This window comes from Bartonella sp. B41 (assembly GCF_053795765.1).
Window position 1 is genome coordinate 346,029 of the sequence record NZ_CP200037.1, and the last position, 57,671, is coordinate 403,699.

Genomic DNA, 57,671 nt, shown 5'->3' on the forward strand with positions numbered 1-57,671 from the left:
AAAAGGCTGTCGCAGAGCTTAAAAAATTGCGTAATATGTCACCTATGTCTGCAGAAGCAACGGTTGTTCGTAATTATCTTGATTGGCTTTTGGCAATACCTTGGGGGAAAAAATCTAAGATTAAAAATGATTTAAACTTTGCAGAAAAGATTATGAACAATGAGCATTTTGGTCTTGAAAAGGTGAAGGAAAGAATTATTGAGTATCTGGCAGTGCAAAATCGAGCGTCAAAAATAAAGGGGCCTATTATTTGTTTGCTTGGTCCTCCAGGTGTTGGAAAAACATCTCTTGCGCGCTCTATTACAAAAGCAACAGGGCGTGAGTATGTTCGTATTTCATTGGGAGGTGTTCGAGATGAAGCAGAAATTCGTGGACATCGCAGAACTTACATTGGTTCCATGCCTGGGAAAATTATTCAGTCTATGAAAAAGGCTAAAAAATCTAATCCACTTTTTTTGCTCGATGAAATTGATAAAATGGGGCAAGATTTTCGTGGAGATCCCTCATCAGCTCTATTAGAGGTTCTTGATCCTGAACAAAATGGTGCATTTATTGATCACTATTTAGAAGTAGAATATGATCTTTCCGATGTTATGTTTGTTGCAACAGCGAACACGCTTAATATTCCAAGTCCATTGATGGATCGGATGGAAATTATTCGTATTGCTGGCTATACTGAATGTGAAAAGATGGAAATTGTTAAGAGGCATCTTTTGCCAAAGGCATTGAAAGATCATTGTTTATCTAAACGAGAGTTTAGTGTTTCTGATGATGCAATCAGGTCAATTATACAATACTATACACGGGAAGCGGGTGTTCGTAATCTTGAGCGTGAATTAATGAAGATGGCACGTAAATCAGTGACAAAAATTTTTAAAACACATCAAAAATCTGTGAAGATTACAGAAGACAATATTGATGATTTTTTGGGCGTTAAGCGTTATCGTTACAGCCAGATTGAAGGTGAAAATCAGGTTGGTATTGTTACTGGGCTTGCGTGGACTGAAGTTGGTGGAGAGTTATTAACCATTGAGGGTGTTATGATGCCAGGAAAAGGCAAAATGACAGTAACTGGAAATTTGCGTGATATCATGAAGGAGTCAATTTCTGCAGCAGCGTCTTACGTGCGTTTTCGTGCTGTTGATTTTGGTATCGAGCCACCTCTCTTTGATAAGCGGGATATTCATGTCCATGTTCCAGAAGGGGCTACACCAAAAGATGGTCCATCTGCTGGAATTGCAATGGTAACAGCGATTGTTTCTGTGTTAACAGGGATAGCTGTACACAAAGATATTGCGATGACTGGGGAAATTACTTTGCGAGGGCGCATTTTACCAATTGGTGGATTGAAAGAAAAATTGCTTGCAGCTCTTCGAGGAGGTATAAAAAGAGTACTTATTCCTGAAGAGAACGCAAAGGATTTGATTGATATTCCAGATGATGTCAAAAATAGTATGGAAGTTATTCCGGTAAGTCATGTAAGTGAAGTTCTTAAACATGCTTTAGTTCGTTCTCCTGATGCTATTGAATGGACTGAACCCTCTACAGTAGCTGCAGCGGTTAGAACGGAAAGTGACAATGGAGGGATGCAGATTGCGCACTGATTCATTGTTGCATTTTTAAAGTTATAGACGCTATTTTTATTATTTTTTTCTTTGTTTATTTAAAAAAAGTAAAAAATTCCGTGAATAACTATGATTGTTACTAAAAAAAGAATGTATTGAATAAAAATAAGACTTCTGTTTGCTGTACTTTTCAATAAACTGCTTGATAACTTGTTTAACTGTGTTATCCGATAATATAGGGAAAGGAAATATTTAATGAATAAAAGTGAACTAATTAGCTCAGTTGCTGAAAAGGCGGGTGTTTCAAAAGCTCAAGCTGGATCTGTTATTGACGCTTTTATCTCTTCTGTAACAGAATCTTTGGCATCAGGAGGAGATGTTCGTCTTCCAGGTTTTGGTTCTTTCGAAGTTTCTCATCGTGCTGCTACAAAGGGGCGTAATCCTTCGACAGGCGCTGAAATCAGTATTCCAGCACGTTCTGTACCTAAATTTTCTGCAGGAAAAAGTCTTAAAGAGGCTGTTAATAAAAAATAATTTACACTTTACGGAAGAACTCATTTATTAGAAAACCCGATTTATTGTAAGCGGGTTTTTTCAAGGGGTTTTAGTGTTTGTTTTCAATAATTTTGTAATATTTATTTTCTAGAAGTATTATGGGCGATAGATATTTTTAAAAACATTTAAATAAAATTTTTCATTTTAGAGGATAGTAAAAATTATAAATAGTTATTTTGTATTTTATTATGAAAAAATGTGGCGTCATTTTCTGCTGAAATGAGGTTTGCTAGCAAAAATTAAAGTGTGATTGTGCTGCTTTCTAGTTATTTATCTATTTTTTATTATTACGGTTATTTTATGTTTTTGATAAATTATGATGATTAATATACAATATGAAATAAAAAGAGATCCTCTAGCGGATGTTTGGGTATATTTTGTTGAATGGTAGCAGTTTTTTTTAAAATGGTCGAAGGTCAGGAGATATGCATATCTCGCATGAAAGTTAAAGACGGTAATAGTTTAGGAAGTTATTTTTTGTTTTAATTGTTTAACCACTGTATACAATCAGCTAAGGCTCTGGCTGCAATGGCTTGCTTTTTTGCTAATTTTCTTTCTCCACTTGGTAAGTGCTTGTATGATTTTTTTATAGAAGCAATAGGCGGGAAAAGTCCAAAATTGATATTCATAGGTTGAAAAGACATTTTTTCTGTTTCTTCGGTTGTTATGTGTCCACCTGTTATATGGTTTAAAAGAGCTCCAAGTGCCGTAGTTAATGGTGGTAAGGAGTGGTGATTGTTTTTGTACTCAGCAGCAGCGAAGCGTCCAGCAAGGAGTCCTATTGCTGCTGATTCTACATAACCTTCACATCCTGTTATTTGTCCAGCAAAACAAATTTGAGGATTTTTTTGCAGACAAAGAGTTTTATCAAGAACAGTTGGCGAATTAATATAGGTATTGCGATGAAGTCCACCGAGGCGCGCAAATTCCGCTTTTTCAAGACCAGGGATCATTCTAAAAATGCGAATTTGTTCACTGTATTTTAATTTTGTTTGAAAGCCTACCATATTATAGAGGGTTCCAAGCTTATTGTCTTGTCGTAATTGGATAACGGCATAGGGTTTAATTGTTGGATTATGAGAATTGGTTAATCCCATAGGTTTCATGGGGCCATGTCTTAAGGTTTCAAGTCCACGTTCAGCCATAATTTCGATTGGCAGACATCCATCAAAATATGGACTTTTTTCAAAGTCACGAAATTCTGTTTTTTGCGCGTTTTTCAATTCTTGAACAAATGTCTCGTACTGTTTTTTATTAAGAGGACAATTGAGATAATCTTTTCCCGTTCCTACAGGTCCAATTTTATCATAACGAGATTGATACCAACATATGTTCATATTAACGCTATCAGTATATACAATTGGTGCTATGGCATCAAAGAAGGAGAGCGATTTTGTTCCAGTTATTTCTTGTATTGTTTGAGCAAATGTTGGTGAGGTAAGAGGGCCAGTTGCAATGATAATTTTATGCCAATTTGGGGAAATTTTACAAACCTCTCCACGCTCTATAGTTATAAGAGGATGATTTTCAAGTGCAGATGTGACGGTCTTAGAAAATTCATTACGATCGACGGCTAGTGCGCTTCCAGCTGGTACTTTATTGGAATCTGCAGATTTCATAATTAGGGATCTTGCTAATCGCATTTCGGCATGTAGAAGTCCTACAGCATTTGTCAGTGAATCATCGGAACGGAAAGAGTTTGAACAGACGAGTTCTGCAAATTTATCTGTTTTATGGGCGTCAGATTTTTTTTCAGGTCGCATTTCGTGCAAGATGACGGGAATTCCTGATTGAGCAATTTGCCAACTTGCTTCACTACCTGCAAGGCCGCCTCCAATAACGTGAATGGGAATATTAATTTTATTAAACATAGCATATTTTTAGCTGAAGCAATTCTATCTGAAAAGTATAGATTTTAAATATATTTATTTGCTTTTTTTCCTGAATTAATGGTATAGAAACGCCGCTTATATGAGTTATTGGTTTATGAGTTTGGGCGGATGTGGCGAAATTGGTAGACGCACCAGATTTAGGTTCTGGCGGGAGACCGTGGGGGTTCGAGTCCCTCCATCCGCACCAAAAAAATCCTCTGATACCATGGTTTTTGTGTGTTTGGAAGTACGCTTCATGGTGATTTGATTTAGGTATTAACGATGCAATTATTATCAGAGTGGGTTGTTCCTCTTTTCAGAAAAATGAAGGTTGTTTGATGCAGATTACTGAGATACTTAATGAAGGACTGAAGCGCGAAATTGAGATCGTGGTTCCAGCAAGAGATTTGGAAAAAAAGCTAAATGAACGGTTAAATAGTGCTAAGGGTAAAGTCAGGCTTAATGGCTTCCGTCCTGGTAAGGTTCCTGCTGTACATTTACGAAAGATGTACGGTAAGTCGTTTATGGCAGAAATTATTAATGAAATTATCGGGGATGCTCCGCATTCTATTTTGGCGGATCGCGGTGAACGTTCAGCAATGCAGCCAAAAATTGATATAGTTGAAAATGAGAAAATTTTAGATGGTGAAGCTGATTTTGTTTTCAGTTTAAAGTACGAGGTTGTCCCAAAAATTGAGATTAAAGATTTTAAGAATATTGAAATTATTCGTGAAATTGCAATTATTCCTGAACAAGAGGTTGATGCGCAAGTGGAGCGTATCATTTCTTCTACTCGTAATTATTCACCAAAAAATTGTGCTTCTGAAGAAGGTGATCGTGTTACGATAGATTATGTTGGTAAAATTGAAGGCATTCTGTTCGATGGTGGAAGTGGCAATGATGCACAATTAGTCCTTGGATCAAAGCAGTTTATCCCTGGTTTTGAAGAGCAGTTAGTCGGTGTAAAAGCAGGTGATACAACAACGATTTCTGTTAAGTTCCCTGATGATTATAGTGCGGCTCATTTAGCTGGTAAGGATGCAGAATTTGATATTAAGGTTAAGGCTATTTCTAAACCAGATGAGATAAAGATTGACGATGAAGCTGCTAAAAAACTTGGTTTAGAGTCTTTGGATCGCTTGCGTGAAGTTGTTCATGGACAAATTGAAAATCAGTATGGTTCAATGACACGACAAAAAATTAAACGTCAAATTCTTGATGCCTTGGATGCTGATTATAATTTTGAAATTCCTGAAGGACTTTTAGAAATTGAGTTTAATAACATATGGAAGCAGGTTAATGATGATTTAAAAAAGGCAGAAAGTAGTTTTGAAGATGAGGGACTCACGGAAGAGTGTGCACGGGAGGAATATCGTAAATTAGCGCAGCGTCGTGTTCGTCTTGGTTTGGTACTTTCAGAAATTGGTATAAAGGTTGGTGTGAAAATAAGTGAGGATGAAGTAAAGGCAGCTGTTTTTGATCAGGTTCGTCAGTATCCTGGGCGAGAGAAAGAGATTATGGATTTTTTCCGTAATACACCGGAGGCTGTTGCAAATTTACGTGCTCCGATTTATGAAGAAAAGGTTATTGATTATTTGTTAACGCAGATAAAAGTCATTGATAAGGAAGTTACGGTTGAAGAATTAATGAAAGAAGATGAGTTGAATTTAGCAGGAGAAAAATCTTCAAGGAAAGAAAAAGGTACAAAAAAGGTTGCAAATAAAAAGAAGGAGCCAAAAAAGGATTAATATTTACGTTGGTAAGATGAGTTTGATAAAAATTGGTTCAAGGAATTAGATTTTCTTATGTCTGGTTTATATTCGACTTGCGTTTCATGGTGATCTTAGATTATCCATTAAGCGTGTTTTTAAAGTATTGGCAGTGGATTGGTAATGGAAGTCATTGATACGCGTACTCCTGATTCTAAACGTTTTATTTCCGGATTAACAGGTGATTGGGAAGTTGTTATTGGTATGGAGGTTCATGCGCAGATAATATCAGATTCAAAGCTTTTTTCAGGTGCTTCAGCTAAATTTGGTGCTGAGCCAAATGACAACGTATCACTTGTTGATGCAGCTATGCCCGGTATGTTGCCTGTTATTAATCAGGAATGTGTTCGTCAGGCTATTCGAACTGGTTTGGGATTAAGGGCTAATATTAATCTAAAATCCGTTTTTGATCGAAAAAATTATTTTTATCCAGATTTGCCTCAAGGGTATCAAATTTCTCAATTTCGCTATCCCATCGTTAGTGAAGGGAGGGTTATAGTATCTGTCGGTCCAGATTCGAGTGGTCAGTTTGAGGATATTGAAGTTGGTATTGAAAGGCTGCACCTTGAACAAGATGCTGGAAAATTGATACATGATCAGCATCCGACAATGTCCTTTTTAGATCTTAATCGTTCTGGTGTAGCTCTTATGGAAATTGTTTCCAAACCAGATATGCGTTCATCAGATGAAGCTAAAGCTTATATGACAAAATTACGTACGATTGTTCGTTATTTAGGGACTTGTGATGGTAACATGGATGAAGGCTCCATGCGTGCAGACATCAACGTATCTGTTCGCCGCCCTGGTGGAGTTTTTGGAACGCGTTGTGAGATAAAAAATGTTAATTCTATTCGTTTCATTGGCCAGGCTATAGAGTATGAAGCACGTCGTCAAATTGCGATTTTAGAGGATGGTGGTAGCATAGATCAAGAAACGCGTCTTTTTGATGCCGTTAAAGGAGAAACTAGGTCTATGCGCTCTAAGGAAGAGGCGCATGATTATCGTTATTTCCCAGATCCTGATCTTTTACCATTGGAAATTGATCAAAAATTGGTGGATAGTCTGGCTTCAGAATTGCCTGAATTACCTGATGATATAAAGGCGCGATTTATTCATGATATGGGATTGACAGTGTATGATGCTTCTGTTCTTGTGACAGAAAAAGCTATTGCTGATTATTTTGAGGAAGTAGCACGTGGGCGTGATGGAAAAACAGTTGCAAATTGGGTGATTAATGATTTTTTGGGTGCTTTAAATAAAGATAATCTTGATATTGAGATGGCCCCCGTGACTCCAAACAAATTGGGGAGTATTATTGATCTTATTAAAGAAGGAACTATTTCTGGAAAAATTGCTAAAGATCTCTTTGAGATTATTTGGAATGAAGGTGGGGATCCTCGTCAGGTTGTTGAAGAGCGCAATATGAAGCAGGTGACCGATGTGAGGGCTATCGAAGAAACAGTTAATGAAATTATTGCGAATAATTCTGATAAAGCTGTTCAAGCAAAACAAAAACCTGCTTTAGTCGGTTGGTTTGTTGGACAAGTTATGAAGACAACAGGTGGTAAGGCAAATCCTCAAACTGTTAATAAATTGGTTAAGATGAAGCTTGGCGTAGATTAATATTGTGGAATGGAAGAAGTTGCGAATAGGATGTTTTGTCGGCTAAGGTATACAAATTGAAAGTCTTCACTAAATAGAATTACAATCAAATTTATCGGTGATTTTAATTTTTGATAATTTCAAGTTTTTTAGCTCTATCATTATCCTAATGATTTATTCCGTAGGAAATGTACAGAAAATGGAATAGAGAATGATTAATTTTTTAAGGCAAGTCTTCACGTGGTGGAATGGTAATACTATCAACACGCGCTTTTTTACGTGGCGTAATGGTAGGCGCGTAGGGGAAGATCAGTTTGGAAATGTTTACTATGAAGGTGGTTGCCATAAAGATGGTTATTTGCGTCGGTGGGTGATTTATAAAGGTTATTCTGAAGCCTCTACTATTCCTCCGGGTTGGCATGGTTGGATTCATCACCGTTATGATGTTCCACCTACACAAGAGGATTACAAGTTACGTGAATGGGAAAAACCTCATGTGGGAAATGTTACTGGGACAAGCAAAGCCTATCGACCGAAAGGAGCCATCTCTTCCAATGGTAAAAATTATTCATATGAAGATTATGATGCATGGTCACCTTAAACGCGTTTGGTATTGGTGAGTGGGGATGTTTTCCTTTGTTTTGCTATCGATCATAGTTAGGATTTTAGGTGTGATTAATTTAATATTATGAGATCTTCTTTGTTATCAGAATTGAAGCGTTTTTTTTATGTTTATTGCATGGGAGGAGTTGTGATATTGTCCTTAATGGGCAAGGTGCAAGCTGAGCGGGTTAGCAATGGAATTGCGGTTTTTGCTGGTCTTGATAAAATTACTGGTCGTACCACGAAGTTTGAGGTTTTTCTTGGTGAGGTTTATCAATATGGTGTTTTACAAGTGATACCGCGAGTGTGCTATACGAGTTCTAAGAATGAATCAGCTAATACGACTGGTTTTATTGAAGTTAATGAGGTCACATTGGATAAAAGGGTACGACGTATTTTTACGGGGTGGATGTTTGCAGATAGTCCCGGTTTGAATGCAGTAGAGCATCCTATTTATGATGTATGGTTAAATGGCTGCAAGAAGAGCTCTCGCAGTGGGCATGTACGCTGATTTTAAAAGTTATATATTGAAGTAAAATCAGGCGGATTCCAATTATCCAGTTTACAGGACGCAAAATTTCCTGATTATACATTAAAAAGCATAGAGAGGATGACGGTTTTACTTTGTGATGATTGAGGCTCTTTGTTTAGGTTTATTTTTTTCGATAATTGTATTGAGGGATATTTCCGATATTTATTTTGAAATGTTTTACGTGAGATATGAGTGTTTTCACAAAAAAAATATTAACTTTGATAGCTTTTCATTATGAAAATTAATTTACTCGTTTTGCATAAAGAGTTATCGATTTTAGAGAACGAGGCTTCAATGCAATGAGAGATGTTGATCACCAATATGGCAATATCCCATTATCATCAAAACAGCGTAAAGAACCATTATTGGATGTTCCGTTTATTGTAATTGTTTTGATAGCACTTTGTTTTTTTTATTTATTTTATTCCTCAGTATTTTTTTCTGATCAGCTTTATATCGAAAATTTTGATTTTTTTTATTTACGCAAACGTTTTTTAGGGATACCCCATTATCGTTTTGTCATACGACCATTAGTTATTCATTAATGCATGGTAGTTTTGAGAATGTTGCAATTAATATGACTTGGCTTTTAGTTTTTGGATCTCCATTGGCAAGGCATTTTGGCAATTTAATTTTTTTGCTTTTTTGGGTAATAGCAGCACTTGTTTCGTCCTTAACTTATTTTATATTTCATCAGGATAGTATGGTTTCTCTTGTTGGAGCATCAGGCGTAGTTTTAGGAATGATGGGCGCTGTGGCTCGATATGGTTTTTTTCCTATTTATTTTAATACTAGTTCACGAAATGCAAGATTTTTTGGTTCTCTGAAATCTATCAAAAAAATATTTTTTTCGAAGATTGTACTCATTTACATAAGCGTATGGTTTATTGTTAATTTTACTGTTGGTACTTTTAGTCATTTATTCGATGGAAGCAATATTCCGATAGCTTGGGAAGCCAATATTGGTGGTTTTTTCAAGATTTTTGTTGGTTGATTTTTTCGATTTTATACAGAATAAATGGAATATTACGGCCTAAGATATTTATCAGCAGCATAAAGCGCTATCGTTGCTGCGTTTGAGACATTTAATGATTTAATATTTCCTGGGACATTAAGACGTGTTAATGCGTGGACAGTTTCGCGTGTTTTCTTGCGTAGACCTTTACCTTCTGCTCCTAGAACAAGGGCAATTTTTTCTCCTGTTAATGCAGTTTCTAATGGGACGTTTCCTTCTGAATCTAGGCCGAAGCTAATAAAGCCTGCTTCATGGAGTTCGCAGAGTGCTTCGGAGAGATTTCGTACAGTGATATAATTTATTAATTCCAAAGCTCCAGAAGCTGCTTTGGCTAGAACACCACTTTCTCTTGGGGAGTTACGAAAAGTTGTAATGAGTGCTCCAGCTTTAAATGCAACTGCTGAACGCATAATAGCACCAACGTTATGCGGATCAGTAATTTGATCTATTACAATGACAAGATCAGTATCCGTTAATCTGGATAATTGGCGTGGTTTGAGGGGTTCCGTTTCTAAAACAACACCTTGATGAACAGCATCTTTTTCAACGAACGCATCAAGTTGGTTTGGTGAGCATAATACGACAGAACAGGGAAAATTTGATTCGGATATGCCTAATCGTTTTAAAGCATTTGACGTAGCATAGAGACGCAAAAAAACTCTTTTAGGATTTTGTAAAGCTGTACGAACTGAGTGTATACCGTAAAGACGGATTATTCCATCGCTTATTTTTTGTCTTTGGTGCATTTCAGATGGAGAAGAACTGCTTTTGACATTATGATATCGATGCCGTAAACGGGTATAGTGAGAATTTTTAGATATTTTTTCCTTCATATATTCTTTATAGCTTGTTAATGATAGAAGTGGCTAGAAAAAAGCTGTAGTTTAAGGTTATTAAAAGAAAATTTACATAGAATTGTATTTATTTTGTTGACAGATCCGATACTAATCGCCATAACCGCCCCGCAGCCATTTTAAATTGAATCAATAAATTTGGTTGCGGTAATGCCTCATTACACGGCTTTCCTTATAATTTGGAGGGGTGCCCGAGTGGTTAAAGGGGGCGGACTGTAAATCCGTTGCGTATGCTACGTTGGTTCGAATCCAACTCCCTCCACCATTTTCAAAGGAAGGTGAATATTGTAGATGTGCGGGTATAGCTCAATGGTAGAGCAGCAGCCTTCCAAGCTGAATATGCGGGTTCGATTCCCGCTACCCGCTCCAGGCATTTTTTAGTGATTATGGGGGGTGTCCACGGTGGTTTCCGTCATAACTTAGACGGAATTCTATTTGATGATTGTGATAGTCGGACTGATGTATCAGGCCGGTTTAATTCGGTTTTGCAGACCTGTTTTCCAGGCGCTAATAAAACAAGAGATTGACAGCGATGGCAAAGAGCAAATTTGAACGTACGAAACCACATGTTAACATTGGTACGATTGGTCATGTTGATCACGGAAAGACCTCGCTAACCGCAGCGATTACGAAATATTTTGGTGAATTTAAAGCGTATGACCAAATTGATGCGGCGCCTGAAGAGCGTGCGCGTGGGATTACTATTTCTACAGCTCATGTTGAGTATGAGACAGAGAAGCGGCATTATGCGCATGTTGATTGTCCTGGTCACGCAGATTATGTGAAGAACATGATCACCGGAGCAGCGCAGATGGATGGAGCCATTTTGGTTGTTTCTGCAGCTGATGGCCCTATGCCTCAGACTCGTGAGCATATTTTGTTGGCTCGTCAGGTTGGTGTTCCGGCGATTGTTGTTTTTCTTAATAAAGTTGATCAAGTTGATGATGCGGAGCTTTTGGAGCTTGTTGAACTTGAAGTTCGGGAACTTTTGTCAAAATATGATTTTCCAGGAGATGATATACCAATAGTCAAGGGTTCTGCGTTAGCTGCTCTTGAGGATACAGATAAGAGTATTGGTGAGGATGCAGTTCGTCTTTTGATGAGTGAGGTTGATAATTATATTCCAACGCCTGATCGTCCTGTTGATTTGCCGTTTTTGATGCCAATTGAGGATGTTTTTTCGATTTCTGGTCGTGGAACTGTTGTTACTGGTCGTGTTGAGCGCGGTGTGATTAAAGTTGGGGAAGAAATTGAGATTATCGGGATTCGCCCAACTTCTAAGACAACAGTTACGGGTGTTGAGATGTTTCGCAAGCTTTTAGATCAAGGTCAGGCTGGTGATAATATAGGTGCGTTGCTTCGAGGTGTTGATCGTGAAGGAATTGAGCGTGGTCAAGTTTTGGCAAAACCTGGTTCTGTGACACCGCATACTAAATTTAAGGCAGAAGCTTATATTTTGACCAAGGATGAGGGTGGTCGTCATACTCCATTTTTTACGAATTATCGTCCACAGTTTTATTTTCGTACTACAGATGTGACGGGAATTGTTACATTGCCTGAGGGTACAGAGATGGTTATGCCTGGTGATAATGTTGCTATGGACATTTCTTTGATTGTGCCTATCGCAATGGAAGAGAAGTTGCGTTTTGCTATTCGTGAAGGTGGGCGTACAGTGGGTGCTGGTATAGTTTCTAAGATCATCGAGTAAATAATCATTGGTGAAGGCGTTTTGTGTAATAGGAAAAGGTCTTTTATTTTGAGATTATAGGGGTATAGCTCAGTTGGTAGAGCGGCGGTCTCCAAAACCGCAGGTCGCGGGTTCGATCCCTGCTGCCCCTGCAAAAAAGTAAATATAATTTAGGGGGGGGTATTAATGTATTTTTTTTCTGTCTTCTTTTTTTTTGATATTGGGCTTGTTTTTTTTTGTTTGAATCGCTATTGAGTAGAGAGTGGAAGGAACTGTATGTAGTTAAAGATCCTCTTTAATCGTGTTTGTTTTTGTTATAAAGTGGCAATAAGATCAGAAAGAATGTAGTGTGATTGATGGCGTCTAAAACCAATCCTGTTGCTTTTTTAAAGCAGGTTTATGTAGAAACTTCAAAGGTAAAATGGCCTACGCGTCGTGAGACTGTGATCTCTACCATCATGGTTTTGTTTGTGACGGCTTTGGCTTCAATTTTCTTTTTTATTGTAGATCAGGTTATGCATTTTGGTGTGTGGAAGGGTATTGATTTTTTGAAGTATCTTTTTGGCTGATAGTATAGGGAAGTGTGATTGTGGCTGCTCGTTGGTATATTGTTCAAGCGTATTCGAATTTTGAGAAGAAAGTAGTGGAAGCTATTGGCAAGGAAGCGAAGCAAAAGGGGCTTGATCACTTGTTTGAGAAGGTTCTTGTTCCAACTGAGCGTGTTGTTGAGGTTCGTCGTGGTCGTAAGGTTGACGCTGAGCGTAAGTTTTTTCCTGGTTATATTCTTGTCTGTGCTGAATTGACGGATGAAGTTTATCACCTTATTAAGAATACTCCTAAGGTAACGGGTTTTTTAGGTTCGGATTCGCGTCCTGTTCCTATTTCTGAGCAAGAGGTTGAACAAATTCTTAAGCAGGTTCAAGAAGGTGTTGAATCTCCAAAGTCTTCTGTCTTGTTTGAAGTTGGTGAACAGGTTCGCGTCGCTGATGGGCCTTTTGTTTCATTTAATGGTATTGTGCAAGAGGTTGAGGAAGAGCGTTCTCGTCTTAAGGTTGAGGTGTTGATTTTTGGGCGTCCTACGCCTGTTGATTTAGAATTCAGTCAAGTTGAGAAACTCTGATTGAATTTAGTGTGTTTGGATTACTTTAAGTAATTGGTGGGAGGTGATTTGTGGCTTTTGTCGGCCTTTATGAGCCTAAACCACCCGACTGCAATTGGGTTGATGAAGTGAATTGTCAGCTTACCAGTTTAATTGAAGGCAGATTATTATGGCAAAAAAAAGTATAGGTCAGCTAAAATTGCAAGTTCCTGCAGGGGCAGCTACTCCGTCTCCACCAATTGGTCCTGCTCTTGGTCAGCGTGGGATTAATATTATGGAATTTTGTAAAGCGTTTAATGCGGCTACACAAGAAACGGAAAAAGGTGTGCCGATTCCGGTTATTATCACTTATTATCAGGATAAATCTTTCACGTTTTCTTTGAAGACGCCTCCTGTATCATTTTTTTTAAAAAAAGAGGCAAATTTGAAATCTGGCTCGAAAGAGCCTGGTAAGGTTTTCGTGGGGAGCATTTCTCGTGACAAGATTCATTCAATTGCAGAGATGAAAATGAAAGATTTGAATGCAAATGATGTTGAATCAGCGATGCGTATGATTGAGGGATCTGCTCGCTCTATGGGTTTGGAAGTGGTAGGCTAGTGTTATGAGAAAAATAGCAAAAAGAATAAAAAATATCCGCAAAGATATTGATTTTAATAGATTTTATGCTTTAACCGATGCGGTTTCTATGGTTAAAGATCGTGCTGTTGCTAAGTTTGATGAGACGATTGAAATTTCAATAAACTTGGGTGTTGATCCTCGTCATGCAGACCAAATGGTTCGGGGTGTTGTGAATTTACCTAATGGAACGGGGCGGAATATCCGTGTTGCTGTTTTTGCTCGTGGGGATAAGGCTGAGGAAGCTAAGGCTGCCGGTGCAGATATTGTTGGGGATGAAGATTTGTTTGAATCTATCAATGGTGGTGTAATTAATTTTGATCGCTGCATTGCGACTCCGGATATGATGCCTCTTGTTGGTCGTCTTGGAAAGATTCTGGGCCCACGGAGTTTGATGCCAAATCCAAAAGTTGGTACTGTAACTCTTGATGTTGCTGGTGCTGTAAAAGCTTCTAAAGGTGGTGCTGTTGAATTTCGCGTTGAGAAGGCTGGTATTGTGCATGCTGGTATTGGTAAGGCATCTTTTGGAGTTGAGAGAATCGTAGAAAATATTAAAGCTTTTGTTCAAGCGGTTATTAAGGCTAAGCCGCAGGGTGCGAAGGGGGAGTATATCAAGCGTGTTGCGGTTTCTTCAACAATGGGTGTTGGTGTAAAGGTTGATCCTGTTACTGTTCGTTCGGAATAGGTGTTGATAAATTTTATTTTATTTTGGGATGCGTAACATCGAGATTGTATTTAAGGTGTCTGTTTTTAGATATATAGTCATCTAAGCTCTGTTGAGCTTAGGTTATTCCAGAGGGAATTCTGGAATGTCCTGTCCGAGATTGTAGGTGATGCATTGAGTATCTTAATTAAACAAAAGCCTACATGAGACTGGGGTAAAAACTGTAAAGTTGAAAGACTTAAAGGGTTTGAGCCAAGGTTGCCTTTGATCGCTGTGCGTGAAGAAAAGGGGGCAGGATCCTCGTCGGTAGCATAGAGTAACTTTGTGTTGCTAAGGGTAACCAACAAGTCTGTTTTTAACAAACTTGTTAAATGGAGAAAAACAGTGGATAGAGCGGAGAAACGCGAGTTTGTTACATGGCTTAATAAGATTTTTCAAAAGTCTGGTTCTGTCATTGTTGCACATTATTCTGGTTTGACAGTTTCACAAATGAATGATCTTCGTTCAAAAATTGGTGAAGCTGGTGGTGCTGTTAAGGTTGCTAAGAATCGTCTTGCTAGAATTGCTCTTCAGGGTACAGAATCTGAGTCTATGACGGATTTATTTGTTGGTCAGACTCTTATTGCTTATTCGGAAGATCCAATTATTGCGCCGAAAATTTCTGTTGAATTTGCGAAAACAAATGACAAATTTGTCATTCTTGGTGGTTCAATGGGTGCGGCGAGATTGAGTGTGGAGGCTGTGAAATCTTTAGCTTCATTGCCTTCATTGAATGAGTTGCGCGCAAAACTTGTGGGTATGATTTCTACTCCTGCAACTCGTATCACGCAAGTTGTTGGTGCACCTGCTAGTCAGGTTGCTCGTGTTATTGGTGCGTATGCGCAAGAGGGCAAGGCTGCTTAAGACTGTTTTTATATTCATGTTAACAGGAAAGTTTTCGTGCTTTTTTGTTTTTTTGAATAAGTTCTAAAATAATGGTTCAAATTTTTTAATTGAAGGAATTTTAAAATGGCTGATCTAACGAAGATCGTGGAAGAGCTTTCTAATTTGACTCTTTTGGAAGCTGCAGAGCTTTCCAAATTACTTGAAGAAAAATGGGGAGTTTCAGCTGCGGCTCCTGTTGCTGTTGCTGCTGTTGCTGGTGCTGCTGCTCCAGTCGTTGAAGAAAAGACAGAGTTTGATGTTGTTCTTGTTGATGGTGGCGTGCAGAAAATTAATGTTATTAAGGAAGTTCGTGCTCTTACGGGTCTTGGCCTTAAAGAGGCTAAAGATTTGGTTGAAGGTGCGCCTAAGCCTATTAAAGAGGGTGCCTCTAAGGACGAGGCTGAAAAAATTAAGTCTCAGCTTGAGGCTGCTGGTGCTAAAGTTGAGCTTAAGTAGGTTTTATTTGATCGGCGAGCTTGATGTTCGCCGAATTCTTTTTTTTATAATAAGGAAGATATGGAAGGAAGCCTTTCCCAAAACAATTTGGTGATTTGTATGGAGTCTGGTTTATATCTTATGTCCTCTCGTTGTAGAGCTAAGTGAATGAATGAAAGGTGTTAGCCGGGGGGGGCAGTGATGCTCACTATTGGGTATCAAGTGAAGTGGTCTGCGTGTGCAGGTTAATGACGCAAAGCTTTCAAGGTTTGGTTTGCCTTGAAGAGTAGAAATCGAGGAGTGATGATGGCTCAAACCCTAGCGATGACGTCTCAATTCAATGGTCGTAAGCGTGTTCGTAAGTTTTTTGGGAAAATTCCTGAAGTAGCAGAGATGCCAAATCTTATTGAGGTTCAGAAGGCTTCGTATGATCAATTTCTTATGATTCAGGAGCCAAAAGATGGGCGTCCAGATGAAGGCTTGCAGGCTGTTTTTAAGTCAGTGTTTCCTATTTCAGATTTTTCCGGTACAGCTATGCTTGAGTTTGTCGGTTATGAATTTGATTTGCCAAAATTTGATGTTGAGGAATGTAGACAGCGTGATTTGACTTATGCTGCTCCGTTAAAAGTAATATTGCGTTTAATTGTATTTGATGTTGATGAGGATACTGGCTCAAAAGATATTAAAGACATTAAAGAGCAGGGCGTTTATATGGGCGATATGCCTTTAATGACAACAAATGGTACTTTTATCATTAATGGTACTGAGCGCGTTATCGTTTCGCAGATGCATCGTTCTCCAGGTGTATTCTTCGATCACGACAAAGGAAAGTCACATTCATCAGGAAAATTTCTTTTTGCTGCTCGGGTTATTCCATATCGCGGTTCTTGGCTTGATATTGAGTTTGACGCTAAGGATATCATTTATGCTCGTATTGATCGGCGACGCAAGATTCCGGTTACAAGTCTTTTGATGGCATTAGGTATGGATGCATCAGAAATTTTGTCTACTTTTTATAATAAGATTTCTTATGAGCGGGATGGAGATGGGTGGCGTGTTCCTTATTCTGTTGATCGCTTTAAGGGAATAAAACTTGTTTCTGACCTTGTTGATGCGGATAATGGTGAAGTAGTTGCTGAGGCAGGTAAGAAATTAACGGTTCGTGCTGCAAAATCTTTGGCGGAAAAAGGTTTAAAGGCAGTTAAAGTTAGTGAAGATGATTTGCTGGGGTCTTACCTAGCAGAAGATATAGTTAATTATCAAACAGGTGAAATTTATCTTGAGGCTGGTGATGAAATTGATGAAAAGACATTGAAGATTTTATCTGATGTTAATGCTGATAAAATTAATATTCTTGACATTGATCATATGAATGTTGGCGCATATATCCGTAATACTTTGAAGGTAGATAAAAATGAAAGTCGACAGGATGCGTTGTTCGATATTTACCGAGTGATGCGTCCAGGTGAGCCGCCAACAATGGATACAGCAGAAGCGATGTTTCATTCGCTGTTTTTTGATCCTGAACGTTATGATCTTTCAGCTGTTGGGCGTGTTAAGATGAATTTGCGTATGGATCTAGATTGTTCAGATACGATTCGTATTTTACGTCAAGAAGATATTCTTGCTGTTGTTAAGATGCTTGTTGAATTACGCGATGGACGTGGTGAAATTGATGATATCGATAACCTTGGTAATCGTCGTGTTCGATCAGTTGGTGAGCTGATGGAAAATCAATATCGTATCGGTTTGCTTCGCATGGAGCGTGCAATAAAAGAGCGTATGTCGTCTGTTGAGATTGATACGGTAATGCCGCAAGATTTGATTAATGCTAAGCCAGCGGCGGCGGCTGTTCGTGAATTCTTTGGATCTTCGCAGTTATCCCAGTTTATGGATCAAACTAATCCGTTATCGGAAATTACTCATAAGCGCCGTCTTTCCGCTCTTGGTCCGGGTGGTTTAACACGTGAGCGGGCAGGGTTTGAAGTTCGTGATGTACATCCTACGCACTACGGTCGTATTTGTCCAATTGAAACGCCAGAAGGTCCTAATATTGGTTTGATTAATTCTTTAGCGACATTCGCGCGAGTTAATAAGTATGGTTTTATTGAAAGTCCATATCGTAAAATTATCGATGGTAAGGTAACGACAGAGGTTGTTTATCTTTCTGCGATGGAGGAATCTAAGCATTATGTAGCACAGGCTAATTCTTCATTAGATTCTGAAGGGCGTTTTACAGAGGAGTTTATTGTTTGCCGTCACGCGGGTGAGGTTTTGATGGCGTCACGGGATCACGTTGATTTGATGGATGTTTCGCCAAAGCAGCTGGTTTCTGTAGCTGCTGCTCTGATTCCATTTTTGGAGAATGATGATGCGAATCGTGCTTTGATGGGGTCGAATATGCAACGTCAAGCTGTTCCTCTTGTTCGCGCTGAAGCGCCATTTGTTGGTACAGGAATGGAGTCAGTAGTTGCTCGTGATTCTGGGGCAGCCATCAGTGCAAAGCGAAGTGGTATTGTTGATCAAGTTGATGCAACACGTATCGTAATTCGTGCAACAGAAGATTTGGATCCTTCAAAATCTGGTGTTGATATCTATCGTTTACAAAAATTTCAGCGTTCTAATCAGTCTACATGTATTAATCAACGTCCTCTTGTACACGTTGGTGATCGTATCGAGAAGGGTGATATTATCGCGGATGGTCCATCTACAGATCTCGGTGATTTGGCTCTTGGGAGAAATGTTCTTGTAGCGTTTATGCCTTGGAATGGTTACAACTACGAAGATTCTATTTTGCTTTCTGAGCGCATTGTTGCTGATGATGTTTTTACCTCAATTCATATTGAAGAATTTGAAGTTGCTGCTCGTGATACAAAACTTGGGCCAGAAGAGATTACTCGTGATATTCCTAACGTTGCAGAAGAAGCGTTAAGAAATTTGGATGAGGCTGGTATTATTTATATTGGTGCAGACGTTCAGCCTGGGGATATTTTGGTTGGTAAAATCACACCAAAAGGTGAAAGTCCTATGACACCAGAGGAAAAGCTTTTACGTGCGATTTTTGGAGAAAAAGCCTCGGATGTTCGTGATACTTCTATGAGGATGCCGCCGGGGACTTTTGGAACTGTTGTTGAAGTTCGTGTTTTTAATCGCCATGGTGTGGAAAAGGATGAACGTGCTATGGCAATTGAACGTGAGGAAATTGAACGTTTAGCTAAAGACCGTGATGATGAGCAATCGATACTTGATCGTAGCGTTTATGCGCGACTTGCTGATATGTTGGCAGACAAGTTTGCTATAAGCGGCCCAAAAGGATTTTCCAAAGGGAAAAAACTTGATAGTGTGGTTATGGGGCATTATCCGCGCTCACAGTGGTGGCAATTTGCTGTTGAGGATGAACAGCTTCAGAATGAAATTGAAACTTTGCGCAAGCAGTATGATGAGTCAAAAGAAGCATTGCAACGTCGCTTTATGGATAAAGTTGAGAAAGTCCAGAGAGGCGATGAAATGCCTCCTGGTGTCATGAAAATGGTAAAGGTTTTTGTTGCTGTGAAGCGTAAAATCCAACCAGGTGATAAAATGGCAGGGCGTCATGGTAATAAGGGTGTTGTGTCACGGATCCTTCCGGTAGAAGATATGCCATTTCTAGAAGATGGAACTCATGCAGATATCGTTTTGAATCCGCTTGGTGTGCCTAGTCGTATGAATGTTGGTCAAATTCTTGAGACCCACCTTGGTTGGGCATGTGCTGGTATGGGAAAAAAAATTAGTGATTTAGTTAATTTTTATCAAGAGACGGGGGATATACTTCCTTTGCGTCAGCGGATTGAGAACTTTATTCCTGACAATGGTCGTAATGAGCCAGTGCGTCAATATGACAATGAAAGTCTTTATAAATTGGCTTTGCAGTTAAGGAAAGGTGTTTCGATTGCTACACCTATTTTTGATGGGGCGCATGAAGCAGATATTAACATGATGTTAGAAGATGCAGGTTTAGATAGTTCAGGTCAGGTTACTCTTTATGATGGTCGTACTGGGGAGCCTTTTGATCGTCCAGTGACGGTTGGTTACATTTACATGCTTAAATTACATCACCTCGTTGATGATAAGATTCATGCTCGTTCAATTGGTCCTTATTCACTTGTTACGCAGCAACCATTGGGCGGTAAAGCGCAATTTGGTGGTCAGCGTTTTGGTGAAATGGAAGTTTGGGCGCTTGAAGCTTACGGTGCTGCATATACTTTGCAGGAGATGCTGACGGTGAAATCGGATGATGTTGCTGGTCGAACAAAAGTTTATGAGGCGATTGTGCGTGGTGACGATACATTTGAGGCGGGTATACCCGAAAGCTTTAATGTGTTAGTGAAGGAAATGCGGTCACTTGCCCTTAACGTAGAACTTGATGATGCGCGTGAGCTTATTGCGCGACGAGCATTATCTGATACAGCTGAACAATAATATAGGGAGCACCCTGAGAATGATGTGCTCTAATGTTCTGTGAAGCTAAATAAAAAATACTAAGATAGCATAGACAGTTAGAAAAGCAGAAACAGGTTTTAAGAATCTTTGAAGGAGAACAGCATGAACCACGAGGTCATGAATCTTTTCAATCCTCAAGCGCCAGCGCAGACATTTGACTCTATCCGGATTTCAATTGCAAGTCCTGAGAAGATTTTGTCTTGGTCGTATGGTGAAATCAAAAAGCCTGAGACCATTAACTATCGAACTTTTAAGCCAGAGCGTGACGGTCTTTTTTGTGCACGTATATTTGGTCCTATTAAAGATTATGAATGTTTATGCGGTAAGTATAAGCGTATGAAATACAAAGGTATTATTTGTGAAAAATGTGGTGTGGAGGTTACTCTTTCACGCGTACGTCGTGAGCGTATGGGGCACATTGAGCTTGCCGCGCCGGTTGCTCATATTTGGTTCTTGAAATCGCTACCAGGTCGCATTTCCACCCTTTTGGATTTGACTTTAAAGGACATTGAACGAGTTCTCTATTTTGAGAATTATATTGTAACAGAACCAGGATTGACATCTCTTAAGCAACATCAGCTTCTTTCTGAAGAAGAGTATATGCTCGCTGTTGATGAATTTGGGGAAGATCAGTTTACGGCTATGATTGGTGCAGAGGCTATTTATGAGCTTTTGGCTAGCTTAGAATTGGAAAAAATTGCAAATGATTTGCGTGCTGAATTGGCTGAAACTACTTCAGAGTTAAAACAAAAAAAGCTTATTAAACGACTCAAGATTGTCGAAAATTTTCTTGAATCTGGCAATAAACCAGAGTGGATGATTATGAAGATAATTCCAGTCATTCCGCCGGATTTGCGTCCATTGGTTCCGCTCGATGGAGGACGTTTCGCAACGTCAGATTTAAATGATCTTTATCGACGTGTTATAAACCGTAATAATCGTTTAAAGCGGCTAATTGAATTACGCGCTCCAGGAATTATCGTGCGTAATGAAAAGCGTATGGTACAAGAGGCTGTTGATGCGTTATTCGATAATGGTCGTCGTGGGCGTGTGATTACTGGAGCAAATAAACGTCCACTAAAATCGCTTTCGGATATGTTAAAAGGTAAGCAGGGACGGTTTCGTCAAAATTTGCTTGGAAAGCGTGTTGATTATTCGGGGCGCTCTGTTATCGTGACTGGGCCTGAGTTAAAGCTACATCAGTGTGGTCTTCCAAAAAAAATGGCTCTTGAATTATTTAAACCGTTCATTTACGCACGGCTTGATGCAAAGGGTTATTCGTCAACTGTGAAACAAGCAAAAAAGCTTGTCGAGAAGGAACATCCAGAAGTTTGGGATATATTGGATGAGGTCATTCGTGAGCATCCTGTTTTGCTGAATCGCGCACCAACGCTACACCGTCTTGGAATTCAGGCTTTTGAGCCTATCTTGATTGAAGGGAAAGCTATACAGCTTCATCCATTGGTATGTACTGCTTTTAACGCAGATTTTGATGGTGATCAGATGGCGGTTCATGTTCCGCTTTCTCTTGAGGCACAGCTTGAAGCGCGTGTTTTGATGATGTCAACCAATAATATTCTTCATCCAGCCAATGGTGCACCAATTATCGTTCCATCACAGGATATGGTTCTTGGGCTTTACTATCTTTCTATTGTTTCCGAAAAAGAGCCAGGTGAGGGGATGGCTTTCGCTGATATAGGTGAATTACATCATGCTTTGGAAAACAAGGTTATAACTCTTCACACAAAAATTAAAGGCCGGTTCAAAAATATTGGGAAGGATGGGAAAGAGGTTTCTAAGATTTATGATACAACACCGGGACGTTTGATTATTGGTGAGCTTTTACCAAAAAATCCAAACATCTCATTTGATCTTGTTAATCAAGAGATGACTAAAAAGAACATTTCTAAAATGATTGATCAAGTTTACCGGCATTGTGGACAAAAAGAGACAGTTATTTTTTGTGATCGTATTATGCAGCTTGGTTTTTCTCATGCTTGTCGTGCTGGGATTTCATTTGGTAAAGATGACATGGTTATCCCTGATAGCAAGTCGCGTTTGGTTGCTGAGACTGAAGCGTTAGCTAAGGAGTATGAGCAGCAGTACAATGATGGTTTAATTACTCAGGGTGAAAAATATAATAAGGTCGTAGATGCTTGGGGTAAATGTACTGATCGTGTTGCAGATGAAATGATGAAGCGTATTCAGGCTGTTGAATTTGACCCTAAGACGGGTCGTCAGCGGCAGATGAATTCAATTTACATGATGTCGCATTCTGGTGCGCGTGGTTCTGCTAATCAGATGAAGCAATTGGCTGGTATGCGTGGGTTAATGGCAAAACCATCAGGTGAAATTATTGAAACTCCAATTATTTCAAACTTTAAAGAAGGTTTAACTGTTAACGAGTACTTTAATTCTACCCATGGAGCGCGTAAAGGGCTTGCTGATACTGCATTAAAAACCGCAAATTCTGGTTATCTAACGCGACGTCTTGTGGATGTTGCACAAGATGCAATCATTTCGGCCGTTGATTGTGGGACTGCAAAGGGGCTGACTATGCAGTCAATTGTTGATGCAGGACAAATTGTTGCTTCTCTTGGTCAGAGGATTCTTGGTCGCACAGCGCTTGTTGATATTTTGCATCCAGTTTCCGGGGAAGTTATTCTCGAAGGTGGTGCAATGATTGAAGAAGCTGATGTTGCTAGGATTGAAGAGGCTGGAATTCAGTCTGTTCAAATTCGTTCTGCTTTGACTTGTGAGACGCGTCTTGGTGTTTGTGCAAAGTGCTATGGTCGTGATTTAGCGCGTGGAACACCAGTTAATCAAGGTGAAGCCGTTGGTGTTATCGCTGCTCAGTCAATTGGTGAGCCAGGAACTCAGCTTACCATGCGAACTTTCCACTTGGGTGGAACAGCGCAGGTTGTTGATTCATCTTATTTGGAAGCATCTTATGAAGGTATGGTAGAGATTCGTAATCGCAATGTTGTTCGCAATTCTGAAGGTCATTTAGTTGTGATGGGGCGCAATGTTGCTATTATCATCAAAGATGAAACTGGAAAAGAGCGTGTTGTACATCGTGTTAGCTATGGTGCTCATATTTTCGTTGATGATGGTGATGTAGTTAGATGTGGTCAGCGTATAGCTGAGTGGGATCCTTATACGCGTCCGATTTTAACTGAAGTTGATGGCTATGTGGGATTTGAGGATATGATTGATGGTTTATCAGTTACTGAAACAGCTGATGAATCTACGGGTATTACAAAGCGTTTGGTGATTGATTGGCGTGCTAATCCGCGCGGTGCCGAGTTAAAACCAGCAATTATCATTCACGAAGATAAAAAAGGCGAGACCATAGCCAAGTTGTATAAGGGGGGAGAAGCTCGTTATATGATGTCGGCAGAAACTATTCTCTCTGTCGAGCCTGGTTCTCATGTTAAGGCTGGTGATGTTGTTGCACGCTTACCAATGGAAAGTGCTAAAACAAAAGATATTACAGGTGGTTTGCCACGTGTTGCAGAGCTTTTTGAAGCACGGCGTCCAAAGGATCATGCTATCATCGCAGAGGTTAGTGGTACAATTAGGTTTGGTCGTGGTTATAAAAATAAGCGTCGTATTATCATTGAGCCAAACGATGAGACTCTTGAACCAGTAGAATATTTAATTCCAAAGGGTAAGTTGTTTCATTTTCAAGAAGGTGATCAAATTGAAAAAGGGGATTACATTCTTGATGGTAATCCAGCACCTCATGATATTTTGGCAATTAAGGGTGTTGAGGCTTTGGCATCTTACCTTGTTAATGAGATACAAGAAGTTTATCGCCTGCAGGGTGTGGTAATTAACGATAAGCATATTGAAGTGATTGTTCGTCAGATGTTGCAAAAGGTTGAAATTACTGAGTCTGGAGATTCTGGCTATATTCCAGGTGATCATGTTGATCGTATTGAGTTGGATGAAGTTAATGATAATTTGATTGCGGAAGGAAAAAAACCAGCTTCTGGTGATCCTATCCTTCTTGGAATTACAAAGGCGTCTCTTCAAACTCCATCTTTTATTTCTGCTGCATCATTTCAGGAGACAACAAGGGTTCTTACTGAAGCGGCGGTTTCTGGAAAAATCGATACTCTGCAGGGGCTTAAGGAGAATGTTATTGTCGGTCGCCTTATCCCTGTGGGTACAGGTGGTACGATTGCTCAAATTCGCCGTATTGCTGCAGTTCGTGATGATTTGATTGTAGATGAAAAACGCAAGTCTAGCAATAATGAGGCAGCTAAGGCCATGTTAACAAATATGATGACTGATGCAGTTGCTGAGTAATTAGTGTGCTTTTAAAGAAGCGTCCAAATTATAATTTGGGCGTTTCAAAATTCTTATAATATACAAATGGTATGTTTTAAGAGAGCGTTACTGTAGAAGGCAATGAAGCAATTATCATATTTGAGTTATTTCATAACTTGCTGTACTTACAATATCTTTGTTTTTGCAAAAGGTATGATTTCTAATTTTAAGCTTCACTTCATTGATTTATTTTCTCAATCATCTCTTTTCTATAAAAAAATAGACTGTGTGAGTCTTCATAAGTAGTAAAATTAATAGCAAACTTATTACATAATTAAATAGGATGAGGAGTGGTGTAAGGCTATCTTAGCAGCATGTTTTTTAGATTAGGTAAATAATATATTTGGATTTAGTTTTTTGCAAAAAGAAAGTAAAAGCGATGACAGATTTTTCTATTGATGTTTTTCAATCTATTCTGTCACGGAGGTCAATTCGATCTTTTACGAACCGACAGGTTGAACAAAAAATAATCAAAGAGATTTTAAAGTTTGCAGCACGTGCACCATCTGGTACAAATTTACAGCCTTGGCAGGTGATTGTATTAACAGGAAAAGTTTTACAGCAGGTAGGGCAAGAACTTTCGCGGCTTGTATTATCAGGTGTAAAAGGGGAGCGTGGATATCATTATTATCCACGTCAATGGCGCGAGCCTTATCTCTCTCGGCGTCGAAAAGTTGGTTTGGATCTTTATAAGAGTCTTGGGATTCAGAAGGGAGAGCATGAAAAGATACTTTACCAGAAGGCAAGAAATTTTTCATTTTTTGGTGCACCTGTTGGACTTTTATTCACAATGGATCAAGACATGGAAATGGGCAGTTGGCTTGATATGGGTATATTTATGCAGACCATTATGTTGGCAGCGCGCGGGTTTGGCTTAGATACTTGTCCCCAAGCAGCCTTCGCTGATTATCATAAGCAAATTCGCACACTTTTATCAATACCTTCCGATCGGAATATTATCTGCGGTATGGCACTTGGATATCGTGATACGAATGCACCAGAAAACAATTTTGATACTGAGCGAGAATCAATAGAAAACTTTGTGCACTTTGTTAAATCACGTTCATAATTAATCACGCCTATAGAATATTGTTATGAAATTAATTATAAGGTTTTTAGGTATGATAAAAAATATTTTAGTATAAATTTCTGAGTTCTTACCTAATTTTAGTGTTGTATATCAATGTTTATTTGATTACGCTTGGTGCATTAAAAAATAATTATTTGAAAAGAGTTAATTTTTCAAAGGTTTTTCATGGAAAGCATTGTAAAGAGAGAGTGCTGGGTGGTAGCAAGACGGGCGACATTTATATTCGTTGCTGCTATTTTTTTAGCTTATCTCACAATTTAATTTTAAATAAGACAAACACGGTAAAAAGACCTATACTTTGGATTTGTACTTAGTTTTGAGGTGATTGGTGTTTTTGTCTGTTTTTGATCTTTTTAAAATTGGTATTGGTCCTTCTAGTTCTCATACAATGGGGCCAATGACTGCTGCTAATATGTTCTTGCACGAGATTGTTGCGCGAGATTTTTCTTTATCTTCTCATGCTAATATTTCTCATATACGTGCTTATCTTTATGGTTCATTGGCTTACACTGGGGTTGGCCATGCTACAGACAGAGCTATTGTCTTAGGGCTTTTGGGACAAGAGGCATCTACTGTTGATCCTAACTGCATGGGGGTACTATTAGAAAAGGTTGAACGTGAAAAAAAAGTGCAACCAATAGGCCATCCTGCTTATCGGTTTGATTTTTATAGTGATCTTATTTTTGAACGAAAAAAAGTTTTACCTGGGCATAGCAATGGACTTGCGTTTGAAGGGCTTGATGATGATGGAAATGTTCTTTTGCGGAAGATTTATTATTCCATTGGTGGTGGCTTTGTTGTAACCGAAGATGAGTTAAACAATCTAAATGAGAATTCACAACCAGAATCATCTAAAGTACCTTATCCTTTTGATTCTGCTAGTAAAATGTTAAAAATGGCACAAGAATCAGGACTTTCAATTGCTGAAATGAAACGCTTAAATGAAGAGACAAGGATGAATCGTTCTTCTCTTGAAGAGAAACTTGATGAAATTTTTTCAGCTATGACAAACTGCATTGATAGAGGGCTTTCACAGGAAGGTGAGTTGCTTGGCGGATTACGTGTTCTAAGGCGTGCAAAAAAATTGTACGATAAGCTTTTGGAAAATCGAAAAAAAAATCATAACAATCCACTTTTAGCAAATGATATACTTTCTACGTATGCTATAGCAGTGAGTGAAGAAAATGCAGCAGGTAGTCGTGTTGTAACTGCACCAACAAATGGTGCAGCTGGTGTGATACCAGCGGTTTTGCGTTATTATCTTCAATTTAGTGATGGTTCTGATAGAGAAGGAATACATAATTTTTTATTGACGGCAGCAGCTATTGGTGGTGTCATCAAACATAATGCTTCTATTTCTGGTGCTGATGTTGGGTGTCAGGGTGAAGTTGGAGTTGCATCTTCAATGGCTGCAGCTGGGTTGACAGCAGCATTAGGTGGGACACCGTTTCAAATTGAAAATGCTGCAGAGATTGCTCTTGAGCATCATTTGGGAATGACATGTGATCCGGTTGCAGGTCTTGTTCAGGTGCCTTGCATTGAGCGTAATGCAATGGGTGCCGTCAAGGCAGTTACAGCTTCTTCTCTTGCATTACATGGCAATGGAAGGCATTTTGTTTCTCTTGATGCTTGTATAGAGACGATGCGCCAGACAGGGCATGATATGAATGAACGTTACAAGGAGACAAGCAAAGCTGGCCTTGCAGTTAACGCAATATTTTGTTAATTTTTAAAGGTAGGATATTCAATCAAATAAGCTAGATTTTTATCGATCAGATGGCTATCCGGTTGCATTCAAAGGTTATTCTAAAAAGATACAAATTTTGGAAATGGTTTTTGATAGTTTTTTGCGATAGGGTGAAGTTTTTCCGCGTTTTAATTTTGGCCAGAGCCTCTTCTTTTTTATTATGAGGGCTAATGGAGTGTTCTCTGCATTATATCAAAGATTATGCACGGTGCGCAAATCCCCTCATTTACAATAACGTTTTTAGGATCTATTTATCACATCAAATATTTGTTGCGCCTAGGCGAATTTTAATAGGGACACTGCCAGTTTGGCTTGAAACGCGTAAATGAATGCGAACTGGAGGCATGATCATACGGCGATTACGAATTATTTGACAAGAAAAAAGATTGACAAGAGATTGCGTATTTAGCACTGCAGGAGTGTTCTTTAAACCAGAAAGCTTCGCAGCAGCATCGTGGAGAGACCGCAATGAAAGGAAAGATGATGGCTTAAACAATTGGGTTTTTATAGGAAATGAAGTAATAGCATTATGGGTCATGGTATTATCCTCAACGCGGAATTTTAAAATTTTCAGTAGGCTACAGCATAGCAGTTAAAATTTGCTTTCTTTAAAACAGAACAAGCGTGAGACGCAGCTTTTTTTGATTGGAATCCTGTGAAGCGAGCACGGTAATAGTGGCGTCCACCTTTTTCAAATAATTGCATATGTGAAGACGAATTTTTCAAAGCCGAGTAGGCAGTATTTTTCACTTTCAAAAGCAGATTTTTTGCTTGTTTTTTATCAGAAAGAGAGCCGATCTGAATAGCCCACCCAGAATTTGTTGATACAGAAGCAGCAACAATTCTATCAATTTTAACGGGTATGATTTTTGGGGGATTGGGAATTGGTACAATTGGCTGTTTTATAGAAGCCACTATGCTATAATCTTGAGGTTGTTTTGCAATTGACGTTAAAATTGTAGAAATTTTATCACCAAGATTAGTTAAGTCAGCTTTAACAGTTGGTATAGGGGTATTTGCACCAGTAGGTAAATCATAGTTAGAAGAGGCCATTAAACGTTCATTATCCATTCGTCTTGCCTTCGGTAAATATTGATTTAATAGGTTGGCCATGTGGTTATCGCGCGCAGTAGAAGATTTAGCTCCCATAACGACAGCAACGATAGAACGTCCCTCAAGATTCATCGATGTGGCTAGATTGGAACCAGACATTTGTGTGTAACCTGTTTTAATTCCGTCGACACCCTTCATCGTTTTGATTAATTTGTTATGGCTGTTAATTGTTTGTCCGCGAAAAGTAAAACTCTTTATTCTAAATAACTTATACTGTTGAGGAAAATGTTTGCGTAGAGCCAATGATAAAGTAGCCATATCTTGTGCTGTAGAATAATTGCGTATATCTGGAAGGCCTGAAGCATTTGCAAAGCGAGTATTTAGCATACCAAGTTTACGCGCTTTTTCCGTCATTATATGAGAAAATTTTCTTTCATTACCACCGAGATATTCGGCAACAGCAACAGCAACATCATTTGCCGATTTTGTAATTAGCGCTTTCGCAGCTGCTTCCGCAGAAATTGTTTGTCCTGCTTTAAGTCCTATTTTTGTTGGTGGACGTGTTGCTGCGTAATATGAAATGGGAATTGGTGTATTTGGTGTCACACGACGCATACGCATGGCTTCAAAAAGGAGATACAACGTCATTATTTTTGTTAAAGAAGCAGGATATCGTTTTAGCTTTGAATTTTCTTGAAATAATGTTTTTCCTGTATTTGCATCGATAACGATAGCAGCATACTTATCGGGATAAGCTTCCTTTGGAGTTGCTGATGCGCAATGATAAGAAAGGGCTAAAACGATAAAAGCAATTGCTACCTTCTTGCAGCAATGCGCAATTTGGGGGCAGTTAATGTACACGTGTTATGTCCTACTTCCTCATTTACTTTGAAGTTTCTTATCAAAGTTCCTCTTGTTTGCAGTCTTTAACGCAAGTTAGATGAATGATGTTACCAATTTATTTACAAAAATCATTTTGTGCATTGTTATATTTGACTTAATCTGACTGCAAAGGAAAGCTCTTTTTAACACAAACAGTTGTTGCAATGGTTACGAAAGCAGTTGTTGCAATGGTTACGAAAGAGCTTAAAATCAGCAACGAGGTGCTGTGCACAGGAAATTGCAATGGTACAAAAATTAACGACAAACTCCATAATTTGCATTGTATATAACAAAAAGGGCAAAAATTTGGAAAAAAGCGTGTGTGATGTCTCTGCTATGTTCAAGGTTTCACAGGAATTTCAGCTTCCTGAGTCGTATTACATTTTTTTTCTTAATAACGATTGTGTATTTGTGAATTTTTCCATGCTTTGTTTTGAAAATTTTCTTGAAAGAAAATTCAAAAAAACAATATGCATTATCTTTAATACTTATCAGAATGAAATAAGCGAATATGGGATTTACGCTTTTGAAATGACTCAAATAAAATTTGATAATTTTGTAAAGTGTGCACGTCAAAATAAACATTTGTTTCCGTGTGTGATGAAATGGAAGTGAGGGGCTATGCCATCTTTTACGCCCAGTCTTGAAGAAGTTTTGCATCGTGCATTGACAATGGCTAATCAAGCACGACATGAATACGCGACATTGGAGCATCTTTTGCTTGCCTTATTAGACGATATTGATGCAAGTTCAGTTATTCAGGCGTGTCAGGTAAATTTGGAAGAATTACGGGAACGATTAACTAACTATATTCAGTCAGAGTTGAATACTCAGATAGGAACCAATGAAGATACAAAGCCGACGACGTTTTTTCAGCGTGTTATCCAACGTGCCGTAATTCACGCACAGTCTGTGGGAAAAGATGAAGTTTCAGGAGCCAATGTTCTCGTTGCAATTTTTTCTGAACGTGAAAGTCATGCAGTATATTTTCTTCAAGAAATGGGAATGACACGTTATGATGCAGTACGTTTTATTTCACATGGTATCACGCATAATGATGGATTATCTATGTTACTTGAGGATCTTGAAGAGCAATTAGATCAGCAGATTTCGGATCCTAATGAAAAATTAACGGACGCTCTTACTTCTTATTGTATTAATCTAAATTGCAAAGCGCGTAGTGGAAAAATTGATTTACTGATTGGCCGTGACGCGGAGGTTTCAAGAATGATTCAGGTTTTATGTCGAAGGTCAAAAAACAATCCGCTTTTAGTCGGTGATCCTGGTGTTGGAAAAACAGCAATGATTGAGGGGTTAGCCAGACGTATTGTTGATGATCAGGTGCCTGAAGTTTTATCAAAGGCAACAATATTTTCTCTTGATATGGGAGGTCTTGTCGCTGGAACACGCTATCGTGGTGATTTTGAAGAACGATTGAAACAGGTAATTAAAGAGTTTGAGAAGTATCCAGATGCTATTTTATTTATTGATGAAATTCATACGTTAATTGGAGCAGGAGCTACGTCTGGAGGAAATATGGATGCAGCAAATCTTTTAAAACCGGCATTATCTTCTGGAACTATTCGATGTATTGGTTCGACAACTTATAAAGAATATCGCAAAATTTTTGAACGGGATAGGGCTCTAGAGCGTCGTTTTCAGAAAATTGATGTTAATGAGCCTTCTATTGCTGATACGATTAAGATTTTGCGAGGATTGAAGCCTTATTTTGAAGATTTTCATCGAACAAAATACACTGATGAAGCAATAAGAGCATCTGTAGAGTTATCCTCCCGGTATATTTTTGATCGCCGGTTGCCTGATAAAGCAATTGATGTTGTTGATGAGAGTGGTGCAGCACAGATGCTTTTGCCAAAAAAGAAGAGAAAAAAGAGTATAGGTATCAAAGAAATTGAAGCTACTGTTGCAACTATGGCAAGGATTCCAGCGAAAACAGTTTCCAGTGATGATCAGAAGATGTTGAATAGTCTTGAAAAGACACTCAAACGCATTGTGTATGGACAAGATAAAGCAATTTCAGCGCTGGTATCATCGATTAAATTAGCAAGGGCAGGGTTGCACGAATCAGAAAAACCAATAGGCAGTTATTTATTTTCAGGACCAACAGGTGTTGGGAAAACTGAAGTTGCAAAGCAGCTTGCATCTTCTTTAGGAATTGAACTGTTACGTTTTGACATGTCAGAGTATATGGAACGGCACACAGTTGCACGCTTAATAGGTGCTCCTCCAGGTTATATAGGGTTTGATCAAGGAGGTCTCTTAACCGATGCTATTGATCAGAGGCCTCATGCAGTTTTGTTATTAGATGAGATTGAGAAAGCGCACCCAGATTTGTTTAATATTTTATTGCAAGTGATGGATTATGGTAAATTAACAGATCATAATGGAAAAAAAATTGATTTCCGAAATATTATTTTAATTATGACGACGAATGCTGGCGCTTCAGATATGGTAAGGTCGGCTATTGGTTTTGGTAAAGTGTATCGTGATGGTGATGATATAGAAGCAATAAATCGATTATTTACACCAGAGTTTCGTAATCGATTAGATGCTATCATTCCATTTGAACCTTTATCTCGAGCAGTTATTAGTCAGATTGTGCAAAAGTTTATTTTTCAACTTGAAGCACAGCTTGCTGATCGAGGGATCAGTTTTGAAGTAAATACTGCTGCAATGATTTGGCTTGCTAACAAAGGCTATGATTCTCATATGGGGGCACGTCCATTGATTCGCGTTATAAGCGAATACATTAAAAAACCGTTGGCGGATGAAATTTTATTTGGAAAATTACGCAATGGTGGAATAGTTCACGTGTCAATACATAAGCCAAATAGAAGGAAAGAGGAGTTACAGTTACAAATTTCATCTTCTAATGTGCCTTTTTGCTCAAGGAGCGATAGAGTAACACGTTTTGCGAAAAGACGTGTTGGAAAAACAAGCTCTGCAACTTAAGAGTTTTTCAAAGAGCGGATCGAATTTTTTTTGCATTCTCTTCAAGTATTTCTGTAGGTGTTACAACATCGCAGTGAGAAGAAAGGCTTATACCTTCCATACGAGGTATGATGTGAAAATGGAGGTGGTAAACGGTTTGTTGACTTGCTGCTTCATTAAATTGCATAATTGTTATTCCATCTGCTTGAAATGCCTTTTTTGCTGCGCGAGCAATTTTTTGGACAGCTTTAATTATTGGAAATAACGTTTCAGTATCCGCGTCCAGCAAGTTTCTGGATCCTTTTCGAGGAATAACCAATGTGTGTCCTGGAGCTTGAGGCATGATGTCCATAAACGCGATAACATCATCATCTTCGTAAACACGAACAGAAGGGATTTCGTTACGAATCAATTTAGCAAAGACATTGTTATTGTCATAAATCTGTTTCATATGAAAATATCCTTATAACGAATTTTAATTAAAGTTTTAATTTTAGAACGGAAGGAAGAAAAAAGTTGTTGCTGTTAAAATTTAGATTTCCACAATGGCTTCAATTTCTACAGGAACATCCATAGGAAGAGATGTAACACCGATAGCAGAACGAGCGTGTTTTCCTGCTTCACCAAGAATTTTGATTAACAAATCAGAAGCGCCATTGGCAACAAGAGGAATGTTTGTAAAAGAGGGATCTACAGAAACAAAAACAGTGATTTTTACTACTTTTTTTATTTTATTTAAGTTACCAAGGGTTGCTTTTACTTGCGCAAGGATGTTAATAGCGCACACTTCGGCCGATTTTTTTGCTTGCTCTGTGTTAACGGTTTTACCAACCTTGCCAACTGCTACTGGGTTTCCATCAACAAGAGGGAGTTGTCCAGAAATAAAGAGTTGATTACCGCTTTGCGATACTGTTACGTAATTGGCAATGGGCTGTGTCGCTTTGGGAATGGTGATGTCAAATTTTTTTAGATTGTTATCGATCAAGTTGGTCATAATTTAAACTCCATGGCTACTATAATATATCGGCTTCATATTTTGCATAAACTGTTTTTGTATTCGAGGAAATGTGTGATTAATTAAGATGTTAATTTTGCCTCATCATGTGGTGGTATGCAATGAGATAAATTGGAAATTTGGAATGATCAGACTATTATTTGTAATAATTCTATATGTTTCTTTTTTACGTGTGGTAGGAGCTGAGGAACCTGTTTTTATTGCGCCTCATCGGGCAATTTACGATTTTCAGCTTGACAGTACTTCCAGTGAAATGGCAATTCTGGGTATGTATGGAAGAATGGTTTATGAACTTACGGGCTCAGTGTGCAGAGGTTATACTACACGCTTCCGTTTTATCAGTCGTGTGCACGTCGAGGATATGCCTGCACGTTTGACCGATCAACAGACGGTAAGTTATGAAACAGGAGATGGTCATACATTTCGTTTTAGTGTCATAGATCAGGTTGGGCAGGATCCTGCGCATAGTACCGAAGGGGTTGCTGAGCGTACTAAGGATGGTATTTTAGTTAAATTAAACAAGCCAAAAGAACAAGAACATCAGTTTACGATGGCTGAGTTTCCAATTACTCAGTTGAAAAATATTATTCGGCATGCAAAAGCAAATCAACGTTTCTATCACACTACTGTATTCGATGGGACGAATAAAGCAGACAAAGTTGTAAAGGAAAGTATAATCATTGGGGATGAGAGAACGGGAACATCTGATGATGAAATAAAAAAATTTGGTAAATTAAGTGATGAGGGGTATTGGCCTATTACGATTTCCTATTTCGATGATATAGAAAATAAAGATGGCTTGCCGATTTATCATACCAGTTTCCTTCTACATCAAAATGGTGTCATGCGTAATCTTCGCATAGATTACGGAAATTTTGCGGTTCGTGCAAAATTGAATAGTCTTGAACTTTTTGAAGATGAGAAAAGAGGTGGTGAGTGCACACATTGATTTTTTTCAGAAAATAACTTGAAAAAGAATCAAATATTAGTATGGTCATCTTATTCCACACGCGGAGTTTGGGTGTTTGCAAGGAAATTTAGCGAGCGTCCGCCGGTAGTAGGTTTTCCTACTTTTTTCGCGGAGGTTAAACCGGAAAGGATAGATTTATGGCATTACCAGATTTCACAATGCATCAGCTGTTAGAAGCGGGTGTGCACTTTGGTCATCAGACACATCGTTGGAATCCAAAGATGGCTCCTTATATTTACGGGCAGCGCAATAATATTCATATTATCGATCTTGCTCAGACTGTTCCTCTTTTGCATCAAGCGCTTAAGCTTGTTTCAGATACTGTAGCGCGAGGTGGCCGCATTTTATTCGTTGGTACTAAGCGGCAAGCATCTGATATTGTTGCTGATGCAGCGAGTCGTTCGGCACAATATTATGTTAATGCGCGCTGGCTTGGTGGCATGCTTACAAATTGGAAGACGATTTCTCACTCAATTCATCGTTTGCGTAAATTGGACAAAATTCTTTCTGCTGAGGCACAGGGGTTTACCAAAAAGGAGCGTTTAAATCTTGAGCGTGATCGTGAAAAGCTTAATCGTGCGCTTGGTGGTATCAAGGATATGGGATCTGTTCCAGATCTTGTGTTCATTATTGATACAAATAAAGAGAATATTGCGATACAGGAGGCAAAACGTTTGGGAATTCCAGTTGTTGCAATTATTGATACAAACTGTGATCCGGATAGCATTGATCATCCAATACCAGGTAATGATGATGCTTCTCGTGCAATTTCTCTTTATTGTGATCTTGTCGCTCGTGCAGCTCTTGACGGTATTGCTCGTCAGCAAAGTGCAATGGGAATTGATTTGGGATCACAGGTAGACGTGCCTATAGAGCCTGTTTTAGAAAATGCAGTTTTGGTTTCTGAGTGATAATTTTTAGAGATGTTTGTTGAGGTATTTAAATTTTAGAAGGGGAAAGCTGTAGGTACATACAGGATTTTCCTTTTTCGTTTTTTCATCGTTACAGAATAAAAAGAGGCAAGTTATGAGCATTACTGCTGCACAAGTGAAAGAACTTCGGGAATTATCAGGTGCCGGTATGATGGACTGTAAGGCAGCTCTTGCAGATACCAACGGTGATATGGAGGCTGCGGTTGATTGGCTTCGTAAAAAGGGGATAGCTAAGGCGGATAAGAAGGCTGGTCGTGTAGCGGCTGAGGGTTTGATTGCAGTCATGTCAAAAGATGCAAGCGCAGTTTTGGTTGAGGTGAATTCTGAGACAGATTTTGTTGCACGTAATGATGCATTTCAGACTATAGTGCGCAATGTGGCAGCGGCTGCCTTAGGTACGCAAGGCAGCGTTGAAGCTACTTCTGCGTCTTTTTATCCAGGTTCTCAGAAGACTGTAGAGGAAACAATTAAAGATGCAATCGGTACTATTGGTGAGAACATAACATTCCGTCGTTCAGCTAAATTGTTTGTCGATGATGGTGTTGTTGCTACTTACATACACAATAGCGTGGCTGATGGTCTTGGCAAGCTTGGTGTTTTGGTTGCTATTGAAACCACAGGAAGTAAGGAGGAGGCTGCTGTTTTTGGTCGACAAGTTGCAATGCATATTGCTGCGACAAATCCTTTAGCTTTAACGGTGGAAGGTATTGATTCTAGTATCATTGAGCGTGAAAGAGAAATTTTTTCAGATCAAGCACGTCAATCTGGTAAGCCTGAGGCAATCATTAAAAAGATGGTAGAGGGGCGTATGCGTAAATTTTACGAAGAAGTTGTTTTGTTATCTCAGCCTTTTGTTATGAATCCTGATGTTACTGTTGAGGCAGCTTTAAGGGATATCGAGAAATCGATCGGTGTTCCTATAAAAATTAAAGATTTTATCCGCTTTGCGTTGGGTGAAGGTGTGGAAAAAGAGGAACCAGATTTTGCTGCAGAAGTTGCTGCTGTGAAAGGTTAGTAGTTTTGTGGGTTGTTCATAAATTATGATTTTGTTGCTGGCAGTAACGTGTGAGACAGTATTTTTAGTAGTGTAGAAAGCGAAAAGTAAATGTTTTTTTTGGGAAATTATCAATGACTTTGAAGCTTCAGTATAAACGCATTCTCTTAAAGGTTTCTGGTGAAGCTCTTATGGGAGAACAGAGCTTTGGTATTGATGTTTCAGTTTCTGATCGTATTGCTGCTGATATCGCTGAAGTACGAGCGATGAACATAGAAGTCGCTATTGTCATTGGTGGGGGTAATATTTTTCGTGGAGTTGCTGGTGCATCTCGTGGTGTGGATCGTGTTACTGGTGATCATATGGGAATGCTTGCTACTGCTATTAATTCTTTAGCATTGCGAACATCATTAACGAAGTTAGGGGTTGAGGCAGTTGTATTGTCTGCGGTTTCTATGCCGCAACTTTGTGAGAGTTTTTCACAGCGGAAAGCGATCAATTACATGAACCAAGGAAAGATCGTTATTTTTGCTGGTGGTACCGGAAATCCATTTTTTACTACTGATTCTGCCGCTACTTTACGTGCTGCAGAAATTGGTGCGGATGTTTTATTAAAAGGGACACAAGTCGATGGTATTTATTCTGCGGATCCAAGGCTGGATCCTGCTGCTGAGCGTTTTGATCAATTGACTCATGTTGAGATTTTACAGCGTGGATTGTCTGTTATGGACACAACGGCAGTTACTTTGGCGCGTGAAAACAATGTACCTATTATTGTGTATTCTATACATGAAGAAGGTGGTTTAGCTAGAGTATTAAACGGGACGGGGAAGTTTACCATTGTATCAGAGTAGAATGTATTCTTCAAATCATCATTAAAGGAGATAAAAGTATGGATATTGCGTCGGTTATGGATGATCTGAAGCGTCGCATGAGTGGTGCGATTTCTGCTTTTAAGCATGAGTTGAATGGTTTGCGAACTGGGAGAGCATCAACAAGCCTACTAGATTCGTTAACAGTTGATGCTTATGGTTCTGTCGTTCCTATAAATCAAGTAGCAAATATTTCTGTTCCAGAGCCGCGTATGCTTTCAGTTTCTGTATGGGATAAAACTATGGTGGGGGCAGTAGAGCGTGCTATTCGTGATTGTGGCCTTGGTTTAAATCCCATAACCGATGGAGTAAATTTACGTATTCCTTTGCCTGAGTTAAATGAAGAACGCCGCAAAGATCTTGTAAAAGTTGCGCATCAATATGCTGAACAGGCGCGTATCGCTACTCGTCACGTTCGTCGAGATGGCATGGATAATTTGAAAAAACTAGAAAAAGAAGGTGAAGTTAGTCAAGATGAAGCTCACAGCTTATCTGAAAAGGTTCAAAAACTTACTGATGAAACAATTGCTGATATTGACAAAATTTTAGCTGAAAAAGAAACTGAAATTCTGCATGTTTAGTCTTGTTATATTGTAATGCTATTAGCTGTTTCGTATCTTTTGTTACAGATTAGAGTGAAGTATAGGTGCAGTGGGGTATGAAGTAAGGAGAACTTATTTCTTGTATTATGTGTTGTACCGGCTATGCTGGTTTTATGAAATCGATGGTTTTAAAATTTCTATTTAAAAACGTGGTAGGATTATAGGCCAAGGTAAATCATCTGCTAAGATAGTATGAGTGTTTTCTATTGGTGATCAATTATGTATTCTACAGTAGGTTTTTATTTTGGAAAAGTATACACGTAAAGGGTAAGGTTCTTTGTATTATTTGCTACTTTTCATTATGAAAAAATACAGAAAAAACAGTTTAGGTTCTTGTTCCTTATACAATTCATTTTTTATGTGTCCGCAATTTTTAGTGAGTTGTTGAGAATTTAGTTATTAGCTTTGTGGTGTTAAATAAGTATCAGATTCAGATTCAATTATTTTTATTCCCTAATGAATGGTAGGTTGAAATAGTATTTTCTGTTTTTAATGATAGGCAGTATATTAAAAGTATGTTTTAGATTAATTTTGACGAGTAAGTTTTTGAAACAGAAGTAATTGATCTATAGTTGTGTATTCCTTAGTGTTGGTACATTGCACCTTTTGTGATAAATTACAGGTAGAATTTGAAAGGTATGAGTGTAAATAGGAACGTTGTTGAAAAGAGGTTCTTTCCTGCGTTATTTTAGGTTTGCATTTTTTATTTTATTGTTTGGATATTGTTTTGTCTAACCTTGTTTCTCGTGTTCTAACAGCTTTTGTTTTTGGTATTATTGTTTTGTATCTAACGTGGCTTGGGGGCACTTTATTTTTTTTATTTGTATGGGTAATTGGTGGCTTCGTTCTTTACGAATGGGTTAGTATCACGAAGGAAAAGTGGAATATTTTACAAAAAATACTAGCTTATGTTTTTTACTCTGTTTTTGGTTTATTTTTGATATTAGACGTACCTTCTTTATTAATTTTTTGTATTTTGATAATTTTTGCAGCACTGTTGTCTATTGGGGCTATTGGAAGTGTTGGTTGGGTTTTTTTTGGTTTTTTATATGCAACTTTTCCGGTTGTAGCTTTATCTCTTTTAAGGGGTTATGAAACGTTAGGATTTTGGGCTGTTATCTTTTTATTCACAATAGTATGGGGAACAGATATTGCTGGATATTTTTGCGGGCGTGCATTTGGAGGGCCTAAATTGGCGCCGCGGTTTTCTCCGAATAAGACGTGGTCAGGTGCTATTTGTGGCACATTTGTTGGAGTTTTTGGTGGTATATTAGTTGCTTCTTTGGTTTTTGATACGCGTTTAACAGATTTTTTTATACCACTCCTTACTTTTGTTTTATCCCTTATTTCACAAGTAGGTGATTTGGGGCAGTCATGGCTAAAAAGGAAATTTTTTGTTAAAGATTCCAGTTCCTTATTGCCCGGACATGGTGGATTTATGGATCGTATGGATGGGCTAGTAGGAGCTGCGTTCCTTCTTTATCTCATTGGTTCATTGATATCTGGTATGGATACGCCTTTCAATATTTTTTGTATTGTCTAAATTAGGAGAAAATATCTTGGAACTTTTGAATCAAATAATTGCGATGAGCGAATTGTTTTTAAGAAGTTTTGGTATTCTTTTCACTGTAATAATTATTATTTTTGTGCATGAAATTGGGCATTATTTTATTGGGCGGTTGTGTGGTATTAGGGCATTAGTTTTTTCGCTTGGATTTGGGCCGCAGGTAGCAAGTTTTACAGATAAGAATGGTACGCAGTGGCGTTTAGCACTCATTCCTTTGGGGGGATATGTCAAATTTGTTGGGGATGGAGATGAAAAAGACATATCATTGTCTCGATCATTTTCAGTTGTGTACGGTTCATTTGCCAGTGCTCACGCTTGGAAAAAAGCAGCAACAGTTTTGGCTGGTCCTCTATTTAATGCTCTTTTTACCATTGTTGTTTTAACATTTTTTTTCTTTGTTTATGGACGTATGACCATTGAACCTGTTGTTGGTTCTTTAGTAAAAGATTCTCCCGCTGTTCAGGGAGGTTTGGTAATAGGTGATCGTTTTCTTGAAATGGATGGTCGACAAGTTAAGAGTTTTGAAGATTTAGTTAATTATGTAACTTTTCGCGGTGGAGATCCTATAAAATTTAAGATAAAGCGTATGGGTCGTGTGTTTACGACGGTTATAACGCCAATGGTGATTGAGCGAGATGATGGATTTGGTAATCGAGTTCGAAGTGGGGTGATAGGTGTAGGGGTACCTGTTGATCCAGATAATCCTTTGAATTTAGATTTAACTTATAAAAAACACATTAATTACAATTTATTAGAAGCTGCAAAAGAGGCATTGGAGCGTTCAGTACTTATTGTTAAGCAAACAGTTTTTTTTATTATACGTTTAATAGGTGGTAAAGAAGATTATTGCCGATTAAGTGGTCCTTCCAAGACAGTTAAAATTGCTTGGCAGGTCAGTGAAACAGGTTTTGTTTCTTTGTTGAATTTTATGGCTTTTTTCTCAATTAATATTGGGCTTATCAATCTTTTTCCGATTCCACCGCTTGATGGTGGGCATTTATTATTTCATCTTATTGAAGCTTTTAGGGGGAAGCCAGTTTCCGTTAAAATTCGGGAAATTATTTTTTACTTTGGTTTTTTTATTGTTCTTTTATTTATGATTTTTGCTCTTTTAAATGATTATTTTTGTTGGTTTGTTTAATTAAATTATGGAAAACATTTTAGAAATTGGGTAGTAGTAGGAAACACAAATTGCAAGTCGTTTACCATGTCTCCAAAATATTGTGGCATTGTGCGCTGTAATTGGTAATTAAGGGGGGGGGAGAGTGTCACTGTAAATATTATGGCGGTTGCAGTGAATTTTGGGGCGTTATGTTTAAGGAATAATATAGGGTAAGATAAAGCCGATGACCACGAATTCAAAATTTTTAAATGCAGCATCTATATTGGTGTTAACTGTGGGTATTTTTTTTCCAACTGTAGCTTTTGTATCGTTTGCTACGATGAGGGAAGCACAGGCATCTGTTTTTGATACTATTGAGATTCGTGGGAATAAATTTGTGAGTTCCCAAGTAATTCGAGACAACCTTGGTATAAGGGTTGGCGATAATTTTTTTAGTGGTGACATTGATGCTGCGGTAAAGCGGCTTTTTAAATTAGGTTTATTTTATGATGTTAAAATAAACCAGGTTGGTAGTAGGTTAGTTGTTTCTGTCAAGGAATACGAGGTTGTTAATCAGGTATTATTTCAAGGGAATAAATCTATAAAAAATCCTTCCCTCATCCGTATCATTTCTTTAAAGCCAAATGAACCTTTTAATCCTACCAAGCTTTCTGATGATTTAAGGGCAATCCGTGAGGCTTATAAAACCGTAGGTCGTAATAATGTTTCCATTACTTCCCAAACTATTAATTTAGGAAGGGGACGTGTTAACGTAGTGTTTAGCATTGTTGAAGGGAGAAAAACAAAGATTAGTGATATCACTTTTAAGGGGAATAATGCTTTCGGAAGTTACCGCTTACGGGATGTTATTTCAACAAGGCCTTCTGGAATATTTGCTATGTTGATGCAAGGTGATGTTTATAGTTCTGAGCGTTTGGCTGCAGATGAGGAAGCTTTACGTCGTTTTTATTACAATCATGGTTATGCCGATTTTCGGGTTATTTCATCCAAGGCAATTTTTGATGAAATGAGGAATGCATATAAGATTGATTTCGTCCTTTATGAGGGAGTGCGCTACAAGATTAGTGATGTTAAAGTTGAAAGCGATGTGGATGGGATTGATGTTCAGTCGATAAAGGGAGCGCTTAAAACAATTCCAGGTGATATTTACAGCGCGGAAAATGTCGAAAAGTCTGTTGCAATTATTAATAACGAGGCTGCTAATTCTGGATATGCTTTTGCCAAAGTTGAGCCGCGAGGAAATCGTGATTTGTCTAATCATACAATTTCAATTCTGTATAATATTGAACAAGGTCCAAGGGCTTATATTCAGCGCATTGAAATACGTGGTAATGAAAAAACGCGTGATTATGTTATTCGTCGTGAAATTGATTTAAATGAGGGAGATGCTTACAATCAGACTTTGGTGCAAAGGGCAAAGCGTCGGTTAGAAGGTCTTGGATTCTTTCATTCTGTTAATATTTCAATGGTTCCAACGGATCAGTCTGATCAGGTTATTTTAGTTATAGATGTGGCTGAGGCTCCGACGGGAGATCTTTCTTTTTCTGGAGGATATACGACTGGTGGTACAAGCCCTGGTGCTTCGCTTGAAGTATCTGTGACGGAGCGTAATCTTGGAGGGCTTGGTCAATTTGTTCGCTTGAGCTTAGGTGCGGGGCAAGAGAAGTCTCGTAATTACAATTTATCATTTATCACTCCTCATTTTTTGGGTTATCGCTCGTCTGCAGGTATTGACCTTTTTAGGAGTACTTACAGGGTTGATAAGGCGTATGATGTACGACAGACAGGTGGAGCACTTCGATTTGGACTCCCCATTAATGATCAATTATCCGCTAATTTAGCTTATTCTTACGTGCAGGAAGAATATGATTTTGGTAAGGATTACAAACTAACAAGTGAAAGTGAAAGGGAGTTGTATGAAAAATATTCTGGTGCGATTGTTCAAGCAGTAAAACATAGTCCTTGGAAGCGTTCATCGATTAGTTATGGTTTTACTTATAATTCTATCGATAATATGAAAAATCCGCATAATGGATTGTACGTTCGTGTTCTTCAAGAATATGCTGGGCTTGGTGGGGATGCAAGATTTCTAAAGACTACAGGTAAAGCTATGATGTATAAAACGCTTTCTGATAGGTTTGATCTTGTTAGTTTGCTTTCTGTTGGTGTTGGTCATATTCATGAAGTAGGACGAGATGGTGTTCGTATCTTTGATATGTTTAAAATGGATCTGGATATGATTCGTGGATTTCAGTACAATGGTATAGGTCCGCGTCAGGCGTCTAATAAGGGGGATGCCTACTTCTTAGGAGGAACAACTTATATGAATGCAACTGCTGAAGTACAGTTTCCTATACCTGTGGTACCAGAAGGTTTAGGGTTTCGTGGTGCTTTATTTACAGATGTTGCAACGCTATATGGTAATAATTATAAACCTCTTTTTGAGGGAGAGGCACCGGTTACAAATATTAAACGTGCGTGGCGTGTATCTGCAGGTGCTAGTTTGATGTGGGAATCGCCATTTGGTCCATTGCGTTTTGATTATGCTTGGCCAATAGTGAAGCAAGATGGTGATCGTGTGCAACAGTTTAATTTTGGTATTTTTACTAAATTCTGATCTAAAATTTCTTCGGAAAGAGAGTTTTTAATGAGAATTTTTTAAGCTGAGAGAGAAAGTGTTTTGATGGCGGATACATTTTTTTTTACGCCGTCTCGGCGGTTAACGGTTGCTAATGTTGCAGAGTTGACGGGTGCAAAGCTTCTTAATCCAGAGTTTTCTAATGAGGTTATAAACACTCTTTCTTCACTTGAGAGTGCTGTGGAGGGTTCCCTTGTCTTCGTGGAGAATCGGAAGTTCTCTGATGCTTTATTGGGAAGTTCTGCTGCTGCTGTTTTTTGTACAAATGAAATTGTTTTAAAGGTTCCAGAATCTATGGCAATCTTGGTAACATCTACGCCACAACGTGATTTTGCTCAAATTGGTCGTATTTTATTTCCTGATTCTGTTAAACCGATGCCTTGGTTTGGGAAGAAAGAAATTTCACCGCATGCGCATATTCATCCAAGTGCTAAGCTTGCATGTGATGTGTGTGTTGAAGCTGGAGCCGTTATCGGTAAAAATGTTGAAATTGGCTCTGGAACTCTTATTTCTTCAACTGCAGTTATTGGTGAAAATTGCCGCATTGGTCATGAATGTTATATTGCTCCAAGGGTGACGATTCAATATTCCCTGATAGGAGATAAGGTTCATATTTATCCTGGTGCTTGCATTGGGCAGGATGGTTTTGGCTATATTGGTAGTGTTTCTGGGGTTGAAAAAATTCCACAGCTTGGCCGTGTTATTATCCAAGATGGCGTAGAAATTGGCGCGAATACGACGATTGATCGTGGAACATTTGAGGACACAGTTATTGGAGAGGGAAGCAAAATTGACAATTTAGTACAGATTGCCCACAACGTGAAAATCGGACGTTATTGCCTCATTGCTGCTCAATGCGGCATTGCTGGGAGTACGTCCATTGGCGATATGTCTCAGCTTGGTGGAAGTGTTGGAGTTGCAGATCACATTGTAATTGGTAAATATGTTCAGATTGCTGCTGGTAGTGGTGTTATGAATGATATTCCAGATGGTGAAAAATGGGGAGGGAGTCCGGCGCGACCGTTTAAACAGTGGTTTCGTGAAGTGGCGGCGTTGCGTAATATTGGCAAAAGTAAAAAAGGAGAAACGCTAATATGATCAACACTGGAGAAGCTAAAAGCTTAGAAGCCATAGATATCAAGAAGTTGTTATCAATACTACCACATCGATATCCGTTTTTATTGGTTGATCGTATAATTGAAATTTATGGTGAGCAAAGAGCTATTGGCATTAAAAATATAACAATTAATGAGCCACATTTTACGGGACATTTCCCTATAAATCCAGTTATGCCAGGAGTTTTGATTTTAGAAGCTATGGCACAAACAGCAGGAGCAATTTCACTCTTAAAATTGGGCAACAAGAAAGAGAATTTAGTTTATCTTATGACAATTGATAATGCTAAATTTCGTAAGCCTGTTATACCTGGTGATCAGTTGAAGATACATGTTCAGCTCCTAAAGAAAAGATCTAGTATGAGGCGTTTTTCATGTATTGCTGAAGTAGAGAATTTCCGCGTCGCTGAAGCAGAGATTGCTGCTATGATTACTGAATAAGAATAAATAATATACAATAAGGATTTAAGAATGTCCGGCGTGAAAATTCACTCAACTTCTCTTGTAGAGAAGGGAGCGCATCTTGGTAAAAATGTGTTAATTGGACCATTTTGTTATGTTGGTTCAGAGGCTGTTATTGGTGATGGATGCAGTTTAATTAGTCATGTTGTGATAATTGGGAAGACAACATTAGGAGCCAATAGCAAAGTATTTTCTCATGCAGTATTAGGTGCAGAACCTCAAAATAATAAACATAAGGGGGGGGATACGACTCTTTCCATTGGGAAAAATTGTACAATTCGCGAAGGCGTGACAATGCATAGAGGATCTGATTCTAGTATAGGGATGACAATTATTGGTGATAATTGCCAGTTTTTTTGTTATGCGCATGTTGCTCATGATTGCAGTGTTGGAAGCCATGTAACATTTGCTAATAATGCAATGATAGCTGGTCATGTTACCGTTGGTGATTATGTTATTATAGGTGGTGGTTCTGCTGTTCATCAATTTGTTCGCATTGGTCATCATGCATTCATTGGCGGTGTTTCTGCTTTAGTTGGCGATCTTATCCCCTACGGAACAGCTGTTGGTGTACAAGCAAAATTAGCTGGATTAAATATTATTGGGATGAAACGTGCGGGCATCAAACATAAAGATATTCATGCATTGCGTCATGCGATTGTTATGCTTTTTGATAGAAGCAAACCATTTAAGGAACGTGTGAGCGATGTTTCTTGTTTTTATTCTACTTCTCAACCTGTTCTTGATGTGGTGCATTTTATTAAAGAAGAAGGAAAACGTTTTTATTGTACACCAAAATTTGAAGGTAACAGAATGAAAGAAAATAAGGATTAAAAATGTCTATTTTTAGTGCCGGAGATTTTTTTTCTAGCCGAACTGCTATTATAGCGGGAAGCGGTGTTCTTCCTGTCACTGTTGCTAAAGAACTTGAAAAACGTGGACAAAATCCTTTCCTTGTACTTTTGCGTGGTGAAGTAGATGCTGCTCTTTATCATTATGAGCACTGCGAATTATCAATTGTAGAATTAGCGCAGCTCATTAAAGTCTTAAAAGAAGCTTCAATTTGTAACATCATTTTAGCAGGTGGGGTAGAAAAACGACCACTTCTTAGGCAATTACGACTGGATTGGACAACTTTTTTAGCTTTACCTAAATTGTTTAGAGCTTTAAGGTCTGGAGATGATGCGTTGCTAAGAGCTTTTATACATATTATTGAAGCATATGGTTTTTTTGTTGTCGGTGTTCACGAAATTTTGCCAGATCTTTTAGCTCCGGTAGCGTTTAATTTAACTATACGGCGTGCTACCAGAAAAGAGAAAATTGATATTTTATTAGCCGCAAAAGCAGCAAAATATTTAGGTCAGTTAGATATTGGGCAGGCTGCTGTGGCTATCAATGGTAGGGTTGTTGCAGTGGAAGGGGCAGAGGGAACTGATGGTATGTTGAGGCGAATTTGTGAAATGCGAGAAAGAAAAAAAATTCCGCCTAAGGGAGGTGTCCTTGTTAAATGCGCAAAGCCACAACAAGATCATAGAGTTGATTTACCATCAATTGGACCCATGACAATAATGAATATGGTAAAAAGTGGTTTATCTGGTGTTGCAGTGGAGGCAAATAAAAGTTTGATTCTGTCAGTGAAAGAAACAATAGCAAAAGCTAATGAATATTCACTGTTTATAGAAACATTTGAAAATTTTGATCATGAATGACTGTTCTTTAAAAATTGCTGTTATTGCGGGAGAAGAATCTGCTGATTTTCTTGGAGCAGATCTGATTTCTTGTTTATTGCAACAGACGGGATGTAATATTCGTTTAATTGGTGTCGGTGGAAGACATCTAGAAAAACTAGGCTTGAAAAGCGCTTTTGATTCTAATGATATTGCTTTAATAGGTTTGGGGGCAGTATTAAAAAATATTCCGTCTCTTCTCATGCATATTCGAAATTTGTCTAAATTTATTGCACGAGAACAACCAGACTGTTTGATTATTATTGATGGTCCTGATTTTACTCATCGTGTCGCAAAAAAAGTGCGTTCTTTGGCACCTTCTATTCCTATTATTCAATATATTGCACCAACCGTTTGGGCATGGCGTCCAGAACGTGCTAGTGCTATGCGAAAATTTGTTGATCATATTTTAGCTATTTTTCCCTTTGAAGAAAAAATTATGAAGGATTTAGGAGGTCCTGCAACTACTTATGTTGGGCATCGTCTTTTGACATATTCTCCTCTTTTAAATGTTCAATCAGAGAAAAAACGTCTGTATGGTAGGAAGAAATCATTTTCCACGCTTGTTATTCTGCCAGGTTCTCGTAAATTAGAAATTCGCTACTTAATGCCAATTTTTGGAAAAGCAATAGCAATTCTTGAACAGCGTATTCCTAATTTACGTATTATTTTGCCAACATTGCCGTATTTTTTTGATGAAATTCGTTGTTTTGTGCAGGATTGGAAAAGCAAAGTAGAGATTGTTGTTGGCGAAGAGAGAAAATGGCGTGCTTTTGCAGATGCAGATGTTGCACTTGCGGCGTTCGGAACAGTTTCACTCGAATTAGCATTGGCTAAAATTCCAATGGTTCTTTGCTATAAACTTGATTTGTTTTCTAAATTATTCATTCTTCCAAAAATAACGTTATGGAGTGCAGCTCTTCCAAATATTATTGCTGACGAACCTGTTGTGCCTGAGTATTTTAACGAGTTTCTGCGTCCTGGTATGTTGGCAAGGCAAATAGAACAACTTTTACAAAATCCTTTATTACGGAGAGTACAACTTGATTCTTTTGAAATAGTTAAACAAAAGATGGAAACTAAAGAACCATCAGGAGCTGTTGCGGCTCAAAAAGTCGTCTCTCTCCTTCAAAAGCAAGAGCATTTAAATTTTTTAAGCAAAAACGTATTTATGATTAATGCGTAATTTTAGCAAGAAAATCACAAGCCCGTTGGCTCTTAGGATTTGTAAAAAATTCATCAGATATTGTATCTTCGATGATTTTTCCACTTTCTAGAAAGAGTATTCTCTCTGAAACTTTGCGAGCAAACCCCATTTCATGAGTAACACAAAGCATTGTTATACCTGTATCTGCCAATTGGATCATAACCTCTAAAACTTCTCCAACGCTTTCTGGATCAAGAGCTGATGTTGGCTCATCAAAAAGCATTACTTCAGGTTCCATACAAAGTGCACGTGCAATGGCAACACGCTGTTGCTGTCCCCCAGAGAGTTGTAACGGATATTTTTCGCAGTGCTTTTCAATACCAACGTGTGCAAGATAGCGAATTGCCCGTTCTTTTGCTTGCTGTTTAGAAAGTCCTTGAACTGTCATAGGCGCTAAAATACAATTTTGCATAACTGTCATATGAGGAAATAAATTAAAATTCTGAAAGACCATACCTATTTTGCGTAAAACAATTCTTTGTTGTTTTATGGGAGAAGAATGAATATCGACATCATTTATACAAATCGAACCTTTTTGTGCTTTTTCTAATTGGTTAATACAGCGAATCAAAGTTGACTTCCCTGATCCAGAAGGTCCACAGATAACGATGCGCTCACCGATCTCAACATCTAAGTTAATGTTATGCAATACTTGAAAATTTCCGTACCATTTACTTAAATTTCGAATGGAGATAACAGGATTTTGAGTGCTATCAATAGGTTTGCTATTTTCTGGATTCATCTTGTTATATTTTCTCGTTTGTTAATACAATATTTTAGTTTGGTAAAGGTTTTTATGATTATTGATATTCACCGTAAATATCTGGTTAGTCTACGTTCGATAAGAACGACAAAACGGTGAATAACTTCAACAATGAAAAGATAAATAAGAGCTGCCCAAACATAAACCTGAAAATCAAATGTGCGAGAATAGGTCAATTTCGCAATTCCCATCAAATCATAAACAGTAACAAGCGAAGCAATAGCACTAGATTTGACCATCAAGATAATCTCATTTCCTAAAGGACGCAATGATACAACCATAGCCTGTGGAAAAATAATTTTAAAAAATGTTACAAATTTGCTCAGACCCAACGATTTTGCTGCTTCATGTTGTCCTGTTTCCACAGACAAAAAACTTCCTCTGAAAATTTCAGACTGATAAGCAGCGGAATTAAGTGCAAAAATGAAAAGGCAACAATACCATGCACTTTGAAAAAACCACCACAGACCAACTTGTTGCCAAAGATCTATCATGGATCCAAGTCCATAATAAAAGAGGAATAGCTGAACTAATAAAGGGGATCCGCGAAAAAAATAAACATAAGCATGCGCAGAATACCGCAAAAATCTATTATTTGATAAACGTGCGAATGCAATCAGAATTCCAAGAAAAAAGCCAACAGAGCAAGCAACAAAAACAAGTTCAAAAGTAACAATAAATCCATCAATAAATTTAAGTCCATAACGACTTAAGAGAACAGGATTTAGAATAAAGTGGAGCCACTCAGGGATCATCAGATAAACGCCTTTTTATTTCCTGCCTGAGTGCGTATTTCTAGACTGTGTAAAATTGCAGAAAAAAATGCTGAAAATAATAAATATATTGAACATGCTACAAGATAAAATAATATCGGTTTGTTAGTAGCTGCAACCGCTAAATTGGTTTGTCGCATGAGATCGATAAGGGCGATGGTAGAAACGAGAGATGTGTCTTTCAACAAAGTAAGCCAATTATTTGAAAGCCCTGGTAAAGCATTTCGAACTAGTTGAGGAAATACAATACGAAAAAATGTTATTGAGCGTGAAAGTCCCAGAGTTTTAGCTGCTTCATATTGTCCTTTATCAAAGATGTTAAACGCTCCAAGCCAAACTTCACAGGAAAAAGCTGCTAAAACCATGCTAAGTGCAAGGATACCTGCAACGAAAGCGCTTATACTAAATGCTATTTCAATATTAAAATAATCAAGAGTAGCTTGGATAACATTTTGTAAGCCGTAGTAAACCAAAAATAAAGTTAAAAGCTCTGGTAAGCTACGAAACACTGATGAAAAGAGGGTAGCTATAGCTCTAGCTATTCTGATATCGGATCTAATCATTATTGCGCCTAAAAGACCTAAAGGAAGACCTAAAATTCCACAACATAAGGCCAATGAGAGTGTCATCCCTGCACTAGAAAGTATAACCATACCCCATCCACCATTGCTAAATGACAGCAACGCTAAATTTTCAGTCATTTTGTGCTCCTACAAAAGATTCCAATAACATTTTAAACAATTCTTTTAATCTTAGCTCCATACTGATATTTAATAAATATCGAATGAAAAATATTTTTTCATAATTTTATCGTAGGTTCCATCTATACGGATCTTCTTTATTGCTTCATTGAACTTATTTTTTAGATTATTGTCATTTTGACGTATACCTATTGCGATTGGAAGTCTTGTTCCTTGAAGAGTTCCTAGAAGTTGACAACAATCTTTTCCTTCATTTTTAATCCAGTCCAATGCTTGTAATTTATCACAGATGATGACATCAAGGCGATGACTCAAAAGATCTCTGTTAACTTCTATTGCTGTAGGATAAAGTTTGATATTTGCACCATTAGTAGCATAATGATCTTCTGCGTATGCGGCTTGTGTTGTGTTTGATTGCACTCCAAGGATTTTGCCTTTGAAGGCTTTCGCGGAAATTTCTTTAATTCCAGAATTTTTATTTGCTATGACAGCTAATGCAGTGCTATAGTATGCATCTGTAAAGTCAATTTTTTGCAGTCGTTCTTGTGTGGGGGCAAGGGAAGCGATTATAGCATCATACTTTTTTGCAATCAGTCCAAGTATGATTCCGTCAAATTCTTGAAGACTTATGGTACATTTTACATTCATTTTTTCACAAAGCGCGTAGGCTATATCAATGTCAAAACCATGAAGTTCATTGTTGGAGTCAACATAACTAAAGGGAGGATAAGATCCTTCTCCCGCAATCTTTAGGGTTTTGGAATTTGCAAATTGAACAAATGGTATTAAAATAACTATAAGAGCCGCTGATAATAATTTCATTATGTTCTCCTACTTATAATCTATAAGATGTTTTAAGAGAAATAAAAAGTTTATCATTGTTTATTTCTCTATTTATGTGAGTATAACAAAAAACAGCAAAGTAAATATGCGATTGCTAAAATAAGCGGATTATATGTTTATTTTCTACTATTTTTCTTTTATCTATTGCCTTTGATAATTTTTTAGTCGACTAGTATAATGCGCGAATCCAATTTTAAATAAGATATAGAAAAAAATATTTAAAAGCCTTTAAACGAAAGCGTACTTTCGTGAGATATTTTGATATCTCATCAAGCTATTACAATTTTTAATATGGAACAAAGAAAAATCTCATATTTGCAATGAGTAATGCTCATATTTGTTAGGAAAAAATCGATTTAGACAAAAACAAATATGTCCGTGTATTTTATTCTTATTAAATATTTTTTTAGATTCAGATTCAATTATTTACGGGGAGGACGCTGTTTGTGGAAGTATAAAAGGTACATTTGATTTAGGCAATTCAGAAACGGTTAAGGAACAGTGATAAGTATCGCGCAAATTTTTTGTTGTCAAAACAGTAGAAGAATTTCCCTCGCAGTAAATTTCTCCCTGTTTCAACAATATCATTTTATCTGCATAATGCGCGGCAAGGTTAAGATCATGAAGGACGGCAAGAACGCCACCACCACGACGAGAATAATTTTTTGCAATATTCATAACAATAAGTTGATGCTGGATGTCGAGATTAGCAATAGGCTCATCTAATATCATCCAACAAGGAACTCCATTACGAATAGGGTTCCAGATTTGACAGAGAACGCGGGCAAGCTGCACTCTGGCTTGTTCTCCCCCCGATAATTGAGAATAATATTTGTTTCCATAGTCAGAAAGACTAACACATTCTAGAGCTTTTTGAGGAAGATCTTGCAACTCATCTTTTGTTAGCATAAATTTATTTACGGAAAGGCCAAGTTCTACCACTTCATGGACTAAAAATGGAAATGCCAGTGTTGTTGACTGTGGGAAAACTGCTCGCATTGCGGCCATTTCTGAATTTTTTGTTTGAGTAATATCATAATCATTTAAAACTATTTTTCCATTGTAGGGAATTTCTCCACTTAATGCCTTAACAAAGGTACTTTTTCCAGATCCATTTGGGCCAATAATAATAGTAAAAGAACCACTTTCAGCCTTGAGATTAATATTGTTAAGAATTTTATTTTTTCCGCGTTGAACGCAAACATTAACCGCTTCGATCATGAAAAATTTATTCCCCGTTTGTATATGAGAATCCAAAGAAAAAAAGGAGCACCAAAAAGTGCTGTGACAATTCCGATAGGTAATTCCGCAGGAGCAACAATTAGGCGTGCAAACGTGTCTGCAAAAATAAGTAATGAAGATCCTAAGAGAGCAGAGCAGGGGATAAGATACCGATGGTCAGAACCGATAAGCTGTCGCACAATATGTGGAACAACAATTCCAATAAAACCAATACCACCACTGACGGAGACTGCACTACCACACATAAGCGCAACAAGAAGAATGGAAATGTTTTTAACTCGTTGGATATGAAAACCAATATGGCCAGCAACCTCTTCTCCAAGAGAAAGAGCATTAAGCGCTCGTGATAAAAAGGGAGAAAAAAGAACTCCAACGCAAATAAAAGGAAAAACGAGCCAAACTTTTAACCATGTTGCTCCCGCAAGAGAACCAAGATTCCAAAAAGTGATGTCACGTAATTGTTGATCATTTGCTATAAAAATTAATGTTCCGATAACAGCGCTACTTAAGGCTCCAAGAGCAATGCCTGCTAAGAGCATGGTTGCAATAGATGTACAGCTATGATGCGTTGCTATCGTATAAAGAATGATCGTTGATAAAAGTCCTCCGAAAAAGGCACCAATGATAACTTTGTATTGTTCTAGGAAAGGTGCCAATGAAGAAGGAAAAGCGATACCGATAACAATTGCTAATATAGCTCCAAGACTTGCACCTGCTGATACTCCAACAATGCCAGGATCTGCAAGAGGATTACGAAAAAGTCCTTGCATGAGAACACCGGAGACACTTAGAGCTGCTCCAACCAGTAATCCCAAGATAACACGTGGAAGCCTTATATCAATAAGTACGAGGTAGTTACGTGTTTTACTGCTTTCAAAAAAATTTTGCGTATAAATCGTATAAAGAAGATCAATGAAAGAAGTATTTGAAGCACCGTTCAAAAGTCCACCTAATACACTGAATATAAGGAATACTACTAAGATTAATAGTAAGATCTTTCGCAAATTTGTACGTTCTACTCTTTTATTTTTTTTTGTTTCAGGTGTATGTACTACAGATGCGCTATTTACCATTTTATCAGCTCTTACCATTGTGATCTGAACCATAAAGTATATCAATAAGATCTCTCGATGCATTAGCAGTTCGTGGGCCAAATCCTAAAAGATACATCGCATCCATTTGTTTAATAGCATGATTTTTTGCTGCGGTTGTTGCTTGAACTGCCGGTATAGCTAAAATTTTATCAATATTATTTGTTACAGATTTTTTATCATGCTTAATGAGCAGGATTACATCAGGATCTGATTTCAATAACGCTTCACTGTTTAGAAGTTTGTATCCCTTATAATCAGAAATGGCATTGACGCCACCTGAAAGCTTTATCATACCATCAGCTGCTGTTCCTGTTCCAGACGCCATAACCCGTCCATTTTGTACGGACAAAACAAAAAGAACGCGTTTTGGTTTTATTACTTTTGCCAAAATTGCATCATTTCTTACGAAGTCACGACTTACTTTTTCAATTAATTTGGCTGCTTGCATTTCTTTTTGAAGTGCCTTCCCAACGAGACGAATCTTTTCTACCACACTTTCGCGAGAATAATTTTCCGGTATGATTACTATTGGTATTGATGTTTTCTTTAAAATGTCGATGGTTGAAGGGGGACCGCTTCCTTCAACAAGTAATATGCCTTCAGGAGAAAGTGATAAAACACCTTCAGGTGAAAGAGCACGCATATACCCAAGTACGGGAAGTTTAAGTGCTTCTTCCGGGTAAACACTTGTACTATCACGAGCAACAAGCCGATCTTGAGCTCCTAACGCATAGACAATTTCTGTCAATGCCCCACCAATAGAAACAATACGTGCATTTTCAGGGAAAGAATTTACCGGTTCAGCTATCACTTGTCTAGAAAAGAAAATAAAAAAAGAAAACAGACAAACAAAAAAGAAGCTTAAAAAAACGCGCAAGAGAGGTGTAAACATACGCTAGCTTTACCTTTCTAAGTCATTTTTTTCTATTCTGGGCAGATTACTCAATAAAGATCTCCAATCTTCCAGTTCCTTTTGTCCTTCTTTTCGAAGGCCAAAAAATTGAATAATCATTTCACCATTTTTACCAAAAACTTCAAGTGAATTAACATAATCGTTTTTTGTAGGCTTGCGAACACGCCATACACTATCAATTCCGGAAACCAATAAATGCAGGTGAAATTTTTGATCGAGAACATTAATCCAGGATCCCACTTGCTTAATATTTTTTATTTTCCCACTAAAAATTTGAACACACCCTTTATTTCCAACAAAGCACATAATTGGTATTTTTTGTTGTGCAACTTGATTGAGCATAATTTCAACCGCTTCTATCTTTAATTCATCAGAAAATTCATCTTCAACATATTTTATAGCGTCACGTCGATTAATCTTTAATTCAGAAAGAATACCATGAAGCTGGTGAACATCAGTCATTTGTCGCCAACGATTACGGAATGTTTCAACATCGTGATTTACTGTATTGCATTGAACAGAATCAGAAGGTGGAAGAATATCAAGAACAGATAACTGATCCTCATGTACCAGTTTTCTGACGAGATTATCCCATTTTTCCATATTCGTTGTATCTTTAGAGTATATCTTCAAAATAGCAGAGCCACATTTATCAAAAAATTGTATACTTTTTCTAGATTCTCCAAGAATAATTACGTCATATTCAAAACAAAAAGCCCATTGTTTAGAAAAAATACGTAAATCAATTTCACCGAGCGTAATTGGAATATGAGTGTTATGAACAATTTTCTCAAAACATCCAGTTATTTCATGGACAGCATTCTCATTACGAGTTAGCACTAAAACCGTTCCAAGCTTAGGAGCATTTTCTAGAAGAGTGACAATATCAACATGTAATCTCGTTGCTTTTCCGATTGTACAATAAGAAGCAACAACCTCTGCCTCAGACACTCCAATAGAGAGCGCAAAATCACGATTGCGCATCTCTTTTTTTTCTTCACGTAAATTAACAATCATCTCGGCAGTGTACAATGCTAACCCTCCTCATAACACACTTTATGCTCTTACATCATCAATCAAAATCTCACCTTAAAAATTTAAAAGCGACAAACAGCAAAATAACGAAAACCGACAAATTATCCTATCTACGTGATCTCATAACTCACTCTCGTTATTAATAAAAACAACTAAAATTTCTGTACAAACGATACCTTAAAATTACGACCAGGCTGGCTGTAATAGTCCCTCATGGATAACTTACTTTTAGAGGAACTAGAGGGAAAATCTGACACATTCCAATACTTTTTATTAAGAATATTATAAACACCAACCCTCATAATGGGTCCTTTTTCACCGAAAGGCTTCCACCAACCTAACACATCAATAATGCTATATCCTGGAATTTTTTGATACTCGTCTCCTTTAGAAATTTTGTCACGTTTAGCAGATGAAGTAAGCATGACATCCGCCCCCCAAGTTTTTTCTGCATACCCTATCCCAACAACTACCTTTAAAGGTGGTATCGATTCAAGATACACATTTTTATCAAGATCTTTTCCTTGTGTATAAGAAACGGCAAAATTACTACGGAAGCCCCTACTAAAAGCCAAATGTGCTTTTGCTTCGACACCTGAGATATGTACACGTGAACGATTTACATAATGTCGACGTGAAAACCTAAATTCTTCTGATGCTCCTTTATCTATAGTATCTATGAAATTTTTATATTGATTACTAAAAACATTTATAGAACTACCAAAATTTGCATTTCCATATTTTATTCCAAGATCGTATCCATTACTTGTTTCTGGCTTAAGATCTGAATTTCCCTTTACGTAGTAAAGTCCTGGCTTAATATAAGAAAGGTATAGTTCTGAAACACGCGGTGCGCGAAACGCTTGAGCCCACTGAGCATAAACAGTTAATTTATCACGAATATCCAACTCCATTCGTAACTTGGGAGAAAAATGCGAAGCGCTTCTTTCTGGAGGATATGCATCAGAACCTAAAGATTTATCGTAAGAAGCTGTTTTTTGAGGAACATGTTTGTACCAGTCATAACGTGCTCCGGGAATTACACGAAAGTGACCATTAGAGAATCCAATTTCATCCTCGAAAACAAAACCAAAATTCTGACTATTAGTGTCCGGTGATTCTGACCGATTGGCGGGTAAAAAAGCACACCCTTGTGCGCTCTCTGGCAAATGACAACTATCTTTACCAAGCATATAATGATGAAATTTAGAAAACCGAATATCTGTAGCAAATTTTAACTTATGACTTACGGTATCTGTACCTACTTCTTTAAGGACATTAGCATTTAAACCATAATTTATATCACGCAGAAGATTATCTCTTAAGTAGTCTCCTTTTGGCGCACTAATACGATATCCAGTTAAAATATGGTTATTTAACTGTTTTTGCCAATAAATCTGCCCATGAAACGCATCAAAAATAGAATCTCCATCACTTTTATAGTTATAGGAAAGAGAAAGGCGTTCACGATGTTTATTATCGGTATCATAAACAGATCCAGGAGCATAACGTGAAGATGCATTCAAAGAATGAGTTTCTTTGCTATAACCGAAACGCTCTGCTGTAAAGCCAAGGCGGTGATTATCATTAAAATGCTGATGAACTTTAAACAGCAAGTTATTTTGATCATAATTAGCGGGATTTTTACGTGTACGCTCACTATACCCTTCAACAGTTCCCATATTTTGACGTTGATGACCTTCCATACGAGATCCTTGGAAGAGAAAAAATGTCTGTTGAGAACGTACTGCAATAGCTTGATCTACGCGCCAACTATCATCAACTGAATGATATCCACCTTTTATAAGGCCTCCCCAATTTTTTTCTGGAGTTATAAGATCTTCTGGATCAAGGGTTCGCAGAGAAACAGTTCCACCTAAAGCACCAGACCCATAAAGGCTTGAATCCGCCCCTTGAATAATATCTAATTTAGAAAGCGAACCAAATCCAAAAGTTGTATTCCCACCTTCTCCACGCACGATATCATCAAACCATGGAAGAGCGATGCCATCAACTGTTGTGAGGACACGATTCGCGCTTAACCCACGAATCACAAAACTGCCGTTTTTGGGATTGTAGGTTACGGATGGATCTAAACGAACAATATCATAAACGTCATTTACTTGTTTTTCATCAATATCTTTATCAGTTTTACGATTAGTCAGAATGGTTTTTGAATCCAAAACAGAGTTTTTTCCTTTAATGACAATTGGTTTAAGCTCTGTTACGACACCACCATTATTATTTTGTGCAAAGACAAACGAAGGTATACAAACTGACAACGCACTTAGAACTACACATCTTTTATAGATATTTTGGGGGTTTATTCGCATAATACATCACAACCTTTTATTTGGCCTAAAATTGTACATCCAAAAATGCCAATTCGCCAACCATAAATTAGCCAACAAAGCAGTCATGATTTAGCTCTAACGCAAAATCACATGGGGACAATATTAAACATGACAAAATCAGTCAAGAAAAAAGTTGCAATTTAAAAATCCCCTGTTTTAATGGGGTTCAGCACAAAAAATAAGCTTAAAATAGCGATGGAAGAAATTATGAATCTTTTTAATACTGAGCGATTATTAATTCTTTGGGCTAGTTCGTTTATCTGCGCTTTACTTCTGCATGTAATGTTAGTAATGCAATTTTATTTTCAGAATATTGGCGTAAGCAAAGGTGCATTCTCTCCAACAATTATGCTGACTTTGACACAAGAGGCTGTGTATCTAAATTCTAATGAAGATTTTC

At 38.0% G+C, this 57,671-nt stretch carries 49 protein-coding genes and 4 tRNA genes (2 of these 53 cut by a window edge); 38 read left to right on the plus strand and 15 right to left on the minus strand.

The window, feature by feature from the left end:
- Both lon and V4P54_RS01365 read left to right on the plus strand, forming a co-directional pair.
- A protein-coding gene (gene lon / locus V4P54_RS01360) for an endopeptidase La (RefSeq protein ID WP_455477369.1) crosses the window boundary here: on the plus strand, nucleotides 1–1,604 show its 3' portion. It extends 820 nt beyond the left edge of the window; the window shows 1,604 of its 2,424 coding nt (coding positions 821–2,424); its start codon lies beyond the left edge, outside the window; its stop codon occupies nucleotides 1,602–1,604.
- Between the two features lie 216 nt (nucleotides 1,605–1,820).
- Nucleotides 1,821–2,099 carry an HU family DNA-binding protein gene (locus V4P54_RS01365; RefSeq protein WP_455477370.1) on the plus strand — a complete coding sequence of 93 codons (279 nt, stop codon included), beginning with the start codon at nucleotides 1,821–1,823 and terminating at the stop codon, nucleotides 2,097–2,099.
- 503 nt (nucleotides 2,100–2,602) lie between these two features.
- On the opposite strand, the gene trmFO is transcribed toward V4P54_RS01365, so the two are convergent.
- Complete coding sequence (trmFO, locus tag V4P54_RS01370) at nucleotides 2,603–3,991, minus strand: methylenetetrahydrofolate--tRNA-(uracil(54)-C(5))-methyltransferase (FADH(2)-oxidizing) TrmFO (RefSeq protein ID WP_455477371.1); 1,389 nt, start codon at nucleotides 3,989–3,991, stop codon at nucleotides 2,603–2,605.
- A 125-nt stretch (nucleotides 3,992–4,116) separates the two neighbouring features.
- Here trmFO and V4P54_RS01375 point away from each other — a divergent pair.
- From V4P54_RS01375 to V4P54_RS01405, 7 genes are all read left to right on the plus strand, one after another.
- Nucleotides 4,117–4,199, plus strand: a tRNA-Leu gene (locus V4P54_RS01375).
- A 130-nt stretch (nucleotides 4,200–4,329) separates the two neighbouring features.
- Nucleotides 4,330–5,739: a trigger factor gene (gene tig / locus V4P54_RS01380; RefSeq protein ID WP_455477372.1), complete on the plus strand. Its 1,410-nt coding sequence runs from the start codon at nucleotides 4,330–4,332 to the stop codon at nucleotides 5,737–5,739.
- A 144-nt stretch (nucleotides 5,740–5,883) separates the two neighbouring features.
- On the plus strand, nucleotides 5,884–7,383 hold the full coding sequence (gene gatB / locus V4P54_RS01385; RefSeq protein ID WP_455477373.1) for an Asp-tRNA(Asn)/Glu-tRNA(Gln) amidotransferase subunit GatB: 1,500 nt from the start codon (nucleotides 5,884–5,886) through the stop codon (nucleotides 7,381–7,383).
- 190 nt (nucleotides 7,384–7,573) lie between these two features.
- The gene (locus V4P54_RS01390; RefSeq protein WP_455477374.1) at nucleotides 7,574–7,963 is read left to right on the plus strand and encodes an NADH:ubiquinone oxidoreductase subunit NDUFA12; all 390 of its coding nucleotides are present in this window, start codon (nucleotides 7,574–7,576) and stop codon (nucleotides 7,961–7,963) included.
- A gap of 87 nt (nucleotides 7,964–8,050) precedes the next feature.
- Nucleotides 8,051–8,476 carry a DUF2155 domain-containing protein gene (locus tag V4P54_RS01395; protein ID WP_455477375.1) on the plus strand — a complete coding sequence of 142 codons (426 nt, stop codon included), beginning with the start codon at nucleotides 8,051–8,053 and terminating at the stop codon, nucleotides 8,474–8,476.
- A 320-nt stretch (nucleotides 8,477–8,796) separates the two neighbouring features.
- On the plus strand, nucleotides 8,797–9,042 hold the full coding sequence (locus V4P54_RS01400; protein WP_455477376.1) for a hypothetical protein: 246 nt from the start codon (nucleotides 8,797–8,799) through the stop codon (nucleotides 9,040–9,042).
- A gap of 32 nt (nucleotides 9,043–9,074) precedes the next feature.
- On the plus strand, nucleotides 9,075–9,491 hold the full coding sequence (locus tag V4P54_RS01405; RefSeq protein WP_455477377.1) for a rhomboid family intramembrane serine protease: 417 nt from the start codon (nucleotides 9,075–9,077) through the stop codon (nucleotides 9,489–9,491).
- 32 nt (nucleotides 9,492–9,523) lie between these two features.
- Here V4P54_RS01405 and V4P54_RS01410 read toward each other — a convergent pair whose 3' ends face one another.
- Entirely contained in the window at nucleotides 9,524–10,345 is an 822-nt protein-coding gene (locus V4P54_RS01410; protein ID WP_455477378.1) for a TrmH family RNA methyltransferase, read from the minus strand.
- 202 nt (nucleotides 10,346–10,547) lie between these two features.
- On the opposite strand from V4P54_RS01410, the gene V4P54_RS01415 reads away from it, so the two are divergent.
- The 14 genes from V4P54_RS01415 (at nucleotide 10,548) to V4P54_RS01480 (ending at nucleotide 27,421) form a co-directional block, all read left to right on the plus strand.
- Nucleotides 10,548–10,631 (plus strand) — tRNA-Tyr (locus tag V4P54_RS01415).
- A 30-nt stretch (nucleotides 10,632–10,661) separates the two neighbouring features.
- A tRNA-Gly gene (locus V4P54_RS01420) sits at nucleotides 10,662–10,735 on the plus strand.
- Between the two features lie 163 nt (nucleotides 10,736–10,898).
- Entirely contained in the window at nucleotides 10,899–12,074 is a 1,176-nt protein-coding gene (gene tuf, locus V4P54_RS01425; protein WP_455476638.1) for an elongation factor Tu, read from the plus strand.
- A gap of 58 nt (nucleotides 12,075–12,132) precedes the next feature.
- A tRNA-Trp gene (locus V4P54_RS01430) sits at nucleotides 12,133–12,205 on the plus strand.
- 204 nt (nucleotides 12,206–12,409) lie between these two features.
- Complete coding sequence (gene secE, locus V4P54_RS01435; protein ID WP_455477379.1) at nucleotides 12,410–12,622, plus strand: preprotein translocase subunit SecE; 213 nt, start codon at nucleotides 12,410–12,412, stop codon at nucleotides 12,620–12,622.
- Nucleotides 12,623–12,642: 20 nt separating this feature from the next.
- Nucleotides 12,643–13,173: a transcription termination/antitermination protein NusG gene (gene nusG, locus V4P54_RS01440; RefSeq protein WP_455477380.1), complete on the plus strand. Its 531-nt coding sequence runs from the start codon at nucleotides 12,643–12,645 to the stop codon at nucleotides 13,171–13,173.
- A gap of 148 nt (nucleotides 13,174–13,321) precedes the next feature.
- A complete protein-coding gene (gene rplK / locus V4P54_RS01445) occupies nucleotides 13,322–13,750 on the plus strand; it encodes a 50S ribosomal protein L11 (protein ID WP_455477381.1) in 429 nt (142 codons plus the stop codon).
- A 4-nt stretch (nucleotides 13,751–13,754) separates the two neighbouring features.
- Nucleotides 13,755–14,453, plus strand: coding sequence for a 50S ribosomal protein L1 (gene rplA / locus V4P54_RS01450; RefSeq protein WP_455477382.1), 699 nt, complete (start codon nucleotides 13,755–13,757; stop codon nucleotides 14,451–14,453).
- Nucleotides 14,454–14,816: 363 nt separating this feature from the next.
- Nucleotides 14,817–15,335, plus strand: coding sequence for a 50S ribosomal protein L10 (rplJ, locus tag V4P54_RS01455; RefSeq protein WP_455477383.1), 519 nt, complete (start codon nucleotides 14,817–14,819; stop codon nucleotides 15,333–15,335).
- Nucleotides 15,336–15,440: 105 nt separating this feature from the next.
- Nucleotides 15,441–15,812 carry a 50S ribosomal protein L7/L12 gene (gene rplL / locus V4P54_RS01460; RefSeq protein WP_455477384.1) on the plus strand — a complete coding sequence of 124 codons (372 nt, stop codon included), beginning with the start codon at nucleotides 15,441–15,443 and terminating at the stop codon, nucleotides 15,810–15,812.
- 285 nt (nucleotides 15,813–16,097) lie between these two features.
- Nucleotides 16,098–20,249 carry a DNA-directed RNA polymerase subunit beta gene (gene rpoB / locus V4P54_RS01465; protein ID WP_455477650.1) on the plus strand — a complete coding sequence of 1,384 codons (4,152 nt, stop codon included), beginning with the start codon at nucleotides 16,098–16,100 and terminating at the stop codon, nucleotides 20,247–20,249.
- 123 nt (nucleotides 20,250–20,372) lie between these two features.
- Nucleotides 20,373–24,584 (plus strand): DNA-directed RNA polymerase subunit beta', encoded by a 4,212-nt coding sequence (rpoC, locus tag V4P54_RS01470; protein ID WP_455477385.1) that lies wholly within the window; start codon nucleotides 20,373–20,375, stop codon nucleotides 24,582–24,584.
- Between the two features lie 400 nt (nucleotides 24,585–24,984).
- Nucleotides 24,985–25,674: a nitroreductase gene (locus V4P54_RS01475; RefSeq protein WP_455477386.1), complete on the plus strand. Its 690-nt coding sequence runs from the start codon at nucleotides 24,985–24,987 to the stop codon at nucleotides 25,672–25,674.
- A 349-nt stretch (nucleotides 25,675–26,023) separates the two neighbouring features.
- A complete protein-coding gene (locus tag V4P54_RS01480; protein ID WP_455477387.1) occupies nucleotides 26,024–27,421 on the plus strand; it encodes an L-serine ammonia-lyase in 1,398 nt (465 codons plus the stop codon).
- Between the two features lie 280 nt (nucleotides 27,422–27,701).
- On the opposite strand, the gene V4P54_RS01485 is transcribed toward V4P54_RS01480, so the two are convergent.
- Together V4P54_RS01485 and V4P54_RS01490 are read right to left on the minus strand one after the other, a co-directional pair.
- Nucleotides 27,702–27,980 carry a hypothetical protein gene (locus V4P54_RS01485; RefSeq protein WP_455477388.1) on the minus strand — a complete coding sequence of 93 codons (279 nt, stop codon included), beginning with the start codon at nucleotides 27,978–27,980 and terminating at the stop codon, nucleotides 27,702–27,704.
- Nucleotides 27,981–28,012: 32 nt separating this feature from the next.
- On the minus strand, nucleotides 28,013–29,356 hold the full coding sequence (locus tag V4P54_RS01490; protein WP_455477389.1) for a D-alanyl-D-alanine carboxypeptidase: 1,344 nt from the start codon (nucleotides 29,354–29,356) through the stop codon (nucleotides 28,013–28,015).
- A gap of 642 nt (nucleotides 29,357–29,998) precedes the next feature.
- Here V4P54_RS01490 and clpA point away from each other — a divergent pair.
- Nucleotides 29,999–32,350 carry an ATP-dependent Clp protease ATP-binding subunit ClpA gene (gene clpA, locus V4P54_RS01495; protein WP_455477390.1) on the plus strand — a complete coding sequence of 784 codons (2,352 nt, stop codon included), beginning with the start codon at nucleotides 29,999–30,001 and terminating at the stop codon, nucleotides 32,348–32,350.
- 7 nt (nucleotides 32,351–32,357) lie between these two features.
- On the opposite strand, the gene V4P54_RS01500 is transcribed toward clpA, so the two are convergent.
- Together V4P54_RS01500 and V4P54_RS01505 are read right to left on the minus strand one after the other, a co-directional pair.
- A complete protein-coding gene (locus tag V4P54_RS01500) occupies nucleotides 32,358–32,780 on the minus strand; it encodes an HIT family protein (protein ID WP_455477391.1) in 423 nt (140 codons plus the stop codon).
- An 81-nt stretch (nucleotides 32,781–32,861) separates the two neighbouring features.
- Nucleotides 32,862–33,323 carry a RidA family protein gene (locus tag V4P54_RS01505; protein ID WP_455477392.1) on the minus strand — a complete coding sequence of 154 codons (462 nt, stop codon included), beginning with the start codon at nucleotides 33,321–33,323 and terminating at the stop codon, nucleotides 32,862–32,864.
- A gap of 145 nt (nucleotides 33,324–33,468) precedes the next feature.
- Between V4P54_RS01505 and V4P54_RS01510 the strand changes: the two genes are divergently transcribed.
- From V4P54_RS01510 to lpxB, 13 genes are all read left to right on the plus strand, one after another.
- Nucleotides 33,469–34,293, plus strand: coding sequence for an EipB family protein (locus tag V4P54_RS01510; protein WP_455477393.1), 825 nt, complete (start codon nucleotides 33,469–33,471; stop codon nucleotides 34,291–34,293).
- Nucleotides 34,294–34,451: 158 nt separating this feature from the next.
- Entirely contained in the window at nucleotides 34,452–35,225 is a 774-nt protein-coding gene (rpsB, locus tag V4P54_RS01515; RefSeq protein WP_455477394.1) for a 30S ribosomal protein S2, read from the plus strand.
- A 115-nt stretch (nucleotides 35,226–35,340) separates the two neighbouring features.
- The gene (gene tsf / locus V4P54_RS01520) at nucleotides 35,341–36,261 is read left to right on the plus strand and encodes a translation elongation factor Ts (RefSeq protein ID WP_455477395.1); all 921 of its coding nucleotides are present in this window, start codon (nucleotides 35,341–35,343) and stop codon (nucleotides 36,259–36,261) included.
- A 113-nt stretch (nucleotides 36,262–36,374) separates the two neighbouring features.
- Nucleotides 36,375–37,094, plus strand: coding sequence for a UMP kinase (gene pyrH, locus V4P54_RS01525; RefSeq protein WP_455477396.1), 720 nt, complete (start codon nucleotides 36,375–36,377; stop codon nucleotides 37,092–37,094).
- Nucleotides 37,095–37,132: 38 nt separating this feature from the next.
- Nucleotides 37,133–37,693: a ribosome recycling factor gene (gene frr / locus V4P54_RS01530; protein ID WP_455477397.1), complete on the plus strand. Its 561-nt coding sequence runs from the start codon at nucleotides 37,133–37,135 to the stop codon at nucleotides 37,691–37,693.
- 748 nt (nucleotides 37,694–38,441) lie between these two features.
- Nucleotides 38,442–39,257 (plus strand): phosphatidate cytidylyltransferase, encoded by an 816-nt coding sequence (locus V4P54_RS01535; RefSeq protein ID WP_455477398.1) that lies wholly within the window; start codon nucleotides 38,442–38,444, stop codon nucleotides 39,255–39,257.
- Between the two features lie 16 nt (nucleotides 39,258–39,273).
- Nucleotides 39,274–40,422 (plus strand): RIP metalloprotease RseP, encoded by a 1,149-nt coding sequence (gene rseP, locus V4P54_RS01540; RefSeq protein WP_455477399.1) that lies wholly within the window; start codon nucleotides 39,274–39,276, stop codon nucleotides 40,420–40,422.
- 205 nt (nucleotides 40,423–40,627) lie between these two features.
- The gene (gene bamA, locus V4P54_RS01545; RefSeq protein ID WP_455477400.1) at nucleotides 40,628–43,021 is read left to right on the plus strand and encodes an outer membrane protein assembly factor BamA; all 2,394 of its coding nucleotides are present in this window, start codon (nucleotides 40,628–40,630) and stop codon (nucleotides 43,019–43,021) included.
- A gap of 66 nt (nucleotides 43,022–43,087) precedes the next feature.
- On the plus strand, nucleotides 43,088–44,140 hold the full coding sequence (gene lpxD, locus V4P54_RS01550) for a UDP-3-O-(3-hydroxymyristoyl)glucosamine N-acyltransferase (protein ID WP_455477401.1): 1,053 nt from the start codon (nucleotides 43,088–43,090) through the stop codon (nucleotides 44,138–44,140).
- Nucleotides 44,137–44,598: a 3-hydroxyacyl-ACP dehydratase FabZ gene (gene fabZ / locus V4P54_RS01555; RefSeq protein ID WP_455477402.1), complete on the plus strand. Its 462-nt coding sequence runs from the start codon at nucleotides 44,137–44,139 to the stop codon at nucleotides 44,596–44,598. Before lpxD ends, fabZ begins: the two co-directional genes overlap by 4 nt.
- A 30-nt stretch (nucleotides 44,599–44,628) precedes the next feature.
- Nucleotides 44,629–45,453: an acyl-ACP--UDP-N-acetylglucosamine O-acyltransferase gene (gene lpxA / locus V4P54_RS01560; protein WP_455477403.1), complete on the plus strand. Its 825-nt coding sequence runs from the start codon at nucleotides 44,629–44,631 to the stop codon at nucleotides 45,451–45,453.
- 2 nt (nucleotides 45,454–45,455) lie between these two features.
- Complete coding sequence (locus tag V4P54_RS01565; protein WP_455477404.1) at nucleotides 45,456–46,328, plus strand: LpxI family protein; 873 nt, start codon at nucleotides 45,456–45,458, stop codon at nucleotides 46,326–46,328.
- Nucleotides 46,321–47,532, plus strand: a complete 1,212-nt coding sequence (lpxB, locus tag V4P54_RS01570; RefSeq protein ID WP_455477405.1) for a lipid-A-disaccharide synthase — start codon at nucleotides 46,321–46,323, stop codon at nucleotides 47,530–47,532. Before V4P54_RS01565 ends, lpxB begins: the two co-directional genes overlap by 8 nt.
- Here lpxB and V4P54_RS01575 read toward each other — a convergent pair.
- The 9 genes from V4P54_RS01575 to V4P54_RS01615 all read right to left on the minus strand — a co-directional run bounded on the left by V4P54_RS01575 (nucleotide 47,522) and on the right by V4P54_RS01615 (nucleotide 57,250).
- Nucleotides 47,522–48,295 carry an amino acid ABC transporter ATP-binding protein gene (locus V4P54_RS01575; RefSeq protein WP_455477406.1) on the minus strand — a complete coding sequence of 258 codons (774 nt, stop codon included), beginning with the start codon at nucleotides 48,293–48,295 and terminating at the stop codon, nucleotides 47,522–47,524. The genes lpxB and V4P54_RS01575 overlap by 11 nt on opposite strands.
- A gap of 68 nt (nucleotides 48,296–48,363) precedes the next feature.
- Complete coding sequence (locus tag V4P54_RS01580) at nucleotides 48,364–49,071, minus strand: ABC transporter permease (protein WP_455477407.1); 708 nt, start codon at nucleotides 49,069–49,071, stop codon at nucleotides 48,364–48,366.
- Complete coding sequence (locus V4P54_RS01585; protein ID WP_455477408.1) at nucleotides 49,071–49,790, minus strand: ABC transporter permease; 720 nt, start codon at nucleotides 49,788–49,790, stop codon at nucleotides 49,071–49,073. Before V4P54_RS01585 ends, V4P54_RS01580 begins: the two co-directional genes overlap by 1 nt.
- A 69-nt stretch (nucleotides 49,791–49,859) precedes the next feature.
- A complete protein-coding gene (locus V4P54_RS01590) occupies nucleotides 49,860–50,612 on the minus strand; it encodes a transporter substrate-binding domain-containing protein (RefSeq protein ID WP_455477409.1) in 753 nt (250 codons plus the stop codon).
- 447 nt (nucleotides 50,613–51,059) lie between these two features.
- Nucleotides 51,060–51,854: a heme ABC transporter ATP-binding protein gene (locus V4P54_RS01595; RefSeq protein ID WP_455477410.1), complete on the minus strand. Its 795-nt coding sequence runs from the start codon at nucleotides 51,852–51,854 to the stop codon at nucleotides 51,060–51,062.
- Nucleotides 51,851–52,948, minus strand: a complete 1,098-nt coding sequence (locus V4P54_RS01600; RefSeq protein ID WP_455477651.1) for a FecCD family ABC transporter permease — start codon at nucleotides 52,946–52,948, stop codon at nucleotides 51,851–51,853. The genes V4P54_RS01595 and V4P54_RS01600 overlap by 4 nt, the downstream gene beginning before the upstream one ends.
- Before the next feature lie 4 nt (nucleotides 52,949–52,952).
- A complete protein-coding gene (locus tag V4P54_RS01605; protein ID WP_455477411.1) occupies nucleotides 52,953–53,861 on the minus strand; it encodes a heme/hemin ABC transporter substrate-binding protein in 909 nt (302 codons plus the stop codon).
- 9 nt (nucleotides 53,862–53,870) lie between these two features.
- Nucleotides 53,871–54,899 (minus strand): hemin-degrading factor, encoded by a 1,029-nt coding sequence (locus tag V4P54_RS01610; protein WP_455477652.1) that lies wholly within the window; start codon nucleotides 54,897–54,899, stop codon nucleotides 53,871–53,873.
- 170 nt (nucleotides 54,900–55,069) lie between these two features.
- Nucleotides 55,070–57,250 (minus strand): TonB-dependent hemoglobin/transferrin/lactoferrin family receptor, encoded by a 2,181-nt coding sequence (locus V4P54_RS01615; RefSeq protein WP_455477412.1) that lies wholly within the window; start codon nucleotides 57,248–57,250, stop codon nucleotides 55,070–55,072.
- Between the two features lie 228 nt (nucleotides 57,251–57,478).
- Between V4P54_RS01615 and V4P54_RS01620 the strand changes: the two genes are divergently transcribed.
- A protein-coding gene (locus tag V4P54_RS01620) for a TonB family protein (protein ID WP_455477413.1) crosses the window boundary here: on the plus strand, nucleotides 57,479–57,671 show its 5' end (the start). It continues 590 nt past the right edge of the window; only the first 193 of its 783 coding nucleotides appear in the window; its start codon is at nucleotides 57,479–57,481; its stop codon lies beyond the right edge, outside the window.

Excerpts from the sequence above, each read along its gene's own strand:
- V4P54_RS01365 (WP_455477370.1), top strand. The coding sequence starts at position 1,821 with ATGAATAAAAGTGAACTAATTAGCTCAGTTGCTGAAAAGGCGGGTGTT.
- trmFO (WP_455477371.1), bottom strand. The coding sequence starts at position 3,991 with ATGTTTAATAAAATTAATATTCCCATTCACGTTATTGGAGGCGGCCTT.
- tig (WP_455477372.1), top strand. The coding sequence starts at position 4,330 with ATGCAGATTACTGAGATACTTAATGAAGGACTGAAGCGCGAAATTGAG.
- gatB (WP_455477373.1), top strand. The coding sequence starts at position 5,884 with ATGGAAGTCATTGATACGCGTACTCCTGATTCTAAACGTTTTATTTCC.
- V4P54_RS01390 (WP_455477374.1), top strand. The coding sequence starts at position 7,574 with ATGATTAATTTTTTAAGGCAAGTCTTCACGTGGTGGAATGGTAATACT.
- V4P54_RS01395 (WP_455477375.1), top strand. The coding sequence starts at position 8,051 with ATGAGATCTTCTTTGTTATCAGAATTGAAGCGTTTTTTTTATGTTTAT.
- V4P54_RS01400 (WP_455477376.1), top strand. The coding sequence starts at position 8,797 with ATGAGAGATGTTGATCACCAATATGGCAATATCCCATTATCATCAAAA.
- V4P54_RS01405 (WP_455477377.1), top strand. The coding sequence starts at position 9,075 with ATGACTTGGCTTTTAGTTTTTGGATCTCCATTGGCAAGGCATTTTGGC.
- V4P54_RS01410 (WP_455477378.1), bottom strand. The coding sequence starts at position 10,345 with ATGAAGGAAAAAATATCTAAAAATTCTCACTATACCCGTTTACGGCAT.
- tuf (WP_455476638.1), top strand. The coding sequence starts at position 10,899 with ATGGCAAAGAGCAAATTTGAACGTACGAAACCACATGTTAACATTGGT.
- secE (WP_455477379.1), top strand. The coding sequence starts at position 12,410 with ATGGCGTCTAAAACCAATCCTGTTGCTTTTTTAAAGCAGGTTTATGTA.
- rplK (WP_455477381.1), top strand. The coding sequence starts at position 13,322 with ATGGCAAAAAAAAGTATAGGTCAGCTAAAATTGCAAGTTCCTGCAGGG.
- rplA (WP_455477382.1), top strand. The coding sequence starts at position 13,755 with ATGAGAAAAATAGCAAAAAGAATAAAAAATATCCGCAAAGATATTGAT.
- rplL (WP_455477384.1), top strand. The coding sequence starts at position 15,441 with ATGGCTGATCTAACGAAGATCGTGGAAGAGCTTTCTAATTTGACTCTT.
- rpoB (WP_455477650.1), top strand. The coding sequence starts at position 16,098 with ATGGCTCAAACCCTAGCGATGACGTCTCAATTCAATGGTCGTAAGCGT.
- rpoC (WP_455477385.1), top strand. The coding sequence starts at position 20,373 with ATGAACCACGAGGTCATGAATCTTTTCAATCCTCAAGCGCCAGCGCAG.
- V4P54_RS01475 (WP_455477386.1), top strand. The coding sequence starts at position 24,985 with ATGACAGATTTTTCTATTGATGTTTTTCAATCTATTCTGTCACGGAGG.
- V4P54_RS01485 (WP_455477388.1), bottom strand. The coding sequence starts at position 27,980 with ATGACCCATAATGCTATTACTTCATTTCCTATAAAAACCCAATTGTTT.
- clpA (WP_455477390.1), top strand. The coding sequence starts at position 29,999 with ATGCCATCTTTTACGCCCAGTCTTGAAGAAGTTTTGCATCGTGCATTG.
- V4P54_RS01500 (WP_455477391.1), bottom strand. The coding sequence starts at position 32,780 with ATGAAACAGATTTATGACAATAACAATGTCTTTGCTAAATTGATTCGT.
- V4P54_RS01505 (WP_455477392.1), bottom strand. The coding sequence starts at position 33,323 with ATGACCAACTTGATCGATAACAATCTAAAAAAATTTGACATCACCATT.
- V4P54_RS01510 (WP_455477393.1), top strand. The coding sequence starts at position 33,469 with ATGATCAGACTATTATTTGTAATAATTCTATATGTTTCTTTTTTACGT.
- rpsB (WP_455477394.1), top strand. The coding sequence starts at position 34,452 with ATGGCATTACCAGATTTCACAATGCATCAGCTGTTAGAAGCGGGTGTG.
- tsf (WP_455477395.1), top strand. The coding sequence starts at position 35,341 with ATGAGCATTACTGCTGCACAAGTGAAAGAACTTCGGGAATTATCAGGT.
- pyrH (WP_455477396.1), top strand. The coding sequence starts at position 36,375 with ATGACTTTGAAGCTTCAGTATAAACGCATTCTCTTAAAGGTTTCTGGT.
- frr (WP_455477397.1), top strand. The coding sequence starts at position 37,133 with ATGGATATTGCGTCGGTTATGGATGATCTGAAGCGTCGCATGAGTGGT.
- bamA (WP_455477400.1), top strand. The coding sequence starts at position 40,628 with ATGACCACGAATTCAAAATTTTTAAATGCAGCATCTATATTGGTGTTA.
- lpxD (WP_455477401.1), top strand. The coding sequence starts at position 43,088 with ATGGCGGATACATTTTTTTTTACGCCGTCTCGGCGGTTAACGGTTGCT.
- fabZ (WP_455477402.1), top strand. The coding sequence starts at position 44,137 with ATGATCAACACTGGAGAAGCTAAAAGCTTAGAAGCCATAGATATCAAG.
- lpxA (WP_455477403.1), top strand. The coding sequence starts at position 44,629 with ATGTCCGGCGTGAAAATTCACTCAACTTCTCTTGTAGAGAAGGGAGCG.
- V4P54_RS01565 (WP_455477404.1), top strand. The coding sequence starts at position 45,456 with ATGTCTATTTTTAGTGCCGGAGATTTTTTTTCTAGCCGAACTGCTATT.
- lpxB (WP_455477405.1), top strand. The coding sequence starts at position 46,321 with ATGAATGACTGTTCTTTAAAAATTGCTGTTATTGCGGGAGAAGAATCT.
- V4P54_RS01575 (WP_455477406.1), bottom strand. The coding sequence starts at position 48,295 with ATGAATCCAGAAAATAGCAAACCTATTGATAGCACTCAAAATCCTGTT.
- V4P54_RS01580 (WP_455477407.1), bottom strand. The coding sequence starts at position 49,071 with ATGATCCCTGAGTGGCTCCACTTTATTCTAAATCCTGTTCTCTTAAGT.
- V4P54_RS01585 (WP_455477408.1), bottom strand. The coding sequence starts at position 49,790 with ATGACTGAAAATTTAGCGTTGCTGTCATTTAGCAATGGTGGATGGGGT.
- V4P54_RS01590 (WP_455477409.1), bottom strand. The coding sequence starts at position 50,612 with ATGAAATTATTATCAGCGGCTCTTATAGTTATTTTAATACCATTTGTT.
- V4P54_RS01595 (WP_455477410.1), bottom strand. The coding sequence starts at position 51,854 with ATGATCGAAGCGGTTAATGTTTGCGTTCAACGCGGAAAAAATAAAATT.
- V4P54_RS01600 (WP_455477651.1), bottom strand. The coding sequence starts at position 52,948 with ATGGTAAATAGCGCATCTGTAGTACATACACCTGAAACAAAAAAAAAT.
- V4P54_RS01605 (WP_455477411.1), bottom strand. The coding sequence starts at position 53,861 with ATGTTTACACCTCTCTTGCGCGTTTTTTTAAGCTTCTTTTTTGTTTGT.
- V4P54_RS01610 (WP_455477652.1), bottom strand. The coding sequence starts at position 54,899 with ATGATTGTTAATTTACGTGAAGAAAAAAAAGAGATGCGCAATCGTGAT.
- V4P54_RS01615 (WP_455477412.1), bottom strand. The coding sequence starts at position 57,250 with ATGCGAATAAACCCCCAAAATATCTATAAAAGATGTGTAGTTCTAAGT.